At 64.2% G+C, this 56,826-nt stretch carries 54 protein-coding genes and 2 tRNA genes (2 of these 56 only partly in view); 21 read left to right on the plus strand and 35 right to left on the minus strand.

All coding sequences use genetic code 11. The features are described 5' to 3' along the window. The 6 genes from LCM4577_RS28510 to LCM4577_RS28535 form a co-directional block, all read right to left on the minus strand. Positions 1-143: the beginning of a methyltetrahydrofolate cobalamin methyltransferase gene (locus tag LCM4577_RS28510; RefSeq protein WP_071074345.1), read on the minus strand. The gene continues 835 nt to the left of window position 1, outside the view; only the first 143 of its 978 coding nucleotides appear in the window; it begins with the start codon at positions 141-143; its stop codon lies off the left edge, out of view. A gap of 80 nt (positions 144-223) precedes the next feature. Then, a complete protein-coding gene (locus LCM4577_RS28515; protein WP_040981883.1) occupies positions 224-1,315 on the minus strand; it encodes a methylenetetrahydrofolate reductase in 1,092 nt (363 codons plus the stop codon). Continuing rightward, positions 1,312-1,902: a methylenetetrahydrofolate reductase C-terminal domain-containing protein gene (locus LCM4577_RS28520; RefSeq protein WP_040981881.1), complete on the minus strand. Its 591-nt coding sequence runs from the start codon at positions 1,900-1,902 to the stop codon at positions 1,312-1,314. Before LCM4577_RS28520 ends, LCM4577_RS28515 begins: the two co-directional genes overlap by 4 nt. Then, positions 1,895-2,197, minus strand: coding sequence for a virulence factor (locus tag LCM4577_RS28525; RefSeq protein ID WP_071074346.1), 303 nt, complete (start codon positions 2,195-2,197; stop codon positions 1,895-1,897). The genes LCM4577_RS28520 and LCM4577_RS28525 overlap by 8 nt, the downstream gene beginning before the upstream one ends. A 135-nt stretch (positions 2,198-2,332) precedes the next feature. Next, complete coding sequence (locus LCM4577_RS28530) at positions 2,333-3,115, minus strand: formyl transferase (protein ID WP_071074399.1); 783 nt, start codon at positions 3,113-3,115, stop codon at positions 2,333-2,335. Positions 3,116-3,209: 94 nt separating this feature from the next. Next, on the minus strand, positions 3,210-3,785 hold the full coding sequence (locus tag LCM4577_RS28535; protein WP_071074347.1) for a DUF4893 domain-containing protein: 576 nt from the start codon (positions 3,783-3,785) through the stop codon (positions 3,210-3,212). A 126-nt stretch (positions 3,786-3,911) separates the two neighbouring features. Here LCM4577_RS28535 and LCM4577_RS28540 point away from each other — a divergent pair, with 126 nt between their 5' ends. After that, on the plus strand, positions 3,912-4,826 hold the full coding sequence (locus tag LCM4577_RS28540) for an NAD(P)-dependent oxidoreductase (RefSeq protein ID WP_071074348.1): 915 nt from the start codon (positions 3,912-3,914) through the stop codon (positions 4,824-4,826). A gap of 9 nt (positions 4,827-4,835) precedes the next feature. On the opposite strand, the gene LCM4577_RS28545 is transcribed toward LCM4577_RS28540, so the two are convergent. After that, a complete protein-coding gene (locus LCM4577_RS28545) occupies positions 4,836-5,468 on the minus strand; it encodes a DUF1638 domain-containing protein (RefSeq protein ID WP_071074349.1) in 633 nt (210 codons plus the stop codon). Between the two features lie 53 nt (positions 5,469-5,521). Here LCM4577_RS28545 and LCM4577_RS28550 point away from each other — a divergent pair, with 53 nt between their 5' ends. Next, a complete protein-coding gene (locus tag LCM4577_RS28550) occupies positions 5,522-5,656 on the plus strand; it encodes an entericidin A/B family lipoprotein (RefSeq protein WP_041003961.1) in 135 nt (44 codons plus the stop codon). Positions 5,657-5,741: 85 nt separating this feature from the next. On the opposite strand, the gene LCM4577_RS28555 is transcribed toward LCM4577_RS28550, so the two are convergent. Beyond that, positions 5,742-6,440 (minus strand): B12-binding domain-containing protein, encoded by a 699-nt coding sequence (locus LCM4577_RS28555; protein ID WP_040982454.1) that lies wholly within the window; start codon positions 6,438-6,440, stop codon positions 5,742-5,744. A 270-nt stretch (positions 6,441-6,710) separates the two neighbouring features. Here LCM4577_RS28555 and LCM4577_RS28560 point away from each other — a divergent pair, with 270 nt between their 5' ends. From LCM4577_RS28560 to LCM4577_RS28585, 6 genes are all read left to right on the plus strand, one after another. Then, positions 6,711-8,285, plus strand: coding sequence for a trimethylamine methyltransferase family protein (locus LCM4577_RS28560; protein ID WP_071074350.1), 1,575 nt, complete (start codon positions 6,711-6,713; stop codon positions 8,283-8,285). Positions 8,286-8,374: 89 nt separating this feature from the next. Beyond that, complete coding sequence (locus tag LCM4577_RS28565) at positions 8,375-9,064, plus strand: 4Fe-4S dicluster domain-containing protein (protein WP_071074351.1); 690 nt, start codon at positions 8,375-8,377, stop codon at positions 9,062-9,064. A gap of 107 nt (positions 9,065-9,171) precedes the next feature. After that, positions 9,172-9,903 (plus strand): dienelactone hydrolase family protein, encoded by a 732-nt coding sequence (locus LCM4577_RS28570; RefSeq protein WP_071074352.1) that lies wholly within the window; start codon positions 9,172-9,174, stop codon positions 9,901-9,903. 181 nt (positions 9,904-10,084) lie between these two features. Further along, on the plus strand, positions 10,085-10,648 hold the full coding sequence (locus LCM4577_RS28575) for an RNA polymerase sigma factor (protein ID WP_071074353.1): 564 nt from the start codon (positions 10,085-10,087) through the stop codon (positions 10,646-10,648). A 2-nt stretch (positions 10,649-10,650) separates the two neighbouring features. Further along, positions 10,651-12,831, plus strand: a complete 2,181-nt coding sequence (locus LCM4577_RS28580; protein WP_071074354.1) for a VWA domain-containing protein — start codon at positions 10,651-10,653, stop codon at positions 12,829-12,831. Positions 12,832-12,970: 139 nt separating this feature from the next. Beyond that, on the plus strand, positions 12,971-13,243 hold the full coding sequence (locus tag LCM4577_RS28585; RefSeq protein ID WP_071074355.1) for a hypothetical protein: 273 nt from the start codon (positions 12,971-12,973) through the stop codon (positions 13,241-13,243). An 11-nt stretch (positions 13,244-13,254) separates the two neighbouring features. Here LCM4577_RS28585 and bmt read toward each other — a convergent pair whose 3' ends face one another. The 3 genes from bmt to LCM4577_RS28600 form a co-directional block, all read right to left on the minus strand. Then, positions 13,255-14,271 carry a betaine--homocysteine S-methyltransferase gene (gene bmt / locus LCM4577_RS28590; RefSeq protein ID WP_071074356.1) on the minus strand — a complete coding sequence of 339 codons (1,017 nt, stop codon included), beginning with the start codon at positions 14,269-14,271 and terminating at the stop codon, positions 13,255-13,257. 83 nt (positions 14,272-14,354) lie between these two features. Further along, positions 14,355-14,957, minus strand: coding sequence for a DUF1989 domain-containing protein (locus LCM4577_RS28595; RefSeq protein ID WP_083354875.1), 603 nt, complete (start codon positions 14,955-14,957; stop codon positions 14,355-14,357). 65 nt (positions 14,958-15,022) lie between these two features. Next, positions 15,023-15,880: a helix-turn-helix domain-containing protein gene (locus tag LCM4577_RS28600; RefSeq protein ID WP_071074357.1), complete on the minus strand. Its 858-nt coding sequence runs from the start codon at positions 15,878-15,880 to the stop codon at positions 15,023-15,025. Between the two features lie 248 nt (positions 15,881-16,128). On the opposite strand from LCM4577_RS28600, the gene LCM4577_RS28605 reads away from it, so the two are divergent. Both LCM4577_RS28605 and LCM4577_RS28610 read left to right on the plus strand, forming a co-directional pair. Further along, positions 16,129-17,130: a fatty acid desaturase gene (locus LCM4577_RS28605; protein ID WP_198541100.1), complete on the plus strand. Its 1,002-nt coding sequence runs from the start codon at positions 16,129-16,131 to the stop codon at positions 17,128-17,130. 76 nt (positions 17,131-17,206) lie between these two features. Then, positions 17,207-18,043, plus strand: a complete 837-nt coding sequence (locus LCM4577_RS28610) for a phosphate/phosphite/phosphonate ABC transporter substrate-binding protein (protein WP_071034019.1) — start codon at positions 17,207-17,209, stop codon at positions 18,041-18,043. Here LCM4577_RS28610 and LCM4577_RS28615 read toward each other — a convergent pair. The 4 genes from LCM4577_RS28615 to LCM4577_RS28630 all read right to left on the minus strand — a co-directional run bounded on the left by LCM4577_RS28615 (position 18,011) and on the right by LCM4577_RS28630 (position 25,286). Then, positions 18,011-19,351, minus strand: coding sequence for a Xaa-Pro peptidase family protein (locus tag LCM4577_RS28615; RefSeq protein WP_071074358.1), 1,341 nt, complete (start codon positions 19,349-19,351; stop codon positions 18,011-18,013). The genes LCM4577_RS28610 and LCM4577_RS28615 overlap by 33 nt on opposite strands. 16 nt (positions 19,352-19,367) lie before the next feature. Next, a complete protein-coding gene (locus LCM4577_RS28620; RefSeq protein ID WP_157900511.1) occupies positions 19,368-20,879 on the minus strand; it encodes a glycosyltransferase family 39 protein in 1,512 nt (503 codons plus the stop codon). Between the two features lie 182 nt (positions 20,880-21,061). Continuing rightward, positions 21,062-23,632, minus strand: a complete 2,571-nt coding sequence (locus LCM4577_RS28625; RefSeq protein ID WP_071074360.1) for an FAD-dependent oxidoreductase — start codon at positions 23,630-23,632, stop codon at positions 21,062-21,064. Positions 23,633-23,708: 76 nt separating this feature from the next. Then, a complete protein-coding gene (locus LCM4577_RS28630) occupies positions 23,709-25,286 on the minus strand; it encodes a trimethylamine methyltransferase family protein (RefSeq protein ID WP_071074402.1) in 1,578 nt (525 codons plus the stop codon). Between the two features lie 237 nt (positions 25,287-25,523). Between LCM4577_RS28630 and LCM4577_RS28635 the strand changes: the two genes are divergently transcribed. The 4 genes from LCM4577_RS28635 to LCM4577_RS28650 all read left to right on the plus strand — a co-directional run bounded on the left by LCM4577_RS28635 (position 25,524) and on the right by LCM4577_RS28650 (position 30,730). Further along, positions 25,524-26,681: an MFS transporter gene (locus LCM4577_RS28635; protein ID WP_371410085.1), complete on the plus strand. Its 1,158-nt coding sequence runs from the start codon at positions 25,524-25,526 to the stop codon at positions 26,679-26,681. Between the two features lie 73 nt (positions 26,682-26,754). After that, positions 26,755-28,824: a prolyl oligopeptidase family protein gene (locus LCM4577_RS28640; protein WP_071074361.1), complete on the plus strand. Its 2,070-nt coding sequence runs from the start codon at positions 26,755-26,757 to the stop codon at positions 28,822-28,824. Positions 28,825-29,176: 352 nt separating this feature from the next. Continuing rightward, entirely contained in the window at positions 29,177-29,299 is a 123-nt protein-coding gene (locus tag LCM4577_RS28645; RefSeq protein ID WP_041003987.1) for a hypothetical protein, read from the plus strand. A gap of 51 nt (positions 29,300-29,350) precedes the next feature. Next, positions 29,351-30,730, plus strand: a complete 1,380-nt coding sequence (locus tag LCM4577_RS28650; protein ID WP_071074362.1) for an aspartate aminotransferase family protein — start codon at positions 29,351-29,353, stop codon at positions 30,728-30,730. A gap of 322 nt (positions 30,731-31,052) precedes the next feature. On the opposite strand, the gene mmsB is transcribed toward LCM4577_RS28650, so the two are convergent. After that, complete coding sequence (gene mmsB / locus LCM4577_RS28655; RefSeq protein ID WP_071074363.1) at positions 31,053-31,937, minus strand: 3-hydroxyisobutyrate dehydrogenase; 885 nt, start codon at positions 31,935-31,937, stop codon at positions 31,053-31,055. 21 nt (positions 31,938-31,958) lie between these two features. Beyond that, the gene (locus tag LCM4577_RS28660) at positions 31,959-33,125 is read right to left on the minus strand and encodes an isobutyryl-CoA dehydrogenase (RefSeq protein WP_071034006.1); all 1,167 of its coding nucleotides are present in this window, start codon (positions 33,123-33,125) and stop codon (positions 31,959-31,961) included. A 139-nt stretch (positions 33,126-33,264) separates the two neighbouring features. Between LCM4577_RS28660 and LCM4577_RS28665 the strand changes: the two genes are divergently transcribed. Beyond that, entirely contained in the window at positions 33,265-33,882 is a 618-nt protein-coding gene (locus LCM4577_RS28665) for a dimethylsulfonioproprionate lyase family protein (RefSeq protein ID WP_071034005.1), read from the plus strand. Next, positions 33,882-35,369, plus strand: a complete 1,488-nt coding sequence (locus tag LCM4577_RS28670; RefSeq protein ID WP_071074364.1) for a cobyric acid synthase — start codon at positions 33,882-33,884, stop codon at positions 35,367-35,369. Before LCM4577_RS28665 ends, LCM4577_RS28670 begins: the two co-directional genes overlap by 1 nt. A gap of 3 nt (positions 35,370-35,372) precedes the next feature. On the opposite strand, the gene LCM4577_RS28675 is transcribed toward LCM4577_RS28670, so the two are convergent. The 4 genes from LCM4577_RS28675 to LCM4577_RS28690 form a co-directional block, all read right to left on the minus strand. After that, positions 35,373-35,792 (minus strand): VOC family protein, encoded by a 420-nt coding sequence (locus LCM4577_RS28675; protein WP_071074404.1) that lies wholly within the window; start codon positions 35,790-35,792, stop codon positions 35,373-35,375. 84 nt (positions 35,793-35,876) lie between these two features. After that, positions 35,877-36,710 (minus strand): AraC family transcriptional regulator, encoded by an 834-nt coding sequence (locus LCM4577_RS28680; protein WP_071074365.1) that lies wholly within the window; start codon positions 36,708-36,710, stop codon positions 35,877-35,879. Positions 36,711-36,801: 91 nt separating this feature from the next. After that, positions 36,802-36,972 (minus strand): hypothetical protein, encoded by a 171-nt coding sequence (locus tag LCM4577_RS28685; protein WP_116390196.1) that lies wholly within the window; start codon positions 36,970-36,972, stop codon positions 36,802-36,804. Positions 36,973-37,023: 51 nt separating this feature from the next. Then, positions 37,024-37,809 carry a TSUP family transporter gene (locus LCM4577_RS28690; protein ID WP_071033999.1) on the minus strand — a complete coding sequence of 262 codons (786 nt, stop codon included), beginning with the start codon at positions 37,807-37,809 and terminating at the stop codon, positions 37,024-37,026. A 109-nt stretch (positions 37,810-37,918) separates the two neighbouring features. Here LCM4577_RS28690 and LCM4577_RS28695 point away from each other — a divergent pair, with 109 nt between their 5' ends. Continuing rightward, positions 37,919-38,350, plus strand: coding sequence for a TerB family tellurite resistance protein (locus LCM4577_RS28695; RefSeq protein WP_071034092.1), 432 nt, complete (start codon positions 37,919-37,921; stop codon positions 38,348-38,350). A 66-nt stretch (positions 38,351-38,416) separates the two neighbouring features. On the opposite strand, the gene LCM4577_RS28700 is transcribed toward LCM4577_RS28695, so the two are convergent. The 5 genes from LCM4577_RS28700 to LCM4577_RS28720 form a co-directional block, all read right to left on the minus strand. Further along, positions 38,417-40,039: an ABC transporter ATP-binding protein gene (locus tag LCM4577_RS28700; protein WP_071074366.1), complete on the minus strand. Its 1,623-nt coding sequence runs from the start codon at positions 40,037-40,039 to the stop codon at positions 38,417-38,419. Continuing rightward, on the minus strand, positions 40,036-40,905 hold the full coding sequence (locus LCM4577_RS28705) for an ABC transporter permease (RefSeq protein ID WP_071033995.1): 870 nt from the start codon (positions 40,903-40,905) through the stop codon (positions 40,036-40,038). Before LCM4577_RS28705 ends, LCM4577_RS28700 begins: the two co-directional genes overlap by 4 nt. After that, positions 40,902-41,849 (minus strand): ABC transporter permease, encoded by a 948-nt coding sequence (locus LCM4577_RS28710; protein ID WP_071033993.1) that lies wholly within the window; start codon positions 41,847-41,849, stop codon positions 40,902-40,904. The genes LCM4577_RS28705 and LCM4577_RS28710 overlap by 4 nt, the downstream gene beginning before the upstream one ends. 28 nt (positions 41,850-41,877) lie before the next feature. Then, positions 41,878-43,359, minus strand: a complete 1,482-nt coding sequence (locus tag LCM4577_RS28715; protein WP_071074367.1) for an ABC transporter substrate-binding protein — start codon at positions 43,357-43,359, stop codon at positions 41,878-41,880. A gap of 115 nt (positions 43,360-43,474) precedes the next feature. After that, positions 43,475-44,752 (minus strand): acetylornithine deacetylase/succinyl-diaminopimelate desuccinylase family protein, encoded by a 1,278-nt coding sequence (locus tag LCM4577_RS28720; protein ID WP_071074368.1) that lies wholly within the window; start codon positions 44,750-44,752, stop codon positions 43,475-43,477. Between the two features lie 261 nt (positions 44,753-45,013). On the opposite strand from LCM4577_RS28720, the gene LCM4577_RS28725 reads away from it, so the two are divergent. Beyond that, on the plus strand, positions 45,014-45,445 hold the full coding sequence (locus tag LCM4577_RS28725) for a L,D-transpeptidase (protein ID WP_071074369.1): 432 nt from the start codon (positions 45,014-45,016) through the stop codon (positions 45,443-45,445). Between the two features lie 7 nt (positions 45,446-45,452). Here LCM4577_RS28725 and LCM4577_RS28730 read toward each other — a convergent pair whose 3' ends face one another. The 9 genes from LCM4577_RS28730 to LCM4577_RS28770 all read right to left on the minus strand — a co-directional run bounded on the left by LCM4577_RS28730 (position 45,453) and on the right by LCM4577_RS28770 (position 53,107). Beyond that, positions 45,453-46,445 (minus strand): lipid A biosynthesis lauroyl acyltransferase, encoded by a 993-nt coding sequence (locus LCM4577_RS28730; RefSeq protein ID WP_071074370.1) that lies wholly within the window; start codon positions 46,443-46,445, stop codon positions 45,453-45,455. 20 nt (positions 46,446-46,465) lie between these two features. Then, positions 46,466-47,494 (minus strand): zinc-binding dehydrogenase, encoded by a 1,029-nt coding sequence (locus tag LCM4577_RS28735; protein ID WP_071033983.1) that lies wholly within the window; start codon positions 47,492-47,494, stop codon positions 46,466-46,468. 36 nt (positions 47,495-47,530) lie between these two features. Then, a complete protein-coding gene (locus tag LCM4577_RS28740) occupies positions 47,531-48,802 on the minus strand; it encodes a beta-ketoacyl-ACP synthase (protein ID WP_071074371.1) in 1,272 nt (423 codons plus the stop codon). Positions 48,803-48,923: 121 nt separating this feature from the next. Beyond that, positions 48,924-50,111, minus strand: a complete 1,188-nt coding sequence (locus LCM4577_RS28745; RefSeq protein ID WP_071074372.1) for a beta-ketoacyl-ACP synthase — start codon at positions 50,109-50,111, stop codon at positions 48,924-48,926. A 70-nt stretch (positions 50,112-50,181) separates the two neighbouring features. After that, the gene (locus tag LCM4577_RS28750; RefSeq protein WP_027167184.1) at positions 50,182-50,463 is read right to left on the minus strand and encodes an acyl carrier protein; all 282 of its coding nucleotides are present in this window, start codon (positions 50,461-50,463) and stop codon (positions 50,182-50,184) included. 237 nt (positions 50,464-50,700) lie between these two features. Then, positions 50,701-51,843, minus strand: a complete 1,143-nt coding sequence (locus tag LCM4577_RS28755; RefSeq protein WP_071033978.1) for a slipin family protein — start codon at positions 51,841-51,843, stop codon at positions 50,701-50,703. A 361-nt stretch (positions 51,844-52,204) separates the two neighbouring features. Then, a tRNA-Lys gene (locus LCM4577_RS28760) sits at positions 52,205-52,270 on the minus strand. Positions 52,271-52,274: 4 nt separating this feature from the next. Beyond that, a tRNA-OTHER gene (locus tag LCM4577_RS28765) sits at positions 52,275-52,346 on the minus strand. Positions 52,347-52,558: 212 nt separating this feature from the next. Beyond that, entirely contained in the window at positions 52,559-53,107 is a 549-nt protein-coding gene (locus LCM4577_RS28770) for a histidine phosphatase family protein (protein ID WP_040981805.1), read from the minus strand. A 161-nt stretch (positions 53,108-53,268) separates the two neighbouring features. Between LCM4577_RS28770 and LCM4577_RS28775 the strand changes: the two genes are divergently transcribed. From LCM4577_RS28775 to LCM4577_RS28785, 3 genes are all read left to right on the plus strand, one after another. Beyond that, entirely contained in the window at positions 53,269-54,219 is a 951-nt protein-coding gene (locus tag LCM4577_RS28775; RefSeq protein WP_040981803.1) for an AEC family transporter, read from the plus strand. A 169-nt stretch (positions 54,220-54,388) separates the two neighbouring features. Beyond that, the gene (locus LCM4577_RS28780) at positions 54,389-55,846 is read left to right on the plus strand and encodes an NAD-dependent succinate-semialdehyde dehydrogenase (RefSeq protein WP_071074373.1); all 1,458 of its coding nucleotides are present in this window, start codon (positions 54,389-54,391) and stop codon (positions 55,844-55,846) included. A 95-nt stretch (positions 55,847-55,941) separates the two neighbouring features. Further along, positions 55,942-56,826 carry the 5' portion of an aldose epimerase family protein gene (locus tag LCM4577_RS28785; RefSeq protein ID WP_071074374.1) on the plus strand. 141 nt of this gene lie beyond the right edge of the window, so only the first 885 of its 1,026 coding nucleotides appear in the window; the start codon lies at positions 55,942-55,944; its stop codon lies beyond the right edge, outside the window.

The raw sequence follows: 56,826 nt of genomic DNA on the forward strand, positions 1-56,826 counted from the left end.
ACGGTCTCGAAATTGCCGGCCACCATCTCGGCGGCCAGCTTCTTGCGGCCGGTCGGGTTGATGCGTTCGCCGATCACGCAGAAGGGCTGATCGAAGCCAATGACGATTTCTCGGGTCGCCGAGGCGACGATGGTGCGGGTCATGCGATCTCTCCGTCGGGATATAAAGAGTTCTTTATATCGTTATCTGATTTGGTTCAAGCGAATGCGTGCGAGCCGCGTTGTCAGTGCGCGGTCTTCACCATGTCCACCTGGGTTTCGGTAATCTCGTCGTGCAGTATGTGGTCGAGTCGCTGGGCGACGATCTGGTCGTCGCGGCGGATTTCGCGCTTCCAGGGCTGGCGGCCCTTCAGCACGCCGGATTCATCGACGATCTCGGCGACATATTCCTCCTGGCGGTAGGCCATCACATGGATGCCGGCGACGCCCGGGATCTCCTTCACCTCGTTGATGATGTCGATGCAGAGCTGCTTGCCTTCCTTCTTCTGATCCTGCGCGCCTTCCAGCCGCTTGATCACCGCGTCGGGGATGTGGATGCCCGGCACGTTGGACCGGATCCACTTCGCCGTCTTGGCGGAAGCGAGCGGACCGACGCCGCAGAGCAGGAAGAGCTTCTCGGTGTGGCCGAGGTCACGCGCCTTCTGCATGAACGCTTTGAACATCGGCACGTCGAAGCAGTACTGTGTCTGCGCGAACTGCGCGCCGGCGGCGATCTTCTTGCCGAGATGGATCGGGCGGAAGTCGTAGGGCGGCGCGAAGGGGTTGACTGCGCAACCAAGGAACACCTGCGGCGGCGTCGTCAGCTTGCGGCCGGACAGGAATTTGCCATTGTCGCGCATGATGCGAATGGTTTCGAGCAGCGACATGGAATCGAGGTCGAACACGGGCTTGGCGCCAGGCTGGTCGCCAGCCTGCACGCCGTCGCCCGTGAGGCAGAGCATGTTGGCGACGCCCATCGCGGCGCCGCCCAGAACGTCGCCCTGGATGGCGATGCGGTTCTTGTCGCGGCAGGCGATCTGCATGATCGGGGCGTAGCCCATGCGGGTGAGCAGCGCGCAGATGCCGACAGAGGACATGTGACAGTTGGCGCCGGAGGCATCGACTGCGTTGATGGCGTCGACCCAGCCGTCGAAAATCTTGGCGCGGTTGTACACGTCTTCCGGATCGGCGCTGTCCGGCGGGTTGAGCTCGGTGGTCACCGCGAACTCGCCGCGGCGCAGCACGCGCTCCAACCGGCCGCGCGACGTGTGGCCGGGCAAAGGATCGAGCGGCAGGTGGATGCCGGCCGGGTTCTCGTCACGCTGAAGGGCGGTCATGCCGAAGCTCCGGGGGTCTGTGCCGTTTCACGCGCGGCGGCGGCCTGCGCGGTCACCCTCAGCCATGCCGAAGTTTCGCGCAGCGACTGATCGACCGGCTTCTGCACGGTCAGGATCTTGTCGCCATGCACCATGTTGCGCGAGCCCTCCCAGGCCTTGACCCAGACGCAAGGCATATCCGGCTCGACCTCGCAATTGCCGTTGGCGCGCACGCCGCCGCAAGGGCCGTTGCGCAACTGCTTGGGACAGTTCATCGGGCACGACATGCCGGTGGAGGAAAGAACGCACTGACCGCACATGCGGCAGTCGAACATGAAACCCTTGACGCGCTTCTCGACGAATTTCACCGGAGCCTCGACGCGGCCGTAGCCGATACCTTTCCACAGAGGATGCAACAACAGGAAAGCGTCGGCGAACCGGCTGTAGAACCATTCGAGCAATCGCGAGTGCCGGATGGACCACAGGCGCACGGCGAAAGTGCGCTGGACGCGGCGCTGCGGCGACACGTCGGCAGGCTTGTAGTCGGATTTCGGCGCTGCCTTCTTGACCAATGTGGCCTGGGTGACCGCCGGCTGCTTCTCAGACATTTTCTTTCCCGCCAGCCTTGACCAGAGCGACCAGCCGCTCGCGGTCATATTTCGCGTCGAGTTCCTGATAGGCCTTCTCGACCTCGGCCTCGATGTCGTCGCCGACCGAGACGGGGTCGGCCTTGCGCCATTCGGCCAGATAGTCGTCGGTGCCGCCGGCGCCGGTGCGCATGGCGCACATGTCGATCGCCTCGGTGAAGCGCAGCGGCAATTCGCGCTTGGCGTTCTGCCGGCCCTTCTTGACGATGACCTGGGCGGGGATGTCGCGCCAATAGACGACGATCAGATCGGCCATGAATTCTCAACTCCTCAATATGTCGGAGCATTGCCGCATGCGCTGTTGGCCCGCTTGTTATGGGACGACGCGCGCGCCTTCAAAAGCGACGCTGGCGATGGCGCAAAGCGAATGCTGAAATCCCTTGCCGGCTGATCACCAGACGCGCTTGGTCAGGCCGGTCCAGAGATAGAACCAGATCGTCGGATGATACCACTGCTTCGACGGCAGGTTCGGGTCGATTGTTTCCAGCCTACCGGCCATCGCATTCTTCACCGCCTCGACGCAGATATCGCGCGAAAACGCCGCCTGGCGCAGCGCGTAGCTGGCGATCGTATCGCCCGTCTTTGGCCTGCCGCGCGCCTGCTTCAGCACGCCGCCGGTGTCGACGCCGGCATCGACCAGGTGAACGGTCGTGCCGAAATTGTCTTGGTCGCCGGAGGCCAGCGCCCAGTAGCCGCCATTCATGCCGCGATATTTTGGCGCGATGCCGGCATGGTAGTTGAGCACCGGGCAAGGCATCCTGGCCAGTATGTCCTTCGACAGCAGTCTGCAGCCCGCAAGCAGCACAACACCCGGTCCGATGCTGGCGATTTCCTTCAGGCATTCCAGCCCGTTGGCTGACGGCACATGAATGATCGTCTGGCCCTGTCGTGGCTCGGTCGCGAGCTTTTCCTCGGCGATCAGTCGCTCGGCATGACCGGCCAGGAAGCGCTTGCCGAGCCTGGTCAGCACCATCGTGCCGAGCTGGCCGACGGCCGAGACCCAGCCCTGCCGCCGGGCGCGGCCCATGAGCAGGCGCTTTTTGGATTCGGGGTTCTCCAGTATGACGCTGACGGGACCGACCCGATCGGCAAGTGCATTGACGATGGCCCAGATATGCGGGCCACCTTCTGTGACGACCACGATTGGTCGCGTACTCGATTCCGACGCTGCCACGGCAAGCACCCGCTTGGAGAACCGGGCGCATGCTATGCGGGGCGGGTTAATCCTTGGTGTGCCGGAGGCGTTCGGTCAGCCGCCAAAGCCCGGCTCAGCGCTTGAATTCCATGATGTCGAGCTTCGATTCGTAATAGGGCGCGGGGAATTCGATCCGCCATTCGGTGGCGCTGCTGCGGAAAGCGTAGCCGACCTGGTCGCTTTCTGGACCGCTGCCATAGGGCTTGGCCTTGTCGTTGTTCACCGAGAAGGAACCGAGATAGATCGAGCGCTTCTCGCCATCGTCGAAGAAGCGGCCGGTGGTGCGTTGCGAGCCGCTGATCTTGGTCAGCCGCCAGCCGGAGCCGTCGTCGGTCACCTTGCACTTGAACCAGCCATAGATGACGAGCGGGCTGATGCCGCCTGCCTTGATGGTGCGGCACTTCCAGTTGCCGGTGAGGTCCTTGTCGGAGAAGGCGACGATCGGCTTGGCGAGCAGCCCGTCCAATTGCCTGACCTCCGACGGATTGCCGGCCTTGGCCTCTTCGAGGGCCGCCTTGCGCGTTTCGCCATATTTATCCAGCCGCGCCTTGTCGGGGGCGGTGATCAGCTTCTGCACCTCGCCATCGGCATGGGCAGGCAAGGTGAAGGCGATGAGGCCGAGAGCGGCAAAAAGCAGGCGAGGGGTCATCAAATCATTTCCTCAAATTCGAAGGCTGGAACAGTTCTTTTCGTCACTGGCGCACAACTTACCGGTTCGCGCTCGCCTGTCATCCGTGCTTAACAGCGTGAGCTCGAAAAAATGGCGGTTTGATCGATGCGGATCTTGCTCACGGGATCGTCCGGCTGGTTGGGCAGCGCGCTCCAGCCACAATTGGAAGCGCTCGGCCATGAGGTGGTCGGTCTCGATCCGGTTGTCTCGGCGCGCACGCAAGTCGCCGGCTCGGTCGCAGACCGCGAGCTGGTCTTCGGAACTGTCCGCGACAATCGAATCCAGGCCATCATTCACAGTGGCGCGCTGCACAAGCCGAACATCGAGCATTTCGAGAACACGGATTTCGTCGCGACGAATGTGCAAGGCACGCTCAATTTGCTCGACGCGGCCGTGGCTTGCGGCGTCGAGCGCTTCGTCTTCACCTCGACGACATCGCTGATGATCTCGCAGGCGATCCGCGCCGGTTTCCAAGGCGGCGCGCGCAAGGCCGCCTGGCTGACGGAGGAGATGTCGCCGGAGCCGCGCAACATTTATGGCGTGACGAAGCTTTCGGCCGAGCATCTGTGCCGCCTCTACCACCTTGAACACGGATTGCCGGTTGTGGTGCTGCGCACCGCGCGCTTCTTTCCCGAGGCGGACGACATGGCGCATGCGATCGAGCAATCGGACGCCAACACCAAGGCCAACGAATTGCTGTTTCGCAGGCTGACGGTGGAGGACGCGGCCGAGGCGCATGTCGCGGCGCTGGAGAGGGCGCCGAGCCTGGGTTTCGACGTCTTCATCGTCTCGGCGCCGACGCCGTTCAGGCCGCAGGATTGCGCCGAGCTGATCGCGGACGCGCCGTCCGTCGTCGCGCGCTATTTCCCGGATTATCCTCGGCTCTATGCGAGGAAGGGCTGGACGATGTTTTCGTCGATCGACCGCGTCTACGATTCGTCGCGCGCGCGGGAGCGACTGGGCTTCGTCTGCAGGACAAGTTTTGCCGACGTGCTTGCCGCGCTGGAAGCGGAGGTCTGAAGGCCCTTCTCAGGCGGTGCTGCGTGCCGCCCGCGCCAGTTCGCTGGTCAAGTCGCCATAGCCGGTCGAGCGGCGTTCATACACCAGGCCAAGCATGGCCGCGGCTTTCTCGGCGACCTTGTCGAGCTCCGGATCGTCGGTCTGGGCGAGATAGATCAGCTTCTCGTAGTTGCCGAAATAGTCCTTGATCAGCTCCGGATGCCGGTCGAGGCCGAGCGGCTTGATGAAGAAGGCCTCGAACTGGCGGCAGAGGAAGTCGGTCATGTAGAACGACATCATGTCGTCGTCGGCGACCTTCGCATAGGCCTCCGCGCCCTGGTAAAAGGCAAAGCAATGCGGCCCGGCCATGCGCTCGACACCGTGTTTCTCGATGACGCGGTCGAGCAGGCCTCCGGTGCCGCAATCGGCATAGCCGACGAAGATCTGCCGGTAGCCTTCCGCCTTGGCCTTCTCGATCGCCTTGTCCATCGCCGGCGCGATGCGGTCCGGATAGAAATGGAACTCGGCCGGCAGGCAGGTCAGCTCGAGATGGTCGAGCTTTAGCTGTTGCTTGACGGCCAAAACTTCGCGCGCAATCATCCCGCAGGCGATGACGAGCAGCCTGTCTATTTGATTCGGTTCCGTTTTTTGCGTCTTGACCAAGTCGGGCCGGCTTTCGCTGCGGGGCTTAATATCTGTCGAGGGAGACACCGTCCATGAAACTGCTACGCATCGCGCCAATCGCCATCCTGGCTTGCGCGCTTGCACTCACCGCCTGCGCCAACACCATCCGGGGCGTCGGCAAGGACGTCAAATCGACGGCAAGGGCGGTCAAAGACACTGTCAACTGATCGGCAGCCTCGTCCATCATCTGGGAACAAAAAAGCCGCGCTGCAAGGCGCGGCTTTTCTTCTCGATCCATCCTGATGCCCTGGGTCAGGCGGAAGCGCGAACGTTGTGCTTGCGCTTCATGAAATCCTTGGCGGTCTCGACGGCCACCGCGGCGTCGCGGCAATAGGCATCGGCGCCGACGGCCTTGCCGAATTCCTCGTTGAGCGGCGCGCCGCCGACCAGGACGACATAATCGTCGCGGATGCCCTTTTCCTTCATCGTGTCGATGACGACCTTCATATAGGGCATGGTGGTGGTGAGCAGCGCCGACATGCCGATGATGTCGGGCTGGTGCTGCTCGATGGCGTCCAGATATTTCTCGACCGCATTGTTGATGCCGAGGTCGATGACGTCGAAGCCGGCGCCTTCCATCATCATGCCGACGAGGTTCTTGCCGATGTCGTGGATGTCGCCCTTGACGGTGCCGATCACCATCTTGCCCTGCTTGGGCGCGCCGGTAGCGGCAAGCAGGGGACGCAGGATGGCCATGCCGGCCTTCATGGCGTTGGCCGAGAGCAGCACTTCCGGCACGAACAGGATGCCGTCGCGGAAGTCCTCGCCGACGATGCGCATGCCCTCGACCAGCGCTTCGGTCAGCACCGTATAAGGCTGCCAGCCGCGCTCCAGAAGGATGTTGGTGCCTTCCTCGATCTCTTCCTTCAGACCGTCATAGAGGTCGTCATGCATCTGCTGCACGAGTTCGTCGTCGGAAAGCTCGGAAAGGATGATCTCGTCGTCGGACATATTCTCGGGCTCCTTGCTGCTCGGATCCACTGCGGCAGCCTAAAAATCGATGCGCCAATACCTAACCCGCGAGGGCAAGCTAGCCATAGCTGATTTGCGACTTCCCGCAAAAGGAAAGCGACTGAAAAATTGGCGCTTTTCTTGTCGATTTTGCGACAGGCGTTGGCGCTGGCTGGCCGTTTCCAATAGGGTGCATGGCTACGATCCGGCAAGAAGCGGCGACGATGGGCCGCCCCAGCCAATTCAGGCCAAGTTATAGGAAGAACGATCATGAGCGATAACGCGGCAGTCGAGCAGGAAGCGTCGGGTGGACGGCGCGGACGCGGCGCCAGCGGCGGCGCGGYGGCACGCCGTGCAGCCCGTTCGGGCGGCGGTCCGGGCACCCAGCTCACCTACATCAAGCGCAAGATCAACGTCTACGAGGTCCTCAACGAGGAAGGCCTGGCGCTGATCGAGAAGAACACCGACACGGTGCTGGAAGAAACCGGCATCATCTTCCGCGATGACGCCGAGGCGCTGGCGCTGTGGAAGGAGGCCGGCGCCGACGTCAAGGGCGAGCGCGTGCACTTCCCGAAGGGCCTCTGCCGCTCGCTGTTGAAGACCGCGCCTTCGATCTACACCCAGCATGCGCGCAACCCGGAACGCTCGGTGCAGATCGGCGGCAATGCGACCGTGTTCGCACCGGTCTACGGCCCGCCCTTCGTGCGCGACCTCGACGGCAACCGCCGCTATGCGACGATCGAGGATTTCCAGAATTTCGTGAAGCTCGCCTATATGGCGCCGTCGATCCATCATTCGGGCGGCACGGTGTGCGAGCCGGTCGACGTGCCGGTCAACAAGCGCCACCTCGATATGATCTATGCGCATATCCGCTACTCGGACAAGCCGTTCATGGGTTCGGTGACGGCGCCGGAGCGGGCCGAGGACACGGTGGCGATGGCCAAGCTCGTGTTCGGCGACGACTTCGTCGAGAACAACACGGTGCTGACCAGCCTGATCAACGCCAACTCGCCGATGGTGTTCGACGAAACCATGCTGGGCGCGCTCAAAGTCTATTCGCGCCACAACCAGGCCTGCATCGTCACGCCCTTCATCCTGGCCGGCGCAATGAGCCCGGTCACGGTCGCCGGCACCCTGACGCAGGTGCTGGCCGAAGTGCTCGCCGGCGCCTCGTTCACGCAGTTGATCCGGCCCGGCGCGCCGGTGCTGTTCGGCACCTTCGCGTCCTCGATCTCGATGCAGTCCGGTGCGCCGACCTTCGGCACGCCGGAGCCGTCGCTGGTCTCCTACGGCGCGGCACAGCTCGCGCGGCGGCTCGGCTTGCCGTTCCGTACCGGCGGTTCGCTCTGCGCCTCGAAGATCCCGGACGCGCAGGCGGCTTATGAGAGCGCCAACACGCTCAACTCGACGATCCTCGCCGGCACCAATTTCGTGCTCCATTCGGCCGGCTGGCTCGAGGGCGGTCTCGCCTCCTGCTATGAAAAATTCATGATGGACATCGACCAGCTCGGCATGCAGCAGAAATTCTGCGAGGGCGTCGACCTGTCGGAAAACGGCCAGGCGATGGATGCCATCCGCCAGGTCGGGCCGGGCAGCCATTATCTCGGCTGCGACCACACGCAGGCGAACTTCCAGACCGCCTTCTACCGCTCCAACATCGCCGACAACAATTCCTACGAGCAGTGGCTGGCCGAAGGCGAGAAGACCGCGCCGCAGCGCGCCAACGAGCTTGCCCGCCGCTGGCTGGAAAGCTACGAGGCGCCGCATCTCGATCCCGCCATCGACGAGGCGCTGAAGGACTTCATCGCCAAGAAGAAGGGTTCGATGGCCGACGCCTTCACGTGAAAGGAGCCCGAGTCAGGCCGGGCTAAAGTCGCCAACATCATCCACAAGGAAGTCTGGCGGAGCGCGTTCTCCGACCCGGACCGGAAGGGATGACTTTTTCCCGCGGCACGGTCGAGGAGATTGCGGCCGCGCTCGCGGCCAACGGTCTGATCCTTCGCGGCGGTTTCAGCTTTGGCGACGATGAGACGGCGCCTGCCGGATTTTCCGGCGGGCCGGCCAGATCGGTGCTGCTCATCGGACAGGCGGGCGCGGCGCCCTGGCCGCATTTCCAGCGCTGGCGGGAACGACAGGCGAGGGACATCGCCAATCCGCTCGACAGCTGGTCGCGCGAGGTGATCGGCGCGGTCGCGCAAGAGTTCGGCGCCCGCGCCGTGTCGCCTTCAGACCGGCCCTATCTGCCGTTCCAGCAATGGGCGATGCGGGCGGAGAGGCTGAAGCCGTCGCCGCTCGGCATCCTCATGCACCCGACCTATGGACTTTGGCATGCCTATCGCGGCGCATTGCTGTTCGAGGACGGGATTTCCATTCCCGAACCTCATGCATCGATTCATCTTTGCGACACATGTGTCGAAAAACCCTGCCTGAAATCCTGTCCGGTGGACGCCTATTCCGTGCAGGGGTTTGCGCATGAAGCCTGTCTTGGCCATGTGCGCGGAGCTCGAGGCGAGCCCTGCCGCAGCGGCGGCTGCCTGGACCGCAACGCCTGTCCCTATGGCACAGACTATCGCTATCCGCCTGAGGTGCAGGCCTTTCACATGGCGGCCTTTGCCAGGCTGTGACGAGAGGAGCCGCCGTCCGCACGAAATCTTGAACAATGCGCTCCGGGATTGGCTTGCCGGAACGGCGCGTGCCGATATCTAACGCGCGGTACGCAACGGAGAGCATCATGGCCGGAAAGCAGATCGAGTTCGAGACCAGGGACGGCAAGGCAAAGGCGGGGCTTTTTCGACCGTCCGGCAAGGCCAGCGCCGGCGTCATCCTCTATATGGACGCCTTCGGGCCACGTCCGGTGCTCGATGAGATGGCCGAGCGGCTCGCCGGTCACGGCTATGCCGTGCTGGTGCCCGATCTGTTTTACCGCAACGCGCCCTACGGCCCGTTCGACGCCAAGACCGCCTTCACGGTGGAGGAAACCAAGGCCAAACTGATGGCGCTGGTCACCGGCACGACGCAGGAGATGACCATTCGCGACAACGCCGCTTTCCTCGATGCGCTCGCGGCCGAAGGCATTGATGGGCCGGTCGGCGTCGTCGGCTATTGCATGGGCGGCGCGCGGGCGCTGAACGCGGCGGCTACCCATCCCGACCGTATCGTCGCGGCGGCGAGTTTTCACGGCGGTAATCTCGCCAGCGACGCCGCCGACAGCCCGCACCGCAAGGCAGCAATGATCAAGGCGCGCGTCTATGTCGGGGTTGCCGGCATCGACCGCAGCTTCCCGCCGGAGCAGTCGGCGCGGCTGGCGGAGGCGCTGCGCGTGGCCGAAGTCGACCACATGATCGAGAACTATGTCGGCGTCGGCCATGGCTGGTGCGTCAAGGATCACAGCGTCTATGACGAGGCAGGCGCCGAGAGGCATTGGAAGAGGCTTACGACGTTCTTCAAAGAGACGCTGGGCTAGCCCTCTTTCACCGATTTCCCGGAGATTATCTCGTAGGGCGAACCTTCGAATGTTCGCGCTGCCCCTCATCCGCCCTTCGGGCACCTTCTCCCCGTTGAACGGGGAGAAGGAAAAGGCGGTGCCGCAAAAAAATCTTTCCATCGCCCCAAGGATTGGCCATTAGCCTTCGTCCAACAGGCAAATGACGGCGATGATGCTGGACGACAGCGAAGCCTCCGATGCCGAATTGATCGGGCGGGCGAGGGGCGGAGACAGGGGGGCTTTCGGCAAACTGCTCGAAAGGCACTATGGCTTCGTCTATCGCGCCGCCTATCGCTGGTGCGGCCGCAAGGCCGACGCCGAGGACATCGCCCAGGACGTCTGCGTGCGGCTCGGCCGCGCGATCCGCGACTATCAGGGCAGCGGCGCATTCACCACATGGCTCTATGCCATGACGCTGAATGCTTCGCGCGACATGATGCGCAAGCGCGCCCGCGACATCGCCAAGACCGATGCCTATGGCGCGTATTCGCTGATCGCGGGCGAAGCGCCGGCTGAGAGCGACGACCCGGTCGAGGCGCTGTGGGCGGCGGTGCGGATGCTGCCAGACAAGCAGCGCGACGCGGTGCTTTTGGTCTATGGCGAAGGTCTTAACCACGCGGCGGCGGCGGAGGTGATGGCGATCTCGGAGACGACGGTTTCCTGGCACATCCATGAAGCGAAGAAACGGCTGAAGGTGCTGATGCGTTCAGCCGGGGAAGTGTGACCATGGTCGACGACAACGAACTCGAAAGGCTGCGCGACATCGCTATACCGGCGCCGGATGGCGAGGCGAAGGCGCGCACGCTCGCGGCCGCCATGCAGGCCTTCGACCTCGATGAAAAAAATTCTGCGATCCCCCAAGGAACGCCCGCAGGTCTTCGTCTCACGGAGCGAGCACAAAAGCTCTGGAGAGACATCATGCAACGGAAACTCATTGCCACGCCGGCCATCACCGCGCTGGTCGCGCTGCCTATCGCCGGATATGCCGCTTTCGAGATGCTGAAGGAACAGCCGCGGGTCATCGGCGGCAACGGCACGGCCACCGAGACGGTGGCCGACAAGCCGGTGGCGCAGAAGCCCGCGCCGCAACAGCCAGCGATCAACGAGCCGCTGGCGACTGCGCCAGCGAAGGCGAAGAAGGCCGACGCGGACACCGAGACGCGCGCCAATGCGCAGACGGCGCCCGCAGCGCCGAAGCCGGCGGCAGAGGTCGACAGCCTGCTCAAGCAGGAAGCGACGCCCGAGGCTTTGCCCGCGCCTGCCGAGAGCGGTCGGCTCGCCGCCGGCGGCAAGGACGGTTCGCCGGGCAGGGTGATGATGCAACTTTCGCCGTCGTCAAAGGATGAAGCCGCGAGGACCGACCAGGCTCCGGCAGGAGCAGCTGCCGCGATTCCGGCGACTCCGCCCGCCGTCGCCGATTCTAGACTGATGGTACAACCCGCGCCGATGCCGGCCGACCAGATGCAGCCGCGGGAGGAAAACCGCAACCGCATCGAGACCTTCAAGACCAACCCGGTCCACGAAACCGCGCAGGATCCGGTGTCGACCTTCTCCATAGATGTCGACACGGCCTCCTATTCGTTCGTGCGGCGCTCGCTGAAGGAAGGCGCTCTGCCCGATCCGGACACGGTCCGCGTCGAGGAGATGATCAACTACTTCCCTTATGACTGGAAGGGTCCGGAATCGGCTTCAACGCCGTTCAACTCGACGGTCACCGTCATGCCGACGCCGTGGAACGAGCACACCAAGCTCATGCATGTCGCGATCAAGGGTTTCGACGTGAAGCCGGCCGAGCAGCCGAAGGCCAACCTGGTCTTTCTGATCGACGTCTCGGGCTCGATGGACGAGCCGGACAAGCTGCCGCTGCTCAAATCCGCCTTCCGGCTCCTGGTCAGCAGGCTCAAAGCCGACGACACCGTCTCGATCGTCACCTATGCCGGCAATGCCGGCACGGTGCTGATGCCGACCAAGGCGTCGGAAAAGCAGAAGATCCTTGCGGCCATCGACAATCTGGAACCCGGCGGCTCAACGGCCGGCGAGGAAGGCATCCGCGAGGCTTACAAGCTTGCCCAGCAGTCCTTCGTCAAGGGGGGCGTCAATCGGGTGATGCTGGCCACCGATGGCGACTTCAATGTCGGCCAGACCGATGACGACGACCTCAAGCGTCTGATCGAGAAGGAGCGCAAGACCGGCGTGTTCCTGTCGGTGTTCGGCTTCGGCCGCGACAATCTGAATGACCAGATGATGCAGACCATCGCCCAGAACGGCAACGGCACGGCTGCCTACATAGATACGCTTGCCGAGGCGCAGAAGGTGCTGGTCGACGACGCGTCCTCGACGCTGTTCCCCATCGCCAAGGACGTCAAGATCCAGGTCGAGTTCAACCCGGCGACCGTGTCGGAATACCGTATTGTCGGTTATGAGACCCGGGCTTTGAAGCGCGAGGATTTCAACAACGACCGCGTCGATGCCGGCGACATCGGCTCCGGCCATTCGGTGACGGCGCTCTACGAGATCACGCCGAAGGGGAGCGGCGGCGAGCAGGTCGATCCGCTGCGCTACGGCCAGGCCAAGGTCGACAATGGCGGCGTCGCCAATGCCGACGAATATGCCTTCGTCAAGATCCGCTATAAGCTGCCGGACGAGAATGTCTCGAAGCTGATCACCACCCCGGTGACCGCCGCCAACGAGGTCAAGTCCTTCGACGCGGCCGGCGCCGACCAGCGTTTCTCGGTCGCCGTCGCTGCCTTCGGGCAGAAGCTGCGCGACGAAGATCAGACCGCGAATTTCGGCTACGACCGGATCGCCGAGATCGCCAATGCCGCGCGCGGCGCCGATCCGTTCGGCTACAGGGCGGAATTCCTGTCGCTGGTACGCCTGGCCTCATCGCTGGACAGCAACAAATAGAGTGTTGTGACCTCCAACGAAAAGCCGGCAGGAAAATCCTGCCGGCCCTTTTGCAATCGTTAAATTGCGCGGCTTTTCCGGAACCTCGCCGCAACGAGCTTCTGTTAGTCAGCGCTGATGGAATTTTGAGGGATCAGCAGTGCATATCACGACCATCGGCAATGCGAACGCGACGGCGRCCAATGCGCCGGTGCGGGGATCGTCCGCGCCTTCGGCGGAATCGGCGCGCATTCGGAGCGATGTCGATGCGGCCCGCAATACGGCGCTTTCGGCGCTCAACAACGACCGGTTTCGCGTCATGCTGGAACAGATCAGCGATCCGGGCGCATCGGGCGCTCTGATGACGATGAGCGCCGAGAACGTCGTCGATTTCAATACGGCGCTGTCACGCTACGCCGAAAACAGCAAATAACCCAGGCCCTGTCAGGCGCGGCTGCGCCTGCGCTCGCGCCGGCCTTCGCCGGGTTCAACAGCGCTTGCCGTCTTGTTGCGCATCGGCCCGATGCGCTCGACGATCGTCTCGATGGTCGGGCGCTCCGCCTTGGTGTGGCCGTCGAGCGCCTTGCGCATGGCGGCGAGGTGAGCGAACGACGTGCCGCAGCAGCCACCGACGATCTTGGCGCCGGCATCGACCGCCAGCCGCACATAATCGGACATCAGCTCCGGCGTTCCGGAATAGTGAATCTCGCTGCCACGGAATTCGGGAATGCCGCAATTGCCCTTGACGATCACGGTCGCCTCCGGCTTCGCCTCGGTCATGTCGAGTAGCGAAGCGAGGATATCCGAAGCGCCGACGCCGCAATTGGCGCCGACGCCGAGCGGAGCCTGCGACAGACCGTCGGCGACGGCGTGGATGTCCTTCGGCAGCAGGCCCATCATGGTGCGGCCGGCGGTGTCGAAGGAACCGGTATAGGTATAGGGCAGGCCGACGCGGATGGCGGCCTCGGCGGCGGCGCGGATCTCGTCGGGCGCCGACATGGTCTCGATCCAGGCGACTTCGGCGCCGCCGGCCTTGAGGCCCTCGATCTGCTCGGCGAAGGCGTCGACCGCGTCGTCATAGGTCAGCGCGCCGAGCGGCACCAGCAATTCGCCGGTCGGGCCGACGGAGCCGGCGACGATCACCTTGCGGCCGGCCTTGTCGGCGACGGAGCGGGCGATCTCGGCGGCGCGCTTGTTCAGCTCGTGGACGCGATCCTGCGCGTGATGCAGCTTGAGCCGGTGGCGGGTGCCGCCGAAGGAGTTGGTCAGGATGATATCGGCGCCGGCATCGACGAAGTTCTGATGCAGGCTGACAATGGTCTCGGGCGCCGTTTCGTTGAGCAGCTCGGGCGCTTCGCCGGCCGGCAGGCCCATCGCGAACAGATTGGTGCCGGTGGCGCCGTCGGCCAGGAGCACGCCCTTTTCGGCAAGCAGGGCGTCAATCGGATTGGTCGCGGTCATGGCGGTGGCTTTCGTGTTCGAACTCAAATAACGATATAAAGAAGTCTTTATGTCTAGTCAACGAGCTTGCGGCCGCGAAGGCCTTATGCGGCCGGCGTGATCTCGACCTCGATCTCGGTGCAGGCATCGCCATTGGTCGGGTGATGGTCGACCGAGCAGGCGGTGACGACGAGCAGGAGGTCCTGTTCGGCGCGCAGCGTGACGTAACCGCCGGGCGGATTGATGGAGGCTTCGACGACGAGCGTGCCGTCCAGCTGCGGCAAGGAATTCTGGAAGAGGTCGACCGGGTCGGGCGCGAAGGGCAGGTCGATGCCTTCCGCGGCAAGCGCCGTCATCAGGTTGTCGCGGCAGTTCGGGTGGTTGGGCAAGCCGGCGCGTTCGTAGAGCGCGCTGTCGCACGCCGGGTAGAGCATGTCGTGCGGTCCGGGCGAGCCATCCTCGATCAGCGTCAGCATGACCTTGCCGGCGGCGCTGTAGAAATGGTCGCCGGGTTTTGGAAACAGCCGCTCGGTGATGTCGCGCGTCTGCGACGTGCTCAGCCAGTCGAGTTTTTCACCTGTCGAGAACGCCCAGAGGTCGGAGACCTGCTGGCCCTTGGGATCGGTGATGCGGATGAGATCGCCGCGCCCGACGCGCATGGAACGGCCCGACTGAGGAGGAACGACGACGTGACGCGATGACTGCATGGTTTTCCCTGAAAGGATGAACGGCAACCGAGTAGCCGATGTCAGTATTATATCGGCACCGTCAATCAGACAGAGCCTGACGGGAAGGACATTGCGGCCAGCTTCTGCGTGAAGCTTGCTGCCTCATGCGCGTTGATGTCGGCGGCGCGGATCAGATTGTCGAAATGGCTGGTGAGGGTGCRGATCGGCTGGGTGGCGCTCAGCACGATATACATGTCGCCGACATAGATCGCGGCGCGGTARGGGCCGAAGATCGTATAGGGGATCGAATAGCGCATGCGGCCGTCATAGAGGAACAGCCGGAAGGTCGGGTAAAGGTCATCGAGCAGCGCCGCCATGTGCAGCAATTGCTTGCGCCTTTCGGCTTCCGGGAAACGATCCCAGACGCCCAGGCCGCGTGCGAAGATCTCCAGCGTATGGCGCGGCATGCAGACCTCCATGTCGGTCTCCGGCCGCCTTGTATAGTCGATGCGGTATTGCGTTTCACCGGCCTGCGCCTCGCGGTTCTTATTGGCAATGCCGGCCTCGTAATCGATCAGCGCCTCGGTGCGCAAAAGATCGGGAATGCCGGCAGGCACGTAGCGGATCTTGGTGCCGGCGGCCTCGGCATGCCATTTGGCGAGCAGCGTGCGGTCGAAGCCGTCGGGGGCCTCCTCGATCTCCAGGCTTTCGCGGATTTCGCCGGTCACGCCTTCGTCGTGGCTCAAGCCCAGCAGCCAATCGAGCGACACCTTGAATTCGGCGGCGATGTTGAGCAGCGTCTCGGCGCGGGGCAGGCGGGTCGAGGCGCCGGACAGCAGCTGCGACAGCGCCGAACGGTCGATGCCGACGGCCGTCGCGAAGGCCGATTGGTTGAGGTCGGAGCGTGTCAAGAGCAATTTCAGCCGCTCCCGGAAGATCGTCGATAGATCGCGCTTGTCCATCAGGCCGCTCCTGCTTGCGAGAGGAAAAATTTGCGTCGGAGCCGATCTGAACGTGGCTCAGGCGGAAATGAATCCCCATATTTGTTTACAATGTATAACACATGCCGCCAAAAATGCGCATTCGCAACAGTTTGTGCGCTTTGTCGCGTTGATGTAACGGGAGGCTCCTGACACAATGTTGTCAGGAATCGAGGGGTTCCGGCGACTGGAAGGCAGTGGTCGATAGCATGGCAAGCATGAATACCGGCATGAACAAGAGACGCAGCAGCGCACCRCCAATCGAATGGCCGACGGTATTGCTCGCGCTCTTCTGCTACGGCGCATGGTTCGCAATCGGCTTCCTGCTCTGGCCATCCCACCCCTTGATCGCTTCGATCGCGCTGGCCCTGATCCTCGCCCTGCAATCGTCGCTGATGCATGAGGTGCTGCACGGCCATCCCACCCGCAGCGCCCGCATCAACGAAGCCTTCGTCTTCCTGCCGATCGGGCTTGTCTGGCCGTTCCGGCGCTTCAAGACCATCCATCTTCGCCACCACGCCGACGAACGGCTGACCGATCCGCTGGACGATCCGGAAAGCTATTACAAGGCGCTCTGGATACATGAGGAACTGCCGCCGACGATGAAGTTCCTGCTCAAGCTCAACAATACCATGGTCGGCCGCCTCATTCTCGGCCCGTGGCTGTCGTCGATCGGCTTCTTCATCGACGACGCCCGGCAGATTGCCGCCGGCGACAAGACGATCCGCAACGCCTGGCTGCTGCACGCTATCGGCCTTGTCGTGGTTGTGCCGATCGTGACTCTGGGTTTCGGCATCCCGCTCTGGCTTTACATACTGGTGCCGGTGTGGCTCGGCCAGTCGCTGATCTCCGTCCGCACCTATGCCGAGCATCAGTGGTCGGAGCATCCGGAAGGGCGTACGATCATCGTCGAGCGCTCGCCCTTGTCGTTGCTGTTCCTCAACAACAACCTGCATCTCGTGCATCACAAGAGCCCGACGGTTGCCTGGTACAGACTGCCGAAGATGTTTCGCGATCGCCGCGAAGAGTGGCTGCGGATGAACAACGGCTATATCTATCCGAACTATTTCGCGCTGATCAAATCCTTTGCCTTCAAGGCCAAGGAGCCGGTCATCCATCCGGTGCTGCGCCGCGCGCCGGAGCCGGGCCGCGCCTTCAAGCCGCGCGTCAGGGCGCGCAATGTCAGCGGGCTTGGCACGGCGCCAGTTCCCGCCGAGCCGCCGAAAGAGTAATTTCGACTTTCCGCGCCCGCTTTTTCGCGGCGGAACGCAGGCGCCGAAGGTCGCCTGTCTTTGAAAGCTGTTCGACATGAGCAAGTTCGTTGCGGCGCTGCCGATGTATGACTGGCCCGAAGCGCGCGGCGAGGTCGACGCGCAATGGGCACGCCTGCGCGACGCTTTCCGGCAACGGGGCATCGATGCGCCGGAAACGATCGTGCGCAGCAACCGCGAACTGCCGCCGGTGCCCGGCGGGATCCTCGATGACGCCGGCAGGCTGATTGCGCCGGACCCGGCGACGCTGCCTGCGGACGAGCTCGATTTTCATCAGCTTTGGCTCAGTCCGGCGCTGCTTTTCGGACAAACCTGCTGGGGGCCGATGGAACTCGGCCTCGGCCGGCATGTGCAGGTGGTCGCGCAGCCGAATTACGATGCGTTCGAAGGCGGGCAAGGGGAACTCTATTCCAGCGCGCTGGTGATGGCCGCGGATGGCGAGGCGCCGGTTGCCTCGCCGCATGACGGCAACGCCCTTATCCCGCTCGAGCTTCTGCGCGGCAAGCGCTTCATCTTCAACAACCCGGATTCGATGTCCGGCGTGATCGCTCTGACGCGCGACCTGGAGGCGATGGGAGAGAGCCTCGATATCTTCGCCTCGCGCGGCGAGAGCGGCGGCCACCGGTCATCGATCGTGGCGGTCGCGGAAGGCAGGGCCGATATCGCGGCCATCGACTGCGAGAGCTGGGCGCTGGCGCAGCGTTTCGAGCCGGCGGCGAAAGGCGTGAAGGTCGTCGGCTGGACGGCGCGGCGCAAGGGCTTGCCCTATATCACCGCCAGGACGACACCGGAAAAAACCATTGCCATGATGCGCGAGGCCGTCGCTTCTGTCGAAAGCGGATCAGAGCAGCCGCTCGTCCAACGGGTAAGCTGAAAGCTTCTCGTTGCCGGTCCCGGTGATCAGGATCTGCTCCTCGATCTTGACGCCCTCGCGCCCGCCAAGCCTGCCGATATAGCTTTCGACGCAAAGCACCATGCCGGGTTCGAGCACGCCATCCGGCGTGTCGTCGGTCCAATCGCTTGCATGCGGCAGCGTCGGATATTCGTCGGCGAGGCCGACACCATGGTAGAGCACGCCGTAGCGCGTCGGATAGCAATCGTCCGGCGGCACCGCCGAGCGCTCGACAAGGTCGCGGAAGGAGATGCCCGGCCGCATCAGATCCGTGTTGTGGGCGATCTGATCGGCGGCAATGCGGAAGAGGTCGCGCTGTTCGTTCGACGGCTGCCGATCGCCRCAAAGCCATGTGCGCGAAAGATCGGCGCAGAAACCGTAAGGGCCGATCAGGTCGGTGTCGAAGGCGACGAGGTCGCCATTCTCGATGACGCGCGAGGAGCATTCCTGGAACCAGGGATTGGTGCGCGGGCCGGACGACAGAAGCCGGGTTTCGATCCATTCGCCGCCGCGCGCGATGTTGCCGCGATGCAGTTCCGCCCAGAGCTCGTTTTCGGAGATGCCGGGCTTCAGCACCGCTTCCATCTCGCCCATCGCCGCCTCGCAGGCGACGATGGCGCGGCGCATGGCGAGGATCTCGTCCGGCGATTTGATGAGGCGCGCATTCTCCATCACCGCCTCGCCATTGCCGACAGAAATGCCGTGGCGGGCGAGTTCCCCGACACCTTCCGGATTGATGTGGTCGACGGCGATGCGGCGATTGCCGCCGCCATGCTCGGCAACGAGTTCGGCGATGCCGGCGCCCCAGCGGCGGACCTTCTCATCGGTCAGTTCGCCACTGTAGAGATACATCCATGACACGGCCGGGCGCACCTCGTCGACGACACCCGAATGGTCGGACAGGTGCTCGCAGGAGAAGTAGTCGAAGAGCACCACGGGGCCCTCGGTGGCAACGAAGCAGTGGCGTGTCGGATTGTGCGCGACCCAGAGCTGCATGTTGGTCGAGTCCGTCGCGTAACGGATGTTGACCGGGTCATAGAGCAGGGCGCCTGCATAGCCGCGGCGCTTCAGCTCGGCGCGGATGCGCTTCAGCCGGTATCCGCGCATCGCCGACAGATCGGGCGCGGCGATGCCTGCCGCCGCCCACTCGGCTTCGGCTGTCGCGCCATAGCCCAACACATGCTGGTTGAGCGAGGCCGCCTTCTCGCGGGAGGCCTCGCGCAGCGACTCGACCGAGCCGGGTTCGAAGGGCATGATCTTGCGGTGACGGCCAAAGCCTAGCTTGTCCATTCGTTCCCCCCGAATCTTACGGCGCGGTCTTCTTGTGCAATTTGGTGATCGTGACCTTGCGCGGCGGGAAGCCGAGCGCCTGCGGCACCTCGATCGTGCGATGGACGGTATCCATCGCGTAGCCGGCCCTCGCCAATTCTTCGAAGACATCCGAGGACGATTCCCTGTCGTCGGTCAGGACAAGGACCGCAGGCTCGCGGATCGAGTGGGCGAAGTCCGGAGTCTCGTCGTCGAGCGCGATGAGGTCGGCATCGACCAGACGCAGATTGCCGACCCAGAACCAGCTCGAGACCACGGTCTTGACCGCTCCGTCGGCGTTGATCTGGTCGTAAAGCGACCGGTAGTCCAGCCGCACGATGCTGCCGCGGTTGTCGCCGCCCTCAAGGTGCATGTACCAGCTCAGCGGCAGCACAAGGACGGCAAGGAGCGCGCCGACGAAGACGATGGTGGCTTGCGTCGTTCGGCCCCTCTGGCCCATGGCCTCGAAGCGCATGGCCAAGGCCGCGGGCAGGAGGATGAAGATGGGCAGCATCCAGCGGTCGCGAAACTGGGTGATGCCGGCGGCCAGCACGACCGTCACCATGACCACCAGACCAAGCACGATCGCCCGCCACAACAGCTTTTCCGGCCACCTTACCGGCTGAGGCGGCTCCGTCCGCTTTCTTATTGCCAGGCCATAGGCGACGCCGAAAATCGCGACCGGCAATCCAGCGAAATTGACGATCGCGTTGGCCAGCCTGCGGATGCCGAGAAGTGCCGTTTTCGCAACGCTGCCGCCTTCGGCGACGCCCAGGCCCCCTTGGTGCGCGAGCAGATCTTCCAGATGCGTCAGGCTCCAATAGAGCGTCGGCAGGCAGGCCAGGATCGCCACGGCCAGGCTGATCAGAAAACGGCGATCTAAGATCGCCTCACGCGTTTCGCGAACCGAGAGGGATGCCAGGAACAGGGCGGCAAGGAAAATGACGATGTTGTATTTCGACAGCATCGCGGCCGCCGTCGCCAGGCCGAAAAACGCATAGGCGATGGTCGATCGGCGTTTCTCGACCTCGACCAGCGCCAGAAGCAGCACCGAGGTGAAGCAGAATATGGCGACCGAGTGGGTGAGGGCGTGCTGCATTTCCCAGAAGATCTGAGGAAACAGAAGCAGCCCGAACATGCCGGCGGCGGCAGTGCGGTTCGAGTAGCCGAGGCGGCGTATGGCGGTGAAATACGCGGCCAGCCCCGCGGCCAGCAAGCCGTATTTGACGATCTTGAGGGCAAGGACGCTGGTTCCGACCAGCGAGGCCGCAAGCATGGCGAGCCAAGTGTATAGAGGCGGCTGCGAACTGCCGTAGCCGGCGGCGAGAAACCGCATTTCCATCAGCTGTTCGGAATCGTCGACACCAACGCCCGTGCCCRCAACGTGGGACAGCAGCGCCATCACCGCGATCTGTGTCAGGCAGTAGAGGAGGGCGAGCGCGACAGCGGCACTGAATGGACCGACCCGTTCATCGCAGAGCCAATCGGTCCATTTCTCAAGCTGCCGCAAGGGGATTGTCTTCTCGTGCTGATGCGCCGGTAGCGGGCTTAACCATGCCATGGCGACCGGCGCAATCCAACAATTCGCCAGAGCGGTTCACCGTTTCCTAAACGGCAAACCGCTCTGTCTATCTGTTTTACGCAATTCCGGGCGGGAAACCGTGTCACACTTTTCTTGGAATTGCTCTCGCGTCAGGTCCGCATCTTCTCGCCGCTCGGATCGAAGGGCGGCTCGACATTGATGCGGGCCGGGCGGCGGTGGCCGAGAATCTCGATCTCGAACAGGCCGGCGCTTTCGTCCTCAGCCAGAGCGGCAGGGACGTAGCCCTGCGCCATCGACTTCTGGACGTAATGCGCATAGCCGCCGGAGGTCACCCAGCCGACGACGCGCCATTCGCCATCGACGATGCCGCGCACGGCGGAAGCGCCTTCGGCGGCCTTCGAGCCGCGGACTTCCTTGCCCGTTTCATCGAAGCGCGGCGCGCCGTAACCGTGCGGCTTCTCCACCGTGCCGTAGTCCTTGGAGACCTTGGCCCAAATCGGCTCGTCGCCCATCACGTCGGCATCGATGGCATCGACGATAAAGGAAACGCGGCGCAGTTTCGGACCCTCGGCATGCTCCTTGGCCGACGCTTCGCGGCCGATGAAGTCGTTCTTCTCGAGCTTGATGAAACGGTCCATCGAGCCTTCGAACGGGCCGTAGATCGGACGCAGTTCGCGGAACCAGGTGGGGAAGTTCTTTTCGAGACGCATCGAAAGCAGCGCGCGCATGCCGAAGTCGACAATGCCGAATTCCGCGCCGGCTTCCTTGATCGCCTTGTAGACGAGGCGCTGATAGGCGGGGGCCATCCATATTTCGTAGCCGAGGTCGCCGGTATAGGTGATGCGGTTGACCATGCAGGGCGCGCCGCCGACCGCCATCTCGCGGAAATCCATGAAGCGGAAGGCCTTGGTCGAGACGTCGACGTCGACCAGCTTCTGCAACAGGTCACGCGATTTCGGTCCGGCGATGGACAGGCCGACCAGCGTCTGGTCGAAGCGATGGATGCGCACCGAACCATCCTTGGGCAGGTGCTTCTCGAACCAGCGCATATGGTATTTCTGCGCGGCGGAAGAGCCCCAGATCATGAAACGGTCCTCGCCGGTCTTGGCGATGGTGAAATCGCCGATCAGCTTGCCGAACTCGTTGACCATCGGGGTCAGCACGATGCGGCCGACCTTCGGCATGCGGTTGGTCATCAGCCGGTTGAGAAAATCCTCCGCGCCCGGGCCTGAGACCTCGTATTTGGCGAAGTTGGCGATCTCGGTGACCCCGACCTTGTCGCGCGTGGCGCGCACTTCCTCGCCGATCGGGCCGAAATCGTTGGAACGATGGAACGAGACGATGTCCTTCGGCTCGGTGCCCTTCGGCGCGAACCAGAGCGGCGTCTCGAGGCCCCACGAATCGCCCATGACCGCGTTGTTGGCGAGCATGGTGTCGTAGAGCGGCGTCGTCTGCGCGGGACGGGCGGCCGGCAACTCCTCGTTCGGGAAGCGGATCGAGAAGCGGCGCGAATAGTTCTCGCGCACCTTGGCGTTGGTGTAGCGCAGGGTGGCCCATTCGCCGAAGCGGGCGACGTCCATGCCCCAGACGTCGAAGCCCGGATCGCCATGCACCATCCAGTTCGACAGCGCGAGGCCGACGCCGCCGCCCTGGCTGAAGCCGGCCATGACGGCGCAGGCGCACCAGAAATTGGTCAGGCCTTGCACCGGGCCGACCAGCGGGTTGCCGTCGAGCGCAAAGGTGAAGGGGCCGTTGATGATCTGCTTGATTCCGGCCTTCTCGATGCCGGGGAAATGCTTGAAGCCGATTTCCAGCGACGGCGCGATGCGGTCGATGTCGGGCTGCAGCAATTCATGGCCGAAATCCCACGGCGTGTTGACCGGCGACCATGGCTTGCAGGCCTTCTCATAGGTGCCGAGCAGGATGCCGTTGCGCTCCTGGCGGGTGTAGATCTCGCCCTTGAAGTCGAGCACGCCGATCATCTCGCGGCCGGTCGACTTGTTGAATTCCTCGACCTCCGGCATCGGCTCGGTCAAGAGGTACATATGCTCCATGGCCAGCACCGGCAGCTCGACGCCGACCATGCGGCCGATCTCGCGCGCCCAGAGGCCGCCGCAGTTGACGACATGCTCGGCATGCACCGTGCCTTGCTCGGTGACGACATTCCAGGTGCCGTCCGGTTGCTGCGTCAGGTCCACGACGCGGTTGCGCAGCACGATCTCGGCGCCGAGTTTCTTCGCCGCCTTGGAATAGGCGATGGTGGTGCCGGAAGGGTCGAGATGGCCCTCGACCGGATCCCACATGGCGCCGACGAAATTCTTCTCGTCCATCAGCGGGAACATGGCCTTCGCTTCCGAGGGCGTGATCAGCTCGGTGTCCATGCCGAGATAACGGCCCTTGGCATGTGCGAGCCGCAGGAAGTCCATGCGCTCCGGCGTGTCGGCCATCATGACGCCGCCGGTCAGATGCAGCGAGCAGGACTGGCCGGAGAGCTCCTCGATCTCCTTGTAGAGCTGGACCGTGTAGGCCTGCAGCTTGGCGACGTTGGGGTCGCCGTTGAGCGTATGGAAGCCGCCAGCCGCATGCCAGGACGAGCCGGAGGTCAGCTCCGAGCGCTCGATCAGCATGATGTCGGTCCAGCCGGCTTTGGCGAGGTGATAGAGCACCGAGCAGCCGACGACGCCGCCGCCGATGACAACCGCTTTTACGTGGGATTTCATGAAGATAGTTCCGTCTTGTGCAATGTGGAGTCAGAAAGGGAGATGAATGGCGGGCATTTGCCCGGTCGAACGATGATCAGAAATCCGTCGGCGCGCCGCCTTCGGCGCGGCGCTTTTCGACGAAGTCGTTGAGTTCCTCGCGGATGGCCGGATCCATATAGGGCTCCTCGTAGGAGGCAAGGCGCTCCTTCCAGACTTTGTTGGTGCGCTCCATCGCCGTCGGTGAGCCGGCCTCGGTCCAGGTCTCGAAATTGCGCCAGTCGGAGACGATCGGCGAATAAAAGGCGGTCTTGTAGCGCTCCTGCGTGTGCTGGGTGCCGAAGAAATGGCCGCCGGGGCCGACCGACTGGATGGCGTCGAAGCCGAGCGCGTCCTCGGAGAGATCGAGCGGGGTGAGGAACTCAGCCACCATCTGCAGAAGGTCGATGTCGAGGATGGTCTTTTCGTAGGAGCAGCGCAGGCCGCCTTCCAGCCAGCCGGCGCCATGCATCATCAGATTACCGCCGCCCTGGATGGCGCCCCAGAGCGAGAACACGCTTTCATAGGCGGCCTGCGCGTCGACCGTGTTGGCGGCGCAGGTGTTGGAGGTGCGGTAGGGGATGTTGTAGCGCCGGGCGAGCTGGCCGCCGACAAGCTGCGCCTTCATGTATTCGGGCGTGCCGAAGGCCGGCGCGCCGGATTTCATATCCACGTTGGAGGTGAAGCCGCCATAGCCGACCGGCGCACCTTTCTTGACCATCTGCGCGAAGGCGATGCCGGAAAGTGCCTCGGCGTTCTGCTGCACCAGCGCGCCGGCGACGGTGACGGGCGCCATGGCGCCCGACAGCGTGAACGGCGTGACGATCACGGCCTGGCCCATGCTCGCCATCTGGATGATGCCTTCCATCATCGGCACGTCGAGCTTGAGCGGCGAATTGGTGTTGATGATGGTGAAGACCGACGGTTCGGCCATCAGCTGCTCGCGGCTGATGCCACGGGCGATGCGGGTGATCTCGATGCCGTCGACGTTGCGCTCCTTGCCGAGCGAATAGATGTGGAAGACCTTGTCGGTCAGCATGGCGAGGTCGCGGATGCACTCTAGGTGGCGGACCGACGGGTGGATGTCGATCGGCTCGACCGGATAGCCGCCGGTGCACTGCAGGATGTTGTGCATCTGCGCCAGGCGCAGGAAATTGCGGTAGTCCGCCTGGTTGCCCGGCCGGCGTCCGCGGTCGAGGTCGGAGCAGTTCGGCGCCGAAGCCATCATCGACAGGATGAGGTTGTTGCCGCCGAAGCGCAGATTGTGCGCCGAGTTGCGGGCATGCAGGGTGAATTCAGACGGGCAGTGCGAGACAAGCTCGAGGATCATGTCGCTGTCGAAGCGCACGCGCTCCGAGCCGTCGCGCACGTCCGCGCCATGTGCCTTCATGATGCGGCGGGCTTCCTCGTGCAGGACGTCGACGCCGATCTCCTTCAGCACGCGCAGCGAGGCGAGGTGGATCGATTCCAGCTCGTCGTCGGACACCAGCTTGGTTGGCGTCAGCGGGTTCTTCAATTGCCGGAAGGCGGGCTGCTCGAAGGCGGCCGAGCCGCCGGCGCGCTTGCCCGCGCGGCCGCCGCGGCGGGCGCGATCGGTTGCCAGAGCCGGTTCGGCGGGATGAAGGGCGGCAGTCATGAAAAGCCTCGTGAGAATGCGAAATTGGCCGGCATAATGGACCGCCGGCAATGCTGCCGGTGAGGAGGCGGCGACCACTAGGGCGAGGGAAGCGACATGACGGAAGGGGAGCTTGCGAGCGCCTCACCGCAGCGCCAGTGTTCCTGACAGGGTTTGGCTGGAGCATCCGCTTTCGCCGGCGGTGGGGCTTACGGCAACCGGCTACAACGGCTAAGCCTCCGAGCGAATGGAGCGGGAATGATGGCTCTCGCGGAGCGCGACGAGACGGTGCAGTGGGCCGCGATCACCGGCGTGATCGCGACCGTGTCGGTGTTCGCCATCGCGCAAGGGCTTTCCTATCCGTTGCTCAGCTTCATCCTGCAGCGGCAAGGCGTTTCGCCGGCGGTGATCGGGCTGTCGGCGGCGATGACGCCGGTCGGCTTCATCCTGTCCTCGCCGCTGATCCCGGGATTGGCGCGCCGTTTCGGGGCAGGGCGCACCGCGCTGACCTGCGCGGCGCTCTCGGCACTGGTGCTGGCGCTGATCGGCTGGACGCAGAATGTCTATCTGTGGTTTCCGCTGCGCTTCCTGATCGGCGTGGTGACCAATCCCCTCTATGTGCTCAGTGAAATCTGGGTGATCGCGCTGGCGCCGCCGTCGCGCCGCGGTCGCGTCATGGGCATCTATTCCACTATCATCTCGGCGGGTTTCGCGGCCGGGCCGCTCTGCCTGCTCGCCGTCGGCACCGAGGGCTGGCCGCCTTTCCTGGTCGGCATTTTTGCTTTCGTCTTCTGCGGCGCCTGCCTGGCGGTCGTTGTACAGCGTTTGCCGAAGGTCGATGAGCCCGAGAACAAGGTGTCTGTGCTAGGCTTCATACCATTGGCCTGGCTGCTTCTGTCGGCTGTGGTCGTCGCGGCCGGTTTCGAGCAGGCGATCTTGGCGCTACTGCCGGTCTATGGAACGCATCACGGCATTCCCGAAGCGTGCATGTCGGCGCTGCTGTCGGCAATGATCGCCGGCAACATCGCCATGCAGGTGCCGCTCGGCCTGCTCGCCGAAAGGCTGACGGCGCGCCTGGTTCGCTTCGGCTGCGTCGCCGTGACCATCCTTGGGTGCCTGCTTTTGCCGGCGCTGATCGAGACACCGCTGATCTGGGGGTGCGTCTTCATCTGGGGCGCCGTTTCCTACGGTATCTACACGATGTCGATCATCGAGCTCGGCGAACGCTTCACCGGCTCGGCGCTGGTCGCCGGCAACGCCGCCTTCTCGCTGATGTGGGGCCTTGGCGGCATCATCGTCCCGCCGCTCACCGGCAGCGTGATGGATGTCATCGGCGCCGCCGGCCTGCCGGTCACGCTGGGTGCGATCTGCGCCGCGCTGGCGGCGGCGACGGTCGTGCGCAGGCGGGTTTTGTAGCCGATCCCGCCACGGCACTTGAATATCGGCGCAGCGAACGCGATGTAGGCGGGGCCGCCAGATGGAGACCCGCATGACCAGCACGATGACCAAGACCCAGCCCGAATTGACCGCTGACGATCCCTTCCTCTGGCTGGAAGACCGCAACGGCAAGGAAGCGCTGGACTGGGTTCATCGCCAGAATGCGCTCACCGTCGCCGAATTGCAGGGCGATCCTTCCTACCAGGCGACTTTCGAAACCGCGCTCGACCTGATGACCGCCGAGGACAATATCCCGGTCGGGGCCGCGCTTGCCGGCCACGTCTATAATTTCTGGCAGGACAAGACCAATGCGCTGGGCCTGTGGCGGCGCACGCCCGTCGCTTCCTACAAGACCGAGAAGCCGGAGTGGGAAACGATCATCGACTTCGACCAGCTCTCGGCGAAAGAGGGCATCAAATGGGTATTCGGCGGGGCGAGCCGGYTCTATCCCGATTTCAACCGCTGCCTGCTCTATATGTCGCCCGACGGCGGCGACGCCAGCGAGATGCGCGAGTTCGACATCGCGACCAAATCCTTCGTCGAGGACGGATTTCGCGCTCCGGCGTCCAAGTCGGGCTTTTCCTGGCTGGACAAGGACACGGTGCTCGTCTCGGCTGCTTTCGAAGAGGAAGACAAGACACAGTCCGGCTATCCGCGCGTGATAAAACTCTGGCGGCGCGGCACCAAGCTCGAGGACGCAACGTCGATCTTCGAAGGTGAGAAGCAGCATCTCGCGGTCGGCGGCGGCGTCGAATATGACGGCGACAAGCGGCATGTGCTGCTCGGCAAGACGCTCGACTTCTTCACCTCGCACAGTTTCCTGCGGCTGGTTTCCGGCGAGAACCGGCGCATTCCGCTGCCCGACGATGCAACCGACACGGCGATCTTCAAGGGACAGCTGATCTTCGGCGTGCGCAGCCCCTGGACGACCCCGGACGGCACGTGCTGCCTGCCTGACGGGCTTTACTCCCTCGATTTCGACCGCTGGATCGAGAGCGGCGCGTTCGGGCCGTTCGAAACCGTRCTCGCGCCTGCGCATCGCGTTTCGATCGCCGGGCTCGCCAGGACGCGGGATCGGTTGTTCATCAACCTGATGGACAATGTGCGCGGCAAGGTCATCGCCTGCGACCGCACCGCCGATGGCTGGTCGCTGAAACGGATCGCGCTGCCCGACAACGGCAATGTCGGCATCAGTCATGTCGAGCATTTCGGCTCCAGCGTCTCCTTCTCCTTCACCGATTTCCTGACGCCGAGCTCGATCATCTGGTCGGACGACAATGGCGAGACGCTGCAAACGGTGAAATCGCAGCCGGCCCGCTTCGATGCCTCGCCCTATGTTTCGGAGCAGTTCGAARCCCGCTCGAAGGACGGCACGATGATCCCGTATTTCGTCGTGCGGCGGCGCGACCAGAAGGGGCCGGTGCCGGCGCTGCTTTACGGCTATGGCGGCTTCGAAGTGCCGCTCTTGCCCGGCTATGCCGGCATTCGCGGCAARCTCTGGCTGGACAGGGGCAACGCCTATGTCCAGGCCAACATCCGCGGCGGCGGCGAATTTGGTCCGGCCTGGCATCAGGCGGCGCTGAAGGGCAAGCGACAGAACGCATTCGACGATTTCGCGGCCGTCRCCGAAGATGTCGTCAGGCGCGGCATCACCACGCCGGCGCAGCTCGGCATCCAGGGCGGTTCGAATGGCGGTCTGCTCACCGGCACGTCGCTGACGCAGCGGCCGGAATTGTTCGGCGCCGTCATCATCGACGTGCCGCTGCTTGACATGCTGCGCTACACGGAATTGCCGCCCGGTGCTTCCTGGATCGCCGAATATGGCGACCCGTCGAAGCCGGAGGAGGCGGCCTGGCTCGGCGCCTATTCGCCCTACCAGCATATCGCGGCCGATGTCGCCTATCCGCCGGTGCTCTTGATGACATCGACCGCCGACGATCGCGTCCATCCCGGACATGCGCGAAAGATGGCGGCGCGGCTTAAAGAGGCAGGCCACGGCAGGACGCTGTTCTTCGAGGAGACCGAAGGCGGCCATGGCGGGCGCGGCGACCGCCGGCCCCAGGCGGCGCAGACGGCGATGCGCTACATATTCCTGCAGCGGTCGCTTGGCGCCGTCGCCTGACCAGGAAAATCGCTTCAGGTTTCGAACTTATCCGCGACCTGTCAAATCGCTGGCGCTGCCCCTCACCTGCCTGCCGGCATCCTCTCCCCGTATAGTGACGGGGAGAGGGGCGCTCTCATCGGCGATTTCGCCAATCGCCGCCGTTGCGGGAAAGGTGCCGGCGTTGCGGCCTGCCCCTTCTCCCCGTCACTATACGGGGAGAAGTGCCCGGCAGGGCGATGAGGGGCGGTGCCGACGTGGACGATTAGCAGTCTGCGCCGGATAAAATCACAAATCTCGTCTGAAACGATTGCCTCGCCATCTTGGCCTTCACGACTTGAATTTTGCACTTCAGGCGGCATAAGCTGCCGCCATGATCCGCTTCAGCACATCAGGCGCCTTCGGGGTCGCGGTGACGCCGTCACCGCGGACCCTTCGCGCCGAGCTGTTGCGGCTGTGCGCCCGCATCGGCTATTCGCCGCCTGCCTTCCTCTGACGAATCCGCCCCGGCTCTTGCCGGATTGATTCAAGAGGAAAGATCAAATCCATGACCTATCAGAATTATTCGCTGAAGCAGCTTCAGCAGATCGACGCCGCGCATCACCTCCACCCCTTCACCGACCACAAGGAGCTGCGCGAGACCGGGTCGCGCATCATCACCCATGCCAAGGGCCCGTTCATCTACGACGCCGACGGCACCGAAATCCTCGACGGCATGGCGGGCTTGTGGTGCGTCAATGTCGGCTATGGCCGCGACGAGCTGGCCGAGGCGGCCTACGCGCAGATGAAGGAGCTGCCTTACTACAACTCCTTCTTCAAATGCTCGACGCCGACGCCGGTGCTGTTGTCGAAGAAGCTGGCGGAGCTGGCGCCCAAGCATGTCAGCCAGGTTTTTTACGGCTCCTCCGGCTCGGAAGCCAACGACACGGCGCTCAGGCTCGTGCGCCATTACTGGGCGCTCGAAGGCAAGCCCGAGAAGAACCRCATCATCTCGCGCAAGTCAGCCTATCACGGCTCGACGATTGCCGGCACGTCGCTCGGCGGAATGGAGCCGATGCACAAGCAGCTCGGCGGCGCGGTGCCCAACATCGTCCATGTGATGATGCCCTATGCCTATGAGCTGGCGTTGCCCGGCGAAAGCGACCATGATTTCGGCATCCGCGCGGCCAAGGCGGTCGAGGACGCGATCCTCGAAGCCGGCGCCGACAAGGTCGCCGCCTTCATCGGCGAGCCGGTCATGGGCGCAGGCGGGGTGAAGATCCCGCCGATGAGCTACTGGCCGGAAGTCGAGCGCATCTGCCGCAAATACGATGTGCTGCTGATGCTGGACGAGGTCATCACCGGCTATGGCCGCACCGGCGAATGGTTCGCAGCGCAGACTTTCGGGGTAGAGCCCGACACCATTACCACCGCCAAGGCGCTGACCTCGGGCTACCAGCCGCTGTCGGCGCTGCTGGTCGGCGACCGCGTCGCAAAGACGCTCGTCGAGAAAGGCGGCGAGTTCTATCACGGCTACACTTATTCCGGTCATCCGGTGGCCTGCGCGGTGGCGCTGAAGAACCTCGAGATCATCGAGAGGGAAGGGCTGGTCGAGCGCGTCAAGAACGACACCGGTCCCTATTTCGCGCAGGCGCTTCAGGAGCGCATCGCTGGGCACAGGCTGGTCGGCGAGGTGCGTTCGATCGGCCTGATGGGCGCGATCGAGATCGTCAAGGACAAGGCCACCAAGGAGCGCTATCTGCCGTCGGGAAGCGCCGCGGTCGTCGTGCGCGACCACGCGATCGCGAACGGCATGATGCTGCGGGCCACCGGCGACACGATGATCCTGTCGCCGCCGCTGGTCTGGACGCGCGAGACGATCGACATGGCCTGCGAGCGGATCGCCAAGGCGCTCGACCTCGCGGATGCCGATTTGCGCAAGCGCTGAGCGATTATTCCCCGGGCGCTCCTGATTGGCGCCCGGTCCATTCCTGGACATATCGCGTGACGTCCCCAAATGGCAAAAACCGCGTCCCGGCGGGAACGCGGCTCTGCCAGATACGCATGGCGTTTCGCGACGAGAATACTTGCGAAACTTACGGGCTCCGGTACGCGAGACCTGATCCGGAGCGCCGGGCGGACGCGTTGTCCGCCTCGCAATCCGTTTTAAAGGCACATCGTTACCGGTGAGTTAGCGAGACCTTAAGCAAATCTAAATTTGCCGGCTTTGTGTCGAAAAAATCCGCTAATAATCGTTCTAAGGCAGCCGCTTAGCTTTTATCGCCGCGCAGGAAATTTATGATGCCGGAAAAATCGGTGCCGGCGTGGCCTTGTGCGTTGAACAAGGCATAGAGCTGCGTGGCTTCGGCGCCGAGCGGGGTCACCGCGCCCGCGCTCTGCGCGGCCTCCTGCGACAGTTTCAGGTCCTTCAGCATGAGCGCGGCGGCAAAGCCCGGCTTGTAGTCACGGTTGGCTGGCGAGGCCGGCACCGGGCCGGGCACTGGGCAATAGGTGGTCAGCGACCAGCATTGGCCGGAAGAGGTAGAGGCGACGTCGAACAGCGCCTGGTGCGACAGGCCGAGCTTTTCGGCGAGCACAAAGGCCTCGGCGACGCCGATCATCGAGATGCCGAGAATCATGTTGTTGCAGATCTTGGCCGCCTGGCCGGCGCCGTCGCCGCCGCAATGAACGATGCGCCCGGCCATCGGCTTCAGGATCGGCTCGGCGGTGGCAAACGCCTCGTCGGAACCGCCGGCCATGAAGGTGAGGGTGCCGGCCGTGGCGCCGCCGGTGCCGCCGGAGACCGGCGCGTCGATCGAGGGCAGGCCATGCTTGGCGGCAATCGCATGCGCCTTACGCGCGGATTCGACATCGATGGTCGAGGAATCGATGAACAGCGCGCCTTTCTTAGCCTTGGGCGCGATGTCTTCGTAAACAGACAGCACATGCTTGCCGGCGGGCAGCATGGTGATGACGACATCGGCGTCCTTCACCGCTGCGACGGCGTTGGCCATGACGGTCACACCATGCTCTTTCGCGACCGTCAGGTTTTCGGGCACAAGGTCGAAGCCCAGCACCGCATGCCCCGCCTTGACGAGATTGGCAGCCATCGGATTGCCCATGTTGCCCAAGCCGATGAAGGCGATGGTGCTCATTGTCTCTCTCCCAAAGTCTGTTCAGCGGCCAATCAGCGTCCGCGCAATGATGACACGCATGATCTCGTTGGTGCCCTCGAGGATCTGGTGGACGCGGAGATCCCGCACCAGCTTCTCGATGCCGTAGTCGTGCAGATAACCATAGCCGCCATGCAGCTGCAGCGCCTGGTTGGCGATATCGAAGCCGATATCGGTGACGAAGCGCTTGGCCATCGCCGACCATTTGCCGGCGTCGGGCGCCTTGCGGTCGAGCTTGGAAGCGGCGGCGTAGAGGAAGATGCGGGCCGCCTGCAGCTCCGTCTCCATGTCGGCCAGCTTGAACTGTAGCGCCTGGAACTGGTTGATCTTCGAGCCGAAGGCCTTGCGCTCAGCCGTATAGGCAAGCGCCTTGTCGAGCGCCGATTGCGCGCCGCCGAGCGAACAGGCGGCGATGTTGAGCCGTCCGCCATCGAGGCCGGCCATGGCGATGCCGAAGCCGGCGCCTTCGGCGGCGAGCAGGTTCTCGGCCGGCACCTTGCAGTCCTCGAAGATGACCTGGCGGGTCGACTGCATGTGCCAGCCCATCTTGTGCTCGTTGGCGCCGAAGGACAGGCCCGGCGCATCCCTGGGCACGACGAAGGTCGAGATGCCCTTCGGGCCGTCGCCGCCGGTGCGTGCCATCGCGACATAGATGTCGCTGTCGCCGGCGCCGGAAATGAACTGCTTGGCGCCGTTGAGCACGTAATCGCCGCCGCTCTTCACCGCGCGCGTCTTCAGCGCGGCGGCATCCGAGCCCGAGCCGGGCTCGGTCAGGCAATAACTCGCCAGCCATTCCATCGAGGTCAGTTTCGGCAGGAAGCGCTGGCGCTGCTCGTCGCTGCCGAAGCGGTCGATCATCGAGGCCGCCATGTTGTGGATCGAAATGAAGGAGGAAAAGGCCGGATCGGCGTGGGCAAGCGCCTCGAAGATCAGCACCGCGTCCAGCCGGCCGAGCGCCGAGCCGCCGACATCGTCGCGCACATAGATGCCGCCCAGGCCGAGCGGCCCGGTCTCGCGGATCACATCGGCGGGGAAATGCTTTGCCTTGTCCCAGTCGAGCGCATTGGGCGCGACGCGGTCCGCCGCAAAGGCTTGGGCCATCTCCTGGATGGCGCGCTGTTCCTCATTGAGTTCGAACTGGCCAGCGCCCGCATCGACTGCAGCGTCCATGGCGTGCTCCCTGTCGCTTCAGGCCTTCTGGCCTGTCGTTTTTGGCTTTGCGCGCCGTCCAATCTAGACCAATGATGCCGCCGCGCAACCCGGACCGCTGAGAACCGGCTGTGCATGGAATGACTAACGGAGCTCTTGCGTGCCGACAATTTTCGATGATTTGCTGGAGCGATTCCGAGCCTATCTCGGCGGCGTCGACAGCGATCTCGTCGCCGAAGAGGCCGCGCGCATCGGCTGGGACATGCCTGTGCGCTCTCTCGAACCGCATGCGCTTGGCTGTCTTAACCATCTCGATCGCATCGCCGAGCTTGCGACGCCCGACGCCAAGCCGCTGGCGCGGTTCGTTGCCGACCATCGGGACGAGCTGCGCTGGGGACAAACCTATACCGCCGCCGATTTCGGGCAGGGTTTCATCGACAATTACGGCTGGCTGGAAGTGTTCGGCACGCGCGGGCATTTCGTCAATGACACGGTCGCGGGAGGCCTGCTGATCCTTGGACCGAACATCGTCTATCCCGACCATCACCATATCGCCGAGGAAATCTACATCCCGCTGACCGGAGGCACCGAGTGGCGGATGGGCGAGGGGGACTTTCATATTCGCGATGCCGGCGAAGTGATCCACCACGCTTCCAATGTCAGCCATGCCATGCGCACCGGCAAGGAGCCGCTGATGGCGCTCTATCTCTGGCGCGGCGGTCCGCTGGCGCAGAAGTCGACGATCGGCCCGATGATCGACTTGAGAGGCAGGGGCTGATGTCTAGGGCGATCATGCTGCAGGGCACGGGTTCCGATGTCGGCAAGACCGTGTTGGTGGCCGGGCTTTGCCGCGCGGCGAAGAATCGCGGGCTGAAGGTCAGGCCGTTCAAGCCGCAGAACATGTCGAACAATGCCGCCGTCGCCGACATTCCCGGCGATAAAGCCGGTGAGAATGGGGCCGGCGAAGGCGAGATCGGCCGCGGGCAATGGCTGCAGGCGCTGGCCTGTGGGGTTCGTCCGACGGTGCATATGAACCCGGTGCTGCTCAAGCCGCAGAGCGATATCGGCTCTCAGGTGGTGGTGCAGGGCAAGGTCTATGGCGAGGCGCGGGCGCGCGACTACCAGGCGATGAAGGCAGGATTGATGGACGCGGTGCTGGAGTCCTGGGCCAAGATCGGCGAGGGCGCGGACCTGGTCATCGTCGAAGGCGCGGGCTCGCCTGCCGAGATCAATCTCAGGAGCCGCGACATCGCCAATATGGGGTTCGCGACGCGGGCCAACGTGCCGGTAATCCTGGTCGGCGACATCGATCGCGGCGGTGTCATCGCTTCGGTCGCGGGCACCCATCTCATCCTGCCGGAGCAGGACCGGCGCATGATCGCCGGCTACATTATCAACAAGTTCCGCGGCGATGTCTCTTTGTTCGACGACGGCATCAAGGCAATCGAAAAGTTCACCGGCTGGCGCTRCTTCGGCGTGGTGCCTTGGCTGAAGGCGGCCGGTCGGCTGCCGTCCGAGGATTCCGTCGTGCTCGAACGCCTCGCTTCCGGCGGGAAAAGGGCGCTGAAGGTGGCGGTGCCGATGCTGGCGCGCATCGCCAATTTCGATGACTTCGATCCGCTGAAAGCCGAGCCGCAGGTCGAGGTGGTGTTCGTGCCGCCGGGCCAGAGGCTGCCGGAAGATGCCGGGCTTGTCGTCATCCCCGGCTCCAAATCGACCATCGGCGATCTCATCAAATTCCGTGAGAATGGCTGGGACCGCGATCTTCTTGCCCACCGCAAGCGTGGCGGCCATGTCGTCGGCATCTGCGGCGGCTACCAGATGCTCGGCCGCATGGTGCGCGATCCCGACGGCATCGAAGGCAGCGTGAGAGAGGCCGAGGGCCTCGGCCTGCTCGACACCGAAACGGTGATGGAGCCGGAAAAGACCGTGCGCAATTCAAATGCGCATTCGGTGCAGTTCGGCCTGCCGCTCGAGGGCTATGAGATCCATCTCGGCCGCACCACCGGTCCGGATACGGCGCGGCCCTCGACGATCCTCAACGGCGTCGAGGACGGCGCGACCTCCGCCGACGGCAAGGTGATCGGCACCTATCTGCACGGGTTGTTTTCCGCCGATGCTTTTCGYGCCGCCTATCTTGAGAGCCTTGGCGTCAAAGGAGGCGGCATCGACTACCGTGCGGACGTCGAGAGGGCGCTGGACGAGGTCGCGGCCGAGATGGAGCGGCATCTCGACTGTGACGCCATCTTTGCCGTCGCGCGCTGAGGCTCACRCCTTCTCACCCGCCTTCGGCCAATAGGTGCCGAAGGACCAGACATTGCCTTCGGGGTCGAGGCAGATGAACTCGCGGCTGCCATAGTCGCGGTCGACCAGTTCCTGGAGGATTTTCGCGCCGGCCTTCCTGGCGCGCGCATAGGCGGCATCGGCATCATCGACGGCGATATAGATCGACTTGCCGCCGCCTTCGCCTGGCTCGCCGACCATCTTGCCGTAATCGTCGTCGCGCGCCGTGCCCAGCATGATCATCGAGGAGCCGAAGGTCAGCTCGGCGTGGTGGACGATGTCGCCGTCACCATAGCGGGCGCGGACCTCGAAGCCAAAGGCTTCGCAGAGCCAATCGATCATCTTGGCGGCGTTCCGGTAACGTAGGGCTGGATAGAGACGGGGTGCTTCGGTTGACGAGGGCATGACGATCTCCTTGTTCGCGTCGATGAGCCCAATTTCGACCAAGGCTGTTCCGGCGTCTTGAAGAAATGTTACCTCGGCTCAGGCCTACATCAACGCGGCGAGTCCGGTGGGCGTTTCGCCGGCAAGCTGGCGGAATTCGCGCACCAGATGCGCCTGGTCGGCATAACCGCAATCGGCGGCGATGCCGGCCCAGTCGTCGTCCTGTCGCTTCGACAGCGACAGCGCTCGGTTGAAGCGTACGATGCGCGATAAGGTCTTCGGGGCGATGCCGATCGCGTCGGTGAATTTGGCCGCAAGGTGCTTGCGGCTCCAGCCGATCTCGCCGGCGAGCACGGAAATCCGGGTACGGCCGCCCGATGCGATGACCGTCCTGTAGGCCCAGGCGACTTCGGGCGAAAGGGCATTCGCTTCCACAAGGCGGCCGGCGATATAGTTCTCGGCTATGTCGAAGCGCGTACCCCAATCTGGCGCGTCGCCGAGCCGTTCGCGCAGCGCGATGCCGTCAAAGCCCAGCGCATCGTCCAGCCCGACCATTCGGTCCCGCAGCTCGCTCATCGGCAGGCCGAAGAAGCGCCTGGCGCCAAGTGGTGTGAAATTGACCTGGACGCAGCAGGCGCCGCCGAACGATTCGATCATGACCGGCCCCGCATAGAGGCCGGCAGCGAAGCTGGCGTAGCGGTCATTGTCGCCGGGCGTGTGGCCGAGCCCGATGGCGAAGGCCTCGGCGAAGCTGATCACCAGCGGCACAGTCAGCGAAGCGTATTCGACGATGCGGAAATGACCGGGGCAGGTCTCGCGATAGCCGCAGATATCCGTGACGATCCCTGCGAGCGAGGCAGAGGGCTTGCGCCGCACCATCTCGAAATGCAGGGCGGGAGAGCGGTTATCCTGGCGATGACGCTCTGGCTCGTCGGACATGGCGCAAGCCTATCAGACCGCGTCCTCAAATCAAAAGCGCCCGGCAGGGCCGGGCGCTCCGAGTTGCCTGAGATTGCTGATTTACCTTGGCTCAGGCCCCGCGCATCAAACAGCCGGCGGCGAGCACGATATAGGCGATGAGCATGATCCAAACGGACGCGAGCGGAATGAACGCAAGCAGACCAAAAGCGGCAAGAAGACCGATGATGGCGATGACCAACGAAATGATGAACACAAGCTGGGTGGGTGCACTGAGATTCATGTCTAGTCCCTCCAACATGATTCGCGCGCGCTTATTCTACCAGTGGTGCGGTCACTTACCAATTAGCTGGCGCAAGGGATTGTCCGGGTCGGCCAGCAGCTTCGCGGCTAGCGCCAGGCAGGCGACCACGAGTAGCGGCTTGATCAGCCTGGCGCCGATGCGGATGGCAAGGCTCGCGCCGACGCGGGCGCCGATGAACTGCGCCACGCCCATCATCAGGCCGATCTTCCAATCGATGACGCCGACAGCGGCGAAGACGACGAAGCCGCCGATGTTGGAAGCGAAGTTGAGCAGCTTGGTGTGCGCCGTCGCCTTGAGCACGCCGTAGCCGGCAAGCGTGACGAAGGCGAGCATGTAGAAGGAGCCGGCGCCAGGGCCGAAGACGCCGTCATAGAAGCCGACCAGCGGCGGGATGATCAGCCCGAATAGGAAAGGCGACAGCCGTTCGGCGCGGTCGACATCGTCCATATTCGGTTTCAGCGCGAAATAGAGCGCGATGGCGATCAGGAGCAGCGGCAGGATGGCGCGCAGGAAATCGCCGGGGACGACGGTCGCCAGCAAGGCGCCAACCGCGCCGCCGACAAGCGCCAGCAGCGCCGACGGCAGCTGGCGGCGCAGGTCGACCTGGCCGTTGGCGGCATAGTGGATGGTGGCCGAGCCGGAGCCGAACATGCCCTGCAGTTTGTTGGTGCCGAGCGCCGCGACCGGCGAGAAGCCGGCGAGCAGCAGCGCCGGGATCGTGATCAGCCCGCCGCCGCCGGCGATCGAGTCGACAAAACCCGCCGCGAAAGCGGCGGCGACGAGGATGAGAACGGTCTGCAGGGTAAGGTCGATCATTGAGGGAAAGGCACAGAGGAAGGAAGCCGCAGCTTCCATCACGCTCGCCCCGTTTGCGCAAGAGCGATTCCGAGCTAACAATCTAGACGGAATCGCAAAGGGGAGCTTGGTGGCGATGGCGCTGCTCGACCAGATACGTTCGATCTTCGACGGTGACCCGGGCGTGCGCAAGGTGGCGGACGATCCTGTGCTGTCGGCGGAGCTTCTGATGCTGTTTCGCATGATCCTGGCCGACGGCTCGGTCTCGGAGAGCGAGATGGCCGTCTTCCGACGCATCTGCAAGGAAGCCTTCGGCATTCCGGAAAGCAGCATCGACAGCGTCATCGAATATCTCAACGACTATGGCTACGAGACCAACGGCTCGCAGGCGATCGCGCTGTTCCGCGACCTTGACGTCGAGCGCCGAAAGCTGCTCGCGCGCCATATGGCCGAGATCGCCAAGGCCGATGCCAGGCTGGCGGAGAGCGAGGTGAAGCTGCTGCGCCGCACGCTCGACCTGCTCGACATCAGCCCGGTCGATCTGGTTAAGCCGGAGAGCTGAAGCAATTCCAGGAAAAGTGCGAAGCGGTTTTCCGTCCGGAATTGCGTCAAACAAAAGGCTGTTCGTCTACCCCTGTTCCTGCATTTTGCGCGCGATCGCGCGGTGCAGGTCGGGTGCGGCCGCGACCAGTGCCTGCGCGGCTTCCGAGCGCGGATGATCGAGCACGTCGGCGGCCCGGCCGCGCTCGACGATCCTGCCTTCATGCATGACCAGCACCTCGTCCGCCATGGCGCGGGCGACCGTCAGGTCGTGGGTGATGAAGAGGTAGGCGATGCCGAGCTTCTGGTTGAGCTCGGCGAAGAGGTCGAGGATCTGGGCGCGGATGGAGACGTCCAGCGCCGAGACCGGCTCGTCTGCGACCACCAGCTTCGGGCGGGTGATGATGGCCCGCGCGATCGACAGGCGCTGGCGCTGGCCGCCCGAGAACTCATGCGGATATTTGTCCATGTCGCGCGGGCCGAGCCCGACTTCGTGCAGCGCATTCGCGACCATCTCGCGACGCTCGGCCTTTGCCGGCTGCTTTTCCAGAAGATGCAGCGGCTCGGCCACCAGCTTCTCCACCTTCTGGCGCGGATCGAAGGAGCCGTAAGGGTCCTGGAACACCACCTGCATGTCGCGCCGGGCCGGCCTCAGCGCCTGTTCCGGCTTGCCTGTGATGGGCTCGCCGCGAAAGCGGATCGTGCCCGCCGTCGGCTTGTCCAGGGCGAGGATCATGCGGGCAAGCGTGGACTTGCCGCAACCCGAGCGGCCGACCAGCGCCACCGATTGCGCGGGCTCGATGGTGAGCGAGACATCGTTGACGGCGCGAATCGGCTCTGTCGGCCGCAACAGCGATATGCGCCGCCCCGGATACACCCGGCCGACGCCCTCGACGTCGAGCAAGGGCTTCGCCGACCCGGCAAGGTGCGGTTTCGGCCGCGCCGGCACGTGCATGGAGGCCAACGCCAGCTCGCGCGTGTAGGGATGTTGTTGCTCCGACAGCGTGCGCGCGGTTTCGCCAGCCTCCGTCACCTCGCCACGGCGCAGGATGGTCAGGCGATCAGCCATCTCGGTCACGACCGCCAGGTCGTGCGAGATGAGCAACAGGCCCATGCGGTTCTCACGCACCAGATCACGCAGCAAGTCGAGGATCTGGGCCTGCAGCACCACGTCGAGCGCCGTCGTCGGCTCATCGGCGATCAGGAGCTTCGGTTTCAGCGCGCAGGCGATGGCTATGACAACGCGCTGGCGCTGGCCGCCCGACAGTTCGTGCGGGTAGCGCGACAGCGGGAATTTGGCCTCCGGCAGCCCGACGCGGTCGAGGATTTTTCGTGTGCGCTCTTCCGCCTCGGCGCGGCCCGCCTTGGTGTGCCAGCGGATACCTTCGGCGACCTGCTCGCCGATGGTCTTGACTGGATTGAGCGCCGTCATCGGCTCCTGGAAGACCATGCCGATATCGTCGCCGCGCAAGGCGCACATCTGGTCTTCGGTCGCGCCGAGGATGTCGATGCCGTCGAAGGCGACGCGGCCCTCAGTGCGCGCCAGATGCGGCAAAAGCCGCATGATCGTCAGCGCCGTCATCGACTTGCCGGAGCCGGATTCGCCGACCAGACCGACCACCTCGCCGGGTGCGACGGTCAGGTCGACGCCTTTGAGGATCGGCGTGGCGCCGATCGCCAGCGACAGGTTCTCGATCTCGAGCAGGCTCATCGGCGCCGCCGCGATTTCGGATCGAGGATGTCGGCGAGGCCGTCGCCGAGCAGGTTCAGCCCAAGCACGGTGATGACGATGGCCATGCCGGGAAAGATCGCCATCCAGGGCGCGGTCACCATGCGTGTCTGCGCGTCGAACAGCATGCGGCCCCAGCTCGGCATCGGCGGTTGGGCGCCGAGGCCGACATAGGAAAGCCCGGCCTCGGCAAGGATGCCCAGCGCGAACTGGATCGTGCCCTGGACGAGCAGCAGCGTCGCGATGTTGGGCAATATGTGCTCGATGCTGATCCGCGTCATGCCCTTGCCGGCGGCGCGCGCGGCGAGGATGAATTCGCGCGGCCAGATGGCTAAAGCGCCGGCCCGCGCCACACGGGCGAAGACCGGGATGTTGAAGATGCCGATGGCGATGATGGCGTTGACGGCGCCCGGGCCGAAGATGGCGGTGATCATGATCGCCGAAAGCAAGGCCGGGAAGGCGAAGACGAGATCGTTGACGCGCATCAGCGCCTCGTCGGCCAGTCCGCCGCGCGCCGCCGCGAAGGCGCCGAGCGGGACGCCTATGCCCATGCCGATGCCGACGGCGACCAGCGCCACCGCAATCGAATTGCGGGCGCCGACCATGACCATCGACAGGATGTCGCGGCCGAAATGATCGGTGCCGAACCAGTGCGCCGCCGAGGGCGCCTGCGTCTTGTCGGCGATCACCAGCTTGGTGACGTCGTACGGCGTCCAGACGAAGGACAGCAGCGCCATGGCCACGATCAGCAGCGTGATGGCCAGACCGATCAGGAAGGAGCGGTTGCCGAAGGCCTTGGCCAGCACGCCGGCGATGGTTTCCTTGGGGAGGTCGATGCGCATGGTCATTGCCGGCCCCTGAGGCGCGGGTCGACGATAGCGTAGGAGAAATCGACGAGGAGGTTGATGAGGATCACGGCGGCGACCAGCAGCATGACGATGCTTTCGACCACGATCAGGTCGCGCTGGGTGATGGCCTGGAAGATCAGCCGGCCGAGGCCCGGCAAATAGAAGACATTCTCGATGATGATGGTGCCCGCAAGCAGGAAGGCGAATTGCAGGCCGAGGATGGTGAGCACCGGGATCATGGCGTTGCGCAGCGCGTGGCGCCACAGCACGGCGCGGTAGGGCAGGCCCTTGGCGCGCGCGGTGCGGATATAGTCTTCGTTGAGCACCTCGATCAGCGCCGAGCGGGCGACGCGCGCCAGGATCGCCGCCTGCGGCAACGCGAGAGCGATGGCCGGCAAGATCAGGGATTTCAACGCCGCCCAGATACCGGCGCCCCAGCCCGGAAAGCCGCCGGCCGGCACCAGATGCAGCCAGACGGCAAAGAGATAGATCAGCATCAGCGCGAACCAGAAATTCGGCACGGCGACGCCGAGCTGGGCCGCGCCCATCGCCAGCGTGTCGCCGGCACGGCCCTGGCGGCTGGCCGAGAATACGCCGACCGGAATGGCGATGATGGTCGAGAGCGCCAGCGCGATCAGCGCCAGGGGCAGGGAGACGGCAATGCGTTCGCGCACCAGGTCGATGACAGGCACCGAATAGGTGTAGGAGCGGCCGAAATCGAGGCTGAGCAAGCCGCCCGCCCAGTGCAGGTAGCGCAGCGCCAGCGGCGCGTTCAGCCCCATCTGGTCGCGCAGCACTTCAACCTGGTCGGCGCTGGCATTCATGCCCAGCATCAGGCGCGCCGGATCGCCGGGCAGGATTTCCATGACCGCGAACACCACCATCGAGGCCAGCACCAGGGTGAGGGCCGCGATGATCAGGCGTTTCAGGAGATAGGCGGTCATGGGAAGCGATCGGGCGATCGCGCCAGGCTCAATCCGTCCACTTCACCTTGGTCAGATCATCCGCCTCGATCGGCCAGTTCGTCCACATGCCCTGCAGCTTGGCGTCCCAGACGCCGATCTTCGGCAGCTCGAACAGGTAGACGGCGGGCACGTCGTGCGCGAGAATCTTCTGCGCCTCGCCCAGCAGCTCCAGCCTCTTGTCCTTGTCGACCGTGGTGCCGAGCTCCTTGATGACATCGTTGAACTTCGGATTGTCGTACTGGAAATAGTAGCCGGGCCGCGAATAGATATCGATGTCGTTTGGCTCGACATGGGAAACGATCGTCAGGTCGTAGTCCTTGTTGGTGAAGACCTGGCTCAGCCACTCCGCCCACTCGACCGGAATGATCTGCAGATTGACTCCGATCTCCTTCAGCTGGGACTGAATAACCTGGCCGCCGTCGCGTGCGTAGGGCACGGGCGGCAGCTTGATCGTGGCCGAAAAGCCGTTCTCCAGTCCCGCTTCCTTCAGATACGCCTTGGCCTTGGCGATGTCGTGCGGATAGACGCCGGTGAGATCGACATAGCCCGCGTCGCCTGGCGAAAAATGCGAGCCGATCGGCTTTCCAAGACCGTTCGAGGCGGCCGCGATGATGGCATTGCGATCGATCGCCGAGGCGAGCGCCTGGCRCACCGCGAGCTTGTCGAAGGGTGGCTTCTTGTTGTTGATCGACAGGATCGTCTCGCCCTCGGTCGYGCCGATCACGACGCTGAAGCGCGGATCGGACTGGACCTGCGCGAGCGCGTCCTGTGCCGGCATGTTGGCGAAAGCCTGGATGTCGCCCGAGAGCAATGCGGGGAYAGCCGCGGYGGCGTCGGGCACGATGYGGAATGTCGCYTTGTCGAGCGCGGCAGGCGTACCCCAGTAGTCCGGGTTCTTGACCAGCGTGATCTCGGAACCCTTGGCCCAGTGATCGAGCTTGAATGGACCGGTGCCGATCGGCTTGTCCTTGTTGCCGTCGGCCGAACCCTTCGCCACGATCACCGCCGCAACCTGGCCCATGTCGTAAAGGAAACCGCCCTGCGGCCCGTCGAGAGTGACCTTGACGGTTGCCGGGTCGACCGCCGCGACGTCGGTGATGTGGGCAAAGAGCTGCTTTTGCGGATTGAGCGAATCCTTGGCGCGCGCCCGGTCCAGCGAGAATTTCACGTCGCCGGCGCTGAAGGCCGAGCCATCGTGGAACTTCACGCCGGAATGCAGCTTGAACGTGTAGACCTTGCCGTCGTCGGAGACGGCCCAGCTCTCGGCGAGAGCGGGTTGAACCTGGCCGTTGTCGTCGATGCGCGTCAGCCCTTCGAAGACGTTGGCATAGGTGACTTCGCCGATGGCCGCGGCCGCGCCGGCGGTCGGATCGAGATGCGGCGRCTCGAGCACGATCCCGAGCGTGAGATCGGTGCGCGCGGCAAAGGCCGACGTGGCGGCGGCAAGCGACAGCACAGCCGCGGCCAGGATGGTCTTCCACAGTTTCATCGCTGAACTCCCATTGCTCAAACGTGCTCAAGCTGGCGGATAGAAGCGTGATTTCGCTCGCGAGTAAATTGCGTTTCGTGCTGCCCAGCGGCGCCAGGCGGAATGTTTTTGCGTATCAGCCGGTCGTGCCGCGCAAGAGCACGTTGAGGCCGATCGCCATCACCTTGGCCGATTCCACCATGTCGGCGATGCCCACCCATTCGTCCGGCCTATGCGCAAGGTCGAGAATGCCCGGGCCATAGGCGATGCAGTCATAGAGATGGCCGAGGCGCGCGACATGCTTCTGGTCATAGGTGCCGGGCGAGATCACATAGTCGGGCTCGCGGTCGAACACCTCCATGATGCCTTTGGCGACAGCCTTCACCACCGGCGCGTCGCGCTCGGTCATCAGCGGCAGCACCTCCATCAGGTCGCGGATCTCGTAGTCGAATTTCCTGCGCTCGCGCTTCAGCCRCTCGAGGATGCCGGTGACTTCGCCTTTCACGGTGGCGATGTCCTCTTCCAGCAGGAAGCGCCGGTCGATGGTGAGCCGGCAGGAATCCGGCACGTTGGGCGAGGGGAGGCCCGGCCGGAAATCCTCCGTCTGGCCGCCATGGATGGAATTGATGTTCATGGTCGAGCGTCGGGCGCCTTCCGGCACCACGGGCATGCGCGTCATCTTGCGGTCGAGCGCCGGGAACAATTCCTCCTCGAAGGCCTGCAGGACGGCGCCCATATGGCGCACCGCATTGTCGCCGAGGAACGGCATCGAGCCATGCGCGATCTCGCCCTTGGTCTCGATCTCGGCCCACCAGACGCCGCGATGGCCAAGGCAGATGCGATCCTTGTTCAACGGCTCGGGGATGATGACGTGGTCGACCTTCGGCTTGGAGAAATAGCCGAGCCTGGCCAGATGGGCGACGCCGCCGAAACCGCCCGATTCCTCGTCCGCCGTGCCCGATATCTCGATGGCGCCGGGAAAGTCGGGATGGGTGCGCATGAAGGCTTCGACGGCGATGACCGAAGCGGCCAGGCCGCCCTTCATGTCGCAGGCGCCGCGGCCATAGACCCTGCCGTCCTTCACCACGCCGGCAAAGGGATCGACGGTCCAGCCGTCGCCGGCCTCGACCACGTCGATATGCGAGTTGAAATGCACGCAGGGGCCGGGCGAGCGGCCATCGAAGCGGGCGACGACGTTGACGCGCGGATAGCGGTCGCTATCGCCTGGCGCGCCTTCGGCACGGATGAATTCGGTTTCGAAGCCGAGTTTCTTCAGGCGGGCGCCAAGAAACTCGGCGCATGGCCGGTAGGCCTCGCCTGGCGGGTTGACGGTTGGGAAGCGGATCAGGTCCGCGGTCAGCGCAACGAGGTCGTCGGTCCGGTCCTCGACCGCCTTGAGAAGTCGTTCATCCATGCGGCGGATTGAAGAAGGAACGCAGCACTTTTGCAAGCAAGCAGTCGCTCATTGCCACTCGACGATCCGGGCATGGCCCAACGCCCCTGCCTAAACTCCAGAGGGTGCGTGTCGCGGCGGCAACTATACCGGGAAAATCGTTCAAATTCACCGCATCGGATTGGCGGATTCGTCAACGAGTGTGTGGTACTTAACGCACCTGCCGGCAAAAAGATGGAAAACCGCGTGGATGGCAGGGGGCAATCAAAGGGGTTTGATCGCATGAAAAAGTTCGTTCTCATGGCAACCGTGCTGGCAACCGCGTTGTTCGGCACGTCCATCGCAAGCCGGGCGGCAACGCTGGTCGCCAACATCGACGTCTCGTCGCAGACCATGACCGTCAGCAAATACGGCCAGGTGGTCTATCGCTGGAGCGTGTCGACCGCGCGCAAGGGCTACTTCACGCCGCGCGGCAGCTACCGGCCGCAATGGACCGCCCGGATGTGGTATTCGCGCAAGTACGACAACTCGCCGATGCCCTATTCGGTGTTCTTCCATGGCGGCTACGCTATTCACGGCACCGGGTCGGTGAGAAATCTCGGGCGCCCGGCCTCGCATGGCTGCGTGCGCCTGCACCCGGCCAATGCGGCGACCTTCTACACGATGGTGAAGGAAGTCGGCTTCGGCAACACGCGGATCGTCGTCACCAACTGAAAGCCGATTACTGGCCGGCTGCCGCCTTCGCCTTTGCGCGCTTGCGGCGGCGGCCGCTGATTTCCCAGCGCTTGTGGAACCACATCCACTGTCCGGGATCTTCGCGCACCCAGCGCTCGACCACGTCGGTGAGAAGCTGGGTGGCGGCATCAACGTCGACGCTGCCGTCGCTGGTGCGCGGCAGGGTCAGCTTGTCCTCGATTTCCAGGCGGAAGCGGTTGCCCGGCAGCCTGACGCAGCGGGCGGGGTAGACATCGCAGTCATAGTGACGGGCGAGCATGCCAAGCATCGGATTGGTCTGGCATGGACGGCCGAAGAAAGTCGTCTCCACGCCGCCCGAGAATTTCTGATCGACCAGCACGCCGATATTGCCGCCCTTTTCCAGGATGGCGGCAAGGGCGAACGACGCTCCGGCGGCGGAGGGCAGCAGGGCGCCCATCGAGGAGCGGCGCGTGGAGTGGATGTAGTCGGCGAGGTAAGGATTGTTCGGCGGGCGGAACAGCGCCGTGATGTTCATGCCGAACGTGGCGGCGGCCACCGGCAGCAACTCGAAATTGCCGAGATGGCCGGTGAACAGGATATGCGGCTTCTTTTCGCCGGCGATCTCGACGAAATGCTCGATACCGCGAACCTCGACCCGCCCCGGCTTCGAAGCGTCCGGGTCGAAGTCGAACAGCGCGTCGAGGAAGATATATTCGGCCGCGAGACGGGCCATGTTGCCCCACATGTCGCGCGCGATGGCCTCGATCTCGGCGTCGCTCTTCTGCGGATAGGCAAGGCGCAGATTGTTGACCGCCACGCGGTGGCGCCCGACCAGCGGACCGACCCGGCGGGCGGCGCGGTCGGCAAAGTTGAGCGCGCTGTCCGGCGGCAACAGGCGTAGCAGCGAGAGCAACACGATGGCGAGCCTGGCGACCAGCCAGTGCTCCATCTGGCGCAGCCGCCGGCCGTAGCGGAACATGAAGTCCCGGCGGGCTTTCCTGAGCGCGTTGCCGACCATCCGCCTTTCCTGGAATTGCTTTAGGAAACGCGCAGGATGATCTTGCCGAAGACGTCGCGGCCTTCCATGCGCTTCAGCGCCGCATCGATGTCGTCGAAGCCCACCTCCGTATCGATGACGGGGGCGACGAGGCCGGCGGCCATCTTCTGCATGGCGTTGGCCATGTTCTCCATGCGGCAGCCGAAGGAGCCTAGCAGCTTCAGCTGCTGCTGGAAGAGCTGCATGAGGTTGACCTGCGTCGACACGCCGGAGGTCGAGCCGCAGGTGACGAGGCGCCCGCCGCGCTTCAGGGACAACATCGAGCCGGCGAAGGTGTCGGCGCCGACATGTTCGAACACGACGTCGACGCCCTTCTTCTTCGTCAGCTTGCGCACGACGCCTTCGAAACGGTCCTCGCGGTAGTTGATGACGTGGTCGGCGCCAAGCGCCTTGGCCTTGTCGATCTTGTCGTTGGAGCCGACCGTGGTGATCACCGTGCAACCCATCCTCTTGGCGAGTTGAATAGCGGCGGTGCCGATGCCGGAACCGCCGGCATGGACAAGGATGGTTTCGCCGGGTTCCAGTCTGGCATTGTCGAACAGCATGTGCTCGACGGTGCCGAAGGTGACAGGAGCGACCGCGGCGCCGATTTCCGTGACGCCGGGGGGAGCGGGCACCAGGAGGCGGGCCGGCAGGTTGATCTTTTCCTGCGCAAAGCCGTCAAGATGGAAGCCGTGGACCCCGGAAACGTGCTCGCAGAGATTATCGCGGCCTTCGCGGCAGGCGCGGCACAACCCGCAGGTGCGCGCGCCGTAGATCGACACCAACTGTCCCGGCAGCAGGTTGGAGACGCCGGGGCCGACCGCCTCGACCTCGCCGGCAGCCTCGGCGCCGACGACCAGCGGCAGCTTGCGCTTGGCGAAGGCCATGCCACGCCAGCCCCAGACGTCGATATGGTTGAGCGCCACCGCCTTGATGCGGAGCGTCACTTCGCCCAGTGAAGGCGGCGGGGGAGGCGTCAGGTCCACCGTTTCGAGACGGCGGTCCTCGATAAGTTGCAATGCGCGCATGTGGCCTGTCGGTTCAGTCTGGCTGAAAAAGTCCGCTTAGACCGGTTCCCGCGCCATGACAAGGCAAGTGTTCTGACCGCCGAAGCCGAAGGAATTCGACAAGACCGTGCCGACTTCGGCGTTGCGCTTCTTGTTCGGCACCACGTCGAGGACAATAGCCGGATCGGGATTGTCGTAATTGATGGTCGGCGGGATGACGCTCTCGCGCATGGTCATCAGCGAGAACGCGGCCTCGACCGCGCCGGCGGCGGACAGCGTGTGGCCGATCATCGACTTGTTCGAAGAGATCGGCATCGAGCCGACCCGCTCGCCGAACACCGTCGACAGCGACAGGTGCTCCATCTTGTCGTTTTCCGGCGTCGAGGTGCCGTGCGCGTTGACATAGTCGATCTCGTCTTCGCTGAGGCCCGCATCGGCAAGGGCAGCGCGCACCGTGGCGATCGCCGGCGAAGCATCGGGCTTGGAGCGGGTTCGGTGGAAGTCGTCGGCGCGCTCGCCGCAGCCGCGCATGATGCCGAGGATGGTCGCGCCGCGGGCAAGGGCGGCCTCCAGCGATTCCAGCACCAGCGCGCCGGAGCCTTCGGCCAGGACAAAGCCGTCGCGGTCCTTGGAGAAGGGTTTTGACGCTTTCTCGGGGATGTCGTTATGGGTGGAGAGCGCCGACAGCAGCGAGAAGCGGATCAGCGCCTCGGCGGTGGCCGAGCCGTCGGCGCCGATCGACAGCGCCTTGTCGCACTCGCCGCGCCGGATCGCCTCGACGCCGAGCTGGATGGCAGTGGCGCCCGAGGCGCAGGCGGTGGATAAAGTGATCGGCAGGCCGCGCGTGCCGAAGCGGTCGGCCAGCTGGTCGGCGATCGAGCCGAACTGCGTGGTCTCGAAGATGTCGAGCTCCTTCAGCCCGCGCGCCACTCGCAGCAGCCTTTCGGCGCCGCCGTCATTCTTGTCGGAATTATAGAGCGAGAAACGGTCGGCCCAGTCGAGCTCGACCGGCGGCGAAGCCAGGAACAGCGGGCCGGCGAAATCGCCGGAATCGAGGCCAGCTTCCGAGACGGCCTCCTGGGCCGCCGTCTCGGCCAGTTCGTAAGTGAGGTGGCTGGCGCCCTTCGAGCTCGAGGGCAGGAAGTCGACCATGCCGGAAATGCGGGTGTTGAGGTGGTCGACGGGAAAGCGGGTGATCGGATGGATGCCGGATTTGCCCGAGGTCAGCGCCGCCCAATTGTCCTTTTTGCCGACACCCAGCGACGTCACCACGCCGATGCCGGTCACCGCGACAATCGGCCGACCCATGTGATCGCGAAGATTGGCCATGTTCTATTGCCTCGTTCTAGAGCGGTTCAGCGGTTCGTTTCATAGAATCACCAAGCCGCTCTAACTCTTTGTTTTCACGCAATCCGGACGGAAAACCGCTACGCGCCTTCCTGGAATTGCTCTAAGCGGCCTTGATCAGCCCCAGACCCTCGAATTGGTGATAGCCGATCGCGGTTGCAAGGACGGAATTGGGGGCGCCTCCGAATGGGCGCTCCGCCGTGGCATCGAAGACAGGATAGCCGGCCCCACGGTCCACGGCCATTGCCGCGAGCGCAACCGCAAAGGGGAATTGCGCTTCCTTCATATGGCCGGTCAGCGTCGAGAAGGCGCGCACGGCCAAAGCCGGGTTGGCGTCGAGCACCGCTTTTTCGGCCGCGGTTGCGACGTGCGCGCCGGAGGCGGYGGAAATCGTCAGCAGGTCGCCATCGGGAAGGTGGGCCTGCTTCAACAGCGCGGCAATCCCTGCATTCAACTCGCCTTGCCGGCGCCTGGCGCGGCCGGAGACAACAGGGCCAAGCTCGGCGTAGATCTTGCGGCCGCGTTTTTTTGCGTGCTCGCGCTGTTCGAGCACGAGGAAGGCGCTGCCCGAGCCCGTTACCACGCCGCCGCCTTCGGAGCCCTGGCGCTGCCAGACCGGCTTCCAAGGCCCGCGATGCAGGTAGCCGGCAAGCTCGTAGCCGAGCAGCATGTCGGAATGCTCGGTCTGGAAGGCGCCGCCGACCAGAACATGGGTCGACTGTCCCGAACGGATGCGGGCGGCCGCCGTCTCGACGGCCGAAACGCCGGCACCTTCCTCGCCCATGAAGGTGCGGGAGGAACCGGTGACCTTGTGGACAATGGAGATGTTGCCGGCGAGCAGGTTGGAGAGCTGGGCAAGGAACAAAGTCGGCCGCAGTTCCGTGGTCAGCTTCTCGTTGAGCAGCACGTCGCGGTCGTTGCGGCTCTCGGAGGCCGCAAGGATCGCGGCGTCGACGGCCTCGTCGCGCTCGCCGCCACCGGCCGCCACCACCATGTCCATCGTGGTGCAGAGCTCGTCGTTGCCCTTGATGCCGGCATCGTCCAACGCGAGGCCCGCGGCATAGGTGCCGAGCCGCTGCCAGGTCTCCATCTGGCGCTGGTCGCCGCGCTTGGCGATCTGCAGGTTCCAGTCGATCTCGGGCAGGGGATGGATGGTATAGGGCGCGAAGCGTGCCGCATCGAGCACCGGCTGGAACCCAGGCTGCGTCAGCTTCTGCCAATGCGCGTCGGGGCCTTCTCCCAATGAGGAGATAAGGCCGATGCCGGTGATGACGACGTCGTGAGAACTCATGGGTGCCTGTTGCGGGGGCGGCTGTTGTGGGTCAGCTGGCAGGGCGCGTCAAGACCGCGCCCCAGCCGCTTCAGGCGGCCTTGGCCGCGACCAGCGCGTCGATCTTGGCGCACAGGTTCTTCATGACGAAGTAATCGTCGGTCGAAGCCTTGCCGTCATTGACTTCCTGCGTCCACTTCTCGAGCGGTACCTTGATGCCGAATTCCTTGTCGATGGCGAAGACGATGTCGAGGAAATCGAGGCTGTCGATGCCGAGATCGTCAATGGTGTGGCTCTCGGGCGTGATGGTGTCGATATCGATCTCGCTGGTGTCGGCAATGATCTTGGCGACTTTCTCGAACGTGGTGGACAAGGGCTCTTCCTTCGGGTTGCGGGCGGAATCTGTCCGCATCTTGCTTTGGGCGCTGTCTAATCGGTTTTTCCCGGCAGGAAAAGGCCTGATGCGCCGAGGGCAGATGAGTAGGGGCCAGGGAAACGCAAGAAGGGCCGCCGGTCTACCCGGCGGCCCTTCCCATTTTACGCGACGTCAGCTTTCGATGTCGATGCATGTCGTTGTCCCGAAGCCGGAACCGTTTTTGGGCGACATGCATCAGTCGCGGAGCTTGACCAGATCGTTGAGCAGCCCGCCCGTCCCGTTGTGGACGGTGAGCCGCTCGACCTTGCCGGCGATGGCTTCGAGAGCCTCGAGCTCCTTCAGCCGCAGCATCACCGGGTTCTCGGCCATCACCTTGGCCGTGTTGAGGAGCGAACGCGTGGCGTTCGTCTCCTCGCGGCGGCGGATGACGTTGGCCTCGGCCTGCTTCTCGGCCGAAACCACCTGGTTGAGGATCTCGCGCATGTCGCCCGGCAGGATCACATCCTTGAGAGCGATATCGCTGACCTCGACGCCGATCGCGGCCATGTCGTCGCGCACCTTGGCCGCCACGTCCTTGTCGACCGTCACCTTCTTGTCGAGGATCTGGTCGAGCGTGAGCGCGCCAAGCGTCTTGCGGAAGGCATACTGCAGGGCGCGGTAGAGGGCTTCCGAGAAGTCCTTCACCGTGCTCACCGCCGTCACCGGATCGACGACCCGGTATTCGGCGGCGATGTTGACGCGGATCGTCACGCGATCCCTGGTCAGCACTTCCTGCCCGGCGACATCGAGCGACTGGCGCTTGATGTCGACGACCTTCACCTGGACCATGCGCCCGACATTCCAGAAGGCGTGCACGCCCGCGGCAAGTGTGCGGGCAAAGACGCCGTCCACGAACAACAGCCCGACCTGACCGTCCACGACCGGATGCAGGAACACATGCTCCGTCTTCCGGGCCTGGCCGATCCGGCGCATCAGGGCCGGATCGACAGCCAGATCGGCCGCCGTGTCGACAGTCGTCACCTTCCACGGTCCGGCATCGGTCCAAAGCACGAGCTTGCGGTCCGGAGACAGAACAGCGTGGAGGGCGCCGTCGCGCTCGACGACGGCGATGTCCGTGCGCCCGGTGCGGACGACGGTGAAGTGACGCGCGGCCACATCCGGGAGCTTGTCGAACAACGCCTTCTCGTAAGCCGAAACGAATTCCGGGTTCTTCAGGTCGTGCCTGGAGATTTCCAGGTTTCCGCGCCGGTTGGCGAGCCAATGTTCGCCCGGCATCAGGATCGCCTGGATCTCGCCCTTGTAGAGGGCGACGGCACGTTCATTTTCCTTCACGAGGACGCGCTGGCGTCCAAGAAGCTTTTCGAGAATGGTCTTCATTGTCTTACTCCTGTCGGGCATGGCCCCATGCGAGGCGTCACGTCATGCGTCGATCATCCTTTTCGTTTCTCGTTTCGTCGTCGTACTTCATGTCCGGGCACGAATGATCCGGGGACCGGTGGCATCGATCCACGGCGGACCCTTGGGAGCGGATCGCGGGGCGGCGAAGCGGGCGCCGGAAGCCGAAGCTTCCTTTGCCGGCCGCGTCGCGCCTTGATCGTCACCGCGGGCCTGGCCGCGAGCCGATGGCGCAGGACGTCGCGGGCCGGCGAGGCCGAAGCCCTGTCGTCCGTGAAATCCTCGCATTCCGGTCCCCGGACCTTTGGATAACACCACCTGAAGGTGTCGGCTTATCAGGCCGTTGGAGAAGGAATCGAACCTTCGACAGTCAGATTAAAAATCTGATGCTCTACCCTCTGAGCTATCCGCGATGTGGATGAAGGGACTCGAACCCCCGACCTCCGGACCCAAATCCGGCGCTCTCACCTCTGAGCTACATCCGCAATCCCTATCCCCGAAACGGCGCCGTACACAGTGTGGCAGAGCCGGCTGCGCGGGCGGAGACGAAAGCTCCAACCGTTGTGCTCGCTTCGGTTTTCGTGACCGGGAGCGCGCCTATAGACCCTGCGACGGGTTGTCGCAAGCGGCATTGTCGCGACGGATTTGCGGCTTCTTCCAGGAGTTGTATTTCGGCAACACCGGTCGGCGCGACGCCTTAGAAAGTGACGCGACCGAGCACCTTGAGGGCGTCGCCTTCCGGTGCCACCACCACGGCCTCGCCCTCGCGCGGCGCTATGCCGGTGAGCGCCTCGATGTTTTCCAGATGCGTGACCAGCACCAGATTGTCGGAGCCGGAATAGCCGCGGATCTCCTTCATCACCGCTTCCATTTGCGCGGTCTTTTCGGCCGGGTCGGTCTTGAGCAGGTCGAGCGGCGCGAAGGGTTGCGGTTCGGATTCGAAAGCGATGCGGGCCGTGTCGAGGCAACGGCAATAGCGGCTGGAGAGCACGTGGTCGATCGGCGCCGCGCGCGCCGCGAAGAGTGCGCCGATGCGGCTTGCCTGCTGCTTGCCGCGCTCCGACAGGTTGAGCTGCGTCGCGCAATTGCCGATGTCGAAATTGGCCGGGTCGGTCGCCCCGGTGACAAAAGCGTGGCGAAGCAGCACGACATGGCCGCCGTCGCGCAGCAACGCCCAGCCGGCGTCGGTCGCGTGGGCAAGGCTCGGAACAGCCAGGAGAAAAAGCGCCAGAACAATTCGCAGCATCGGAAGTCCTTTGACGGCCCGGCGGGGGAAGGCCGTGAGGGCATATAGGGATCGCAAAGCGGACTGGAAAACAAGCAGAGGCGCCGGGGGGAGAGCGCGCGGCGCCAATTGCACGGCGATCAGGGCTCGCCTATCACGGGAGAAATGACCCTACCCAGAAAATGACTCCGCTTACCGAAACCGTCCTCTTCGTCTTCAGCCTCGTGGCGCTCGGCTATCTGGCCGGGCTCACCTTCTATCTGAAGCCGGCGAGCGGGGAGGGCATTTCCGAATTCGCCGTCAACGTGGCGATGCCGCTGCTGTTGTTCCAGACCATGGTCAAATCGGATTTCCACGGCGTCACGCCGTGGTCGCTATGGGGCGCCTATTTCGCGGCCGTGGCCATCACCTGGGCCGGGGGCCATCTGGTGATGACGCGCATCTTCGGGCGAGATGCCCGCGCCGGCATCGTCGGCGGCGTGTCGTCGGCCTATTCCAATGTCGTGCTGCTCGGCGCGCCCTTCATCCTCGGCATCTTCGGCGCCAGCGGCTTCGAGGTGCTGTCGCTGCTGGTCTCGGTGCACCTGCCGATCATGATGATGGCCTCGATCGTGCTGTTCGAGATGTTCGGGCGCGGCAGCGGCGAGACGGTCCATCCGCTGCGCGTCGTCAAAAGCTTCCTCAGGCGGCTGTTCATCAATCCGCTGATCATCGGCATCCTGGCGGGGCTCGCTTGGCGCCTTACCGGCTTGCCGCTGCCCGACCTCGTCGAGCGGCTGGTCGACACGCTGGCGGATACGGCCGGCCCGGTGGCGCTGTTCGCCATGGGGCTCAGCCTGCGCCGCTTCGGCATCTCCGGCAATATCCGGCCGGCGCTGGCGCTGTCGGGTCTGAAGCTGTTCCTGATGCCGGCGCTGGTGCTGGCTTTCGTGTGGCTGCTCGGCCTGCCGCCGCTGACGGCCAAGGTCGCGGTGGTGGTTGCTGCACTGCCTTCGGGCATCAATTCCTACCTGATCGCCGTCCAGTTCAACACCGGCCAAGCGCTGGCCTCGAACCAGATGACCCTTGCCACCGCCAGCGCGGTGGTGACCACGTCGTTCTGGCTGACGGTGGTGATCCACATCTTCGGCTAGAGGGGCCGAGCGCTCTCGCCTTTGTTGGCCCAACCCCTATATGCCATCTTGTGATTGCCTGCCCGCCTTTCCCTAGGTAAGAGCAATGCGCCGGCGTGCGGCTCTTGAGCACGCCTCAACGGATTTCCAGAAAAACGGCCCGATCAGCGCGCCGAACGGAGGCCAGACCATGCTTCAGAAAACCAGCCATTTCATGCGCCAGGCCAATCTCATCAATGGCGAATGGGTGCAGGCCGACAGCGGCCAGACCATCGATGTCAACAATCCGGCGACGGGCCTGAAGATCGGCACCGTGCCGAAGGCCGGCAAGGCCGAGACCCGCAGGGCCATCGAGGCTGCGGAGCAAGCCTTCAAGAGCTGGCGCAAGACCACCGCGCTCGAGCGCTCGAAGCTGCTGCGCAAGCTGCATGACGCGATGATGGACAATCAGGACGTGCTGGCCGAACTGCTCACCATCGAGCAGGGCAAGTCGCTCACCGAGTCCAAGGGCGAGATCGGCTCGGCAGCAAGCTATATCCTGTGGTTCGCCGAGGAAGGCCGCCGCGTCTATGGCGATATCGTGCCCTCGCCATGGGGCGACCGCCGTATCCTGGTGACCAAGGAGCCGGTCGGCGTCATCGCCGCCATCACGCCGTGGAACTTCCCGTCCTCCATGCTTGCCCGCAAGATCGRCCCGGCTTTGGCTGCCGGCTGCACCGCGGTGGTGAAGCCCGCCTCGCAGACGCCTTATTCGGGCCTCGCCTGGGGCGCGCTGGTGGAGGAAGTCGGCTTCCCGAAAGGTGTCGTCAATATCGTCACCGGTTCGGCCGGCGAGATCGGCGACGAGCTCTGCACCAATCCGCTGGTCAAGAAGATCACCTTCACCGGCTCGACCGAGGTCGGCAAGCTGCTCATCCAGAAGTCGGCCTCGACGGTCAAGAAAGTGTCGATGGAGCTCGGCGGCAACGCGCCGTTCCTGGTCTTCGACGACGCCGATGTAGACCGCGCGGTGGCCGGCGCCATCACCGCGAAATACCGTAATTCCGGCCAGACCTGCGTGTGCACCAACCGTTTCCTCGTCCAGGCCGGCATCTACGACAAGTTCGTCGAAAAGCTCGCCGCCGCCAGCAACAATCTGAAAGTCGGCTCGGGCCTCGAGGAAGGCGTCCAGCAGGGACCGCTGATCGACGAGAAGGCGGTCGAGAAGGTCGAGGAATTCATCGCCGACGCGACGTCGAAGGGCGGTAAGGTCGTCACCGGCGGCAAGCGCCATGCGCTGGGCGGCTCGTTCTTCCAGCCGACGGTGATCTCGAACGCCACGCCGAACATGCGCTTCATGAAGGAAGAGATCTTTGGGCCGATCGCGCCGGTGTTCAAGTTCGAGACCGAGGAAGAAGCGATCGCCTTGGCCAACGACACCGAGTTCGGCCTGGCGGCCTATTTCTACACCGGCGATCTCGGCCGCGCCTTCCGGGTGATGGAAGGCCTGAAATATGGCATGGTCGGCGTCAATGAAGGCCTGATCACCACGCCGGAGGCGCCGTTCGGCGGCGTCAAGGAATCCGGCCTCGGCCGCGAAGGCGGGCACCAGGGCATCGAGGACTATCTCGACACCAAATATGCCTGCTTCGGCGGCCTGGGGCTCTGATAATTGTCCATAGAGCAGGGCAGGCGAAACGCCTGCCCTTGCCGGACAAGACACAGCCGGCCTAAATCCAAGGATCGAGAACTGGCACTTCGAGCATGGCGATGAAAGACGGCGAGGTCTTCGGCACGACGCAGGCGGGCGAGCCGGTTCGCCGTTTCACCATCCGCGGCGGCGGCCTTACCGCCAACATCATCGGACTCGGCGCGATCGTCCAGGATCTCAGGCTCAGCGGCCATGATGCGCCGCTGGTGCTGGGCTACGACCGTTTCGAACCCTACGAGACCGACCGCGCCTTCTTCGGCGCCGTCGTCGGCCGCTTCGCCAACCGCATCGGCGGCGGCCGTTTCACCATCGCGGGCAAGCGCTACCAGACCGAGCGCAATTTTCTCGGCAAGCATACGCTGCATGGCGGCTCGGAAGGCTATTTCCACCGGCCATGGGCCGTCTCGCTGCACGGCCGCGATTTCGTGACGCTGACGCTGCACGACCCGGACGGCGCCATGGGCTTTCCCGGCGCGCTCGACGTCACCTGCACCTACCGGCTGAAGATACCCGGCACGCTCAGCATGGAGCTGACGGCGACCTGCGAGGAGCCGACGCTGTGCAACCTCGCGCAGCATTCCTACTTCAATCTCGACGATGGCGGGGCCGGCGACATCCTCGACCACCGGCTGATGCTCAACGCCGGCGCCTACACGCCCGTCGATGACGAGATGATCCCGACCGGCGTCGTGAAGCCCGTCGACGGCACGCCTTACGACTTCCGGCAGGCGCGGCCGCTGCGCATGGAAATGGAAGGCGAGCAGCTTCGCTACGACCTGAATTACTGCCTGGCGTCCAGCCGCGGGCCGCTGCACCAGGCGGCCTGGGTGCAGGGCGCCAATTCCGGCGTCGAGATGGAGGTCTGGACCACCGAGCCCGGACTGCAGCTCTACATCGGCCAGTATGTCGCGCCGACATCGCCGGGGCTCGAGGGCCGC

Source organism: Mesorhizobium sp. LCM 4577 (assembly GCF_001854795.2).
GTDB classification, from domain to species: Bacteria; Pseudomonadota; Alphaproteobacteria; order Rhizobiales; family Rhizobiaceae; genus Mesorhizobium; species Mesorhizobium plurifarium.

What these genes read in the sequence shown, in the direction of transcription:
- LCM4577_RS28685 (WP_116390196.1), bottom strand. Translation starts at nt 36,972, where the DNA reads ATGAATCTCAGTGCACCCACCCAGCTTGTGTTCATCATTTCGTTGGTC.
- LCM4577_RS28645 (WP_041003987.1), top strand. Translation starts at nt 29,177, where the DNA reads ATGATCCGCTTCAGCACATCAGGCGCCTTCGGGGTCGCGGTGACGCCG.
- LCM4577_RS28680 (WP_071074365.1), bottom strand. Translation starts at nt 36,710, where the DNA reads ATGTCCGACGAGCCAGAGCGTCATCGCCAGGATAACCGCTCTCCCGCC.
- LCM4577_RS28700 (WP_071074366.1), bottom strand. Translation starts at nt 40,039, where the DNA reads ATGAGCCTGCTCGAGATCGAGAACCTGTCGCTGGCGATCGGCGCCACG.
- LCM4577_RS28540 (WP_071074348.1), top strand. Translation starts at nt 3,912, where the DNA reads ATGCGGATCTTGCTCACGGGATCGTCCGGCTGGTTGGGCAGCGCGCTC.
- LCM4577_RS28775 (WP_040981803.1), top strand. Translation starts at nt 53,269, where the DNA reads ATGACTCCGCTTACCGAAACCGTCCTCTTCGTCTTCAGCCTCGTGGCG.
- LCM4577_RS28630 (WP_071074402.1), bottom strand. Translation starts at nt 25,286, where the DNA reads ATGACTGCCGCCCTTCATCCCGCCGAACCGGCTCTGGCAACCGATCGC.
- LCM4577_RS28625 (WP_071074360.1), bottom strand. Translation starts at nt 23,632, where the DNA reads ATGAAATCCCACGTAAAAGCGGTTGTCATCGGCGGCGGCGTCGTCGGC.
- LCM4577_RS28580 (WP_071074354.1), top strand. Translation starts at nt 10,651, where the DNA reads ATGGTCGACGACAACGAACTCGAAAGGCTGCGCGACATCGCTATACCG.
- LCM4577_RS28740 (WP_071074371.1), bottom strand. Translation starts at nt 48,802, where the DNA reads ATGGCCAATCTTCGCGATCACATGGGTCGGCCGATTGTCGCGGTGACC.
- LCM4577_RS28570 (WP_071074352.1), top strand. Translation starts at nt 9,172, where the DNA reads ATGGCCGGAAAGCAGATCGAGTTCGAGACCAGGGACGGCAAGGCAAAG.
- LCM4577_RS28755 (WP_071033978.1), bottom strand. Translation starts at nt 51,843, where the DNA reads ATGAAGACCATTCTCGAAAAGCTTCTTGGACGCCAGCGCGTCCTCGTG.
- mmsB (WP_071074363.1), bottom strand. Translation starts at nt 31,937, where the DNA reads ATGAGCACCATCGCCTTCATCGGCTTGGGCAACATGGGCAATCCGATG.
- LCM4577_RS28550 (WP_041003961.1), top strand. Translation starts at nt 5,522, where the DNA reads ATGAAACTGCTACGCATCGCGCCAATCGCCATCCTGGCTTGCGCGCTT.
- LCM4577_RS28525 (WP_071074346.1), bottom strand. Translation starts at nt 2,197, where the DNA reads ATGGCCGATCTGATCGTCGTCTATTGGCGCGACATCCCCGCCCAGGTC.
- LCM4577_RS28690 (WP_071033999.1), bottom strand. Translation starts at nt 37,809, where the DNA reads ATGATCGACCTTACCCTGCAGACCGTTCTCATCCTCGTCGCCGCCGCT.
- LCM4577_RS28635 (WP_371410085.1), top strand. Translation starts at nt 25,524, where the DNA reads ATGATGGCTCTCGCGGAGCGCGACGAGACGGTGCAGTGGGCCGCGATC.
- LCM4577_RS28595 (WP_083354875.1), bottom strand. Translation starts at nt 14,957, where the DNA reads ATGCAGTCATCGCGTCACGTCGTCGTTCCTCCTCAGTCGGGCCGTTCC.
- LCM4577_RS28705 (WP_071033995.1), bottom strand. Translation starts at nt 40,905, where the DNA reads ATGACCATGCGCATCGACCTCCCCAAGGAAACCATCGCCGGCGTGCTG.
- LCM4577_RS28610 (WP_071034019.1), top strand. Translation starts at nt 17,207, where the DNA reads ATGAGCAAGTTCGTTGCGGCGCTGCCGATGTATGACTGGCCCGAAGCG.
- LCM4577_RS28770 (WP_040981805.1), bottom strand. Translation starts at nt 53,107, where the DNA reads ATGCTGCGAATTGTTCTGGCGCTTTTTCTCCTGGCTGTTCCGAGCCTT.
- LCM4577_RS28575 (WP_071074353.1), top strand. Translation starts at nt 10,085, where the DNA reads ATGACGGCGATGATGCTGGACGACAGCGAAGCCTCCGATGCCGAATTG.
- LCM4577_RS28735 (WP_071033983.1), bottom strand. Translation starts at nt 47,494, where the DNA reads ATGCGCGCATTGCAACTTATCGAGGACCGCCGTCTCGAAACGGTGGAC.
- LCM4577_RS28535 (WP_071074347.1), bottom strand. Translation starts at nt 3,785, where the DNA reads ATGACCCCTCGCCTGCTTTTTGCCGCTCTCGGCCTCATCGCCTTCACC.
- LCM4577_RS28730 (WP_071074370.1), bottom strand. Translation starts at nt 46,445, where the DNA reads ATGGTCGGCAACGCGCTCAGGAAAGCCCGCCGGGACTTCATGTTCCGC.
- LCM4577_RS28725 (WP_071074369.1), top strand. Translation starts at nt 45,014, where the DNA reads ATGAAAAAGTTCGTTCTCATGGCAACCGTGCTGGCAACCGCGTTGTTC.
- LCM4577_RS28520 (WP_040981881.1), bottom strand. Translation starts at nt 1,902, where the DNA reads ATGTCTGAGAAGCAGCCGGCGGTCACCCAGGCCACATTGGTCAAGAAG.
- LCM4577_RS28710 (WP_071033993.1), bottom strand. Translation starts at nt 41,849, where the DNA reads ATGACCGCCTATCTCCTGAAACGCCTGATCATCGCGGCCCTCACCCTG.
- bmt (WP_071074356.1), bottom strand. Translation starts at nt 14,271, where the DNA reads ATGACCGCGACCAATCCGATTGACGCCCTGCTTGCCGAAAAGGGCGTG.
- LCM4577_RS28660 (WP_071034006.1), bottom strand. Translation starts at nt 33,125, where the DNA reads ATGGACGCTGCAGTCGATGCGGGCGCTGGCCAGTTCGAACTCAATGAG.
- LCM4577_RS28565 (WP_071074351.1), top strand. Translation starts at nt 8,375, where the DNA reads ATGACTTTTTCCCGCGGCACGGTCGAGGAGATTGCGGCCGCGCTCGCG.
- LCM4577_RS28515 (WP_040981883.1), bottom strand. Translation starts at nt 1,315, where the DNA reads ATGACCGCCCTTCAGCGTGACGAGAACCCGGCCGGCATCCACCTGCCG.
- LCM4577_RS28555 (WP_040982454.1), bottom strand. Translation starts at nt 6,440, where the DNA reads ATGTCCGACGACGAGATCATCCTTTCCGAGCTTTCCGACGACGAACTC.